General features: G+C 66.4%; 53 protein-coding genes (1 of these 53 cut by a window edge). 23 read left to right on the top strand and 30 right to left on the bottom strand.

Translation table 11 applies throughout. The annotated features are described in order from the left end of the window. On the bottom strand, nt 1-131 hold the 5' portion of the coding sequence (locus tag ABE571_RS12515) for a S9 family peptidase (RefSeq protein WP_313212408.1). It extends 1,987 nt beyond the left edge of the window; only the first 131 of its 2,118 coding nucleotides appear in the window; the start codon lies at nt 129-131; its stop codon lies off the left edge, out of view. A gap of 111 nt (nt 132-242) precedes the next feature. Between ABE571_RS12515 and ABE571_RS12510 the strand changes: the two genes are divergently transcribed. After that, nucleotides 243-1,439 carry a pyridoxal phosphate-dependent aminotransferase gene (locus tag ABE571_RS12510; protein ID WP_313212409.1) on the top strand — a complete coding sequence of 399 codons (1,197 nt, stop codon included), beginning with the start codon at nt 243-245 and terminating at the stop codon, nt 1,437-1,439. A 166-nt stretch (nt 1,440-1,605) separates the two neighbouring features. Here the strand turns inward: ABE571_RS12510 and ABE571_RS12505 are convergent, their stop codons facing one another. Both ABE571_RS12505 and ABE571_RS12500 read right to left on the bottom strand, forming a co-directional pair. Beyond that, nucleotides 1,606-3,702 (bottom strand): prolyl oligopeptidase family serine peptidase, encoded by a 2,097-nt coding sequence (locus tag ABE571_RS12505; RefSeq protein WP_346493791.1) that lies wholly within the window; start codon nt 3,700-3,702, stop codon nt 1,606-1,608. Between the two features lie 34 nt (nt 3,703-3,736). Next, nucleotides 3,737-4,063, bottom strand: coding sequence for a hypothetical protein (locus ABE571_RS12500; RefSeq protein ID WP_346483317.1), 327 nt, complete (start codon nt 4,061-4,063; stop codon nt 3,737-3,739). Between the two features lie 203 nt (nt 4,064-4,266). On the opposite strand from ABE571_RS12500, the gene ABE571_RS12495 reads away from it, so the two are divergent. After that, nucleotides 4,267-4,878, top strand: coding sequence for a lipocalin family protein (locus tag ABE571_RS12495; protein WP_088433799.1), 612 nt, complete (start codon nt 4,267-4,269; stop codon nt 4,876-4,878). A 74-nt stretch (nt 4,879-4,952) separates the two neighbouring features. On the opposite strand, the gene ABE571_RS12490 is transcribed toward ABE571_RS12495, so the two are convergent. The 3 genes from ABE571_RS12490 to ABE571_RS12480 form a co-directional block, all read right to left on the bottom strand. Beyond that, nucleotides 4,953-5,642, bottom strand: coding sequence for a methionine ABC transporter permease (locus tag ABE571_RS12490; RefSeq protein WP_313212411.1), 690 nt, complete (start codon nt 5,640-5,642; stop codon nt 4,953-4,955). Continuing rightward, nucleotides 5,639-6,646: a methionine ABC transporter ATP-binding protein gene (locus ABE571_RS12485; protein ID WP_346483305.1), complete on the bottom strand. Its 1,008-nt coding sequence runs from the start codon at nt 6,644-6,646 to the stop codon at nt 5,639-5,641. The genes ABE571_RS12490 and ABE571_RS12485 overlap by 4 nt, the downstream gene beginning before the upstream one ends. Before the next feature lie 142 nt (nt 6,647-6,788). Beyond that, a complete protein-coding gene (locus ABE571_RS12480; protein ID WP_313212413.1) occupies nt 6,789-7,685 on the bottom strand; it encodes a DMT family transporter in 897 nt (298 codons plus the stop codon). A gap of 78 nt (nt 7,686-7,763) precedes the next feature. Here ABE571_RS12480 and ABE571_RS12475 point away from each other — a divergent pair, with 78 nt between their 5' ends. Beyond that, entirely contained in the window at nt 7,764-8,246 is a 483-nt protein-coding gene (locus ABE571_RS12475) for a YajQ family cyclic di-GMP-binding protein (protein ID WP_313212414.1), read from the top strand. 487 nt (nt 8,247-8,733) lie between these two features. Here ABE571_RS12475 and ABE571_RS12470 read toward each other — a convergent pair whose 3' ends face one another. The 3 genes from ABE571_RS12470 to ABE571_RS12460 all read right to left on the bottom strand — a co-directional run bounded on the left by ABE571_RS12470 (nt 8,734) and on the right by ABE571_RS12460 (nt 12,528). After that, nucleotides 8,734-9,834, bottom strand: coding sequence for a helix-turn-helix domain-containing protein (locus ABE571_RS12470; RefSeq protein WP_313212415.1), 1,101 nt, complete (start codon nt 9,832-9,834; stop codon nt 8,734-8,736). Nucleotides 9,835-9,922: 88 nt separating this feature from the next. Beyond that, a complete protein-coding gene (locus tag ABE571_RS12465; RefSeq protein ID WP_346493790.1) occupies nt 9,923-11,050 on the bottom strand; it encodes an NAD(P)-dependent alcohol dehydrogenase in 1,128 nt (375 codons plus the stop codon). 14 nt (nt 11,051-11,064) lie between these two features. Continuing rightward, entirely contained in the window at nt 11,065-12,528 is a 1,464-nt protein-coding gene (locus tag ABE571_RS12460) for a benzaldehyde dehydrogenase (protein ID WP_346493789.1), read from the bottom strand. 210 nt (nt 12,529-12,738) lie between these two features. Here ABE571_RS12460 and ABE571_RS12455 point away from each other — a divergent pair, with 210 nt between their 5' ends. Together ABE571_RS12455 and ABE571_RS12450 are read left to right on the top strand one after the other, a co-directional pair. After that, nucleotides 12,739-13,317 (top strand): DUF1415 domain-containing protein, encoded by a 579-nt coding sequence (locus tag ABE571_RS12455; protein WP_123730129.1) that lies wholly within the window; start codon nt 12,739-12,741, stop codon nt 13,315-13,317. Further along, nucleotides 13,308-14,108 (top strand): SDR family oxidoreductase, encoded by an 801-nt coding sequence (locus ABE571_RS12450; protein WP_346493788.1) that lies wholly within the window; start codon nt 13,308-13,310, stop codon nt 14,106-14,108. Before ABE571_RS12455 ends, ABE571_RS12450 begins: the two co-directional genes overlap by 10 nt. A gap of 127 nt (nt 14,109-14,235) precedes the next feature. On the opposite strand, the gene ABE571_RS12445 is transcribed toward ABE571_RS12450, so the two are convergent. Together ABE571_RS12445 and ABE571_RS12440 are read right to left on the bottom strand one after the other, a co-directional pair. After that, the gene (locus tag ABE571_RS12445) at nt 14,236-16,269 is read right to left on the bottom strand and encodes a M3 family metallopeptidase (RefSeq protein WP_313213021.1); all 2,034 of its coding nucleotides are present in this window, start codon (nt 16,267-16,269) and stop codon (nt 14,236-14,238) included. A 118-nt stretch (nt 16,270-16,387) separates the two neighbouring features. Next, nucleotides 16,388-17,500, bottom strand: coding sequence for a PLP-dependent cysteine synthase family protein (locus tag ABE571_RS12440; protein ID WP_313213023.1), 1,113 nt, complete (start codon nt 17,498-17,500; stop codon nt 16,388-16,390). Nucleotides 17,501-17,611: 111 nt separating this feature from the next. Between ABE571_RS12440 and gloA the strand changes: the two genes are divergently transcribed. Further along, complete coding sequence (gene gloA / locus ABE571_RS12435) at nt 17,612-18,139, top strand: lactoylglutathione lyase (RefSeq protein WP_313213024.1); 528 nt, start codon at nt 17,612-17,614, stop codon at nt 18,137-18,139. Nucleotides 18,140-18,187: 48 nt separating this feature from the next. Here the strand turns inward: gloA and ABE571_RS12430 are convergent, their stop codons facing one another. Further along, nucleotides 18,188-18,550, bottom strand: a complete 363-nt coding sequence (locus ABE571_RS12430) for a hypothetical protein (protein ID WP_313213025.1) — start codon at nt 18,548-18,550, stop codon at nt 18,188-18,190. Nucleotides 18,551-18,732: 182 nt separating this feature from the next. Between ABE571_RS12430 and ABE571_RS12425 the strand changes: the two genes are divergently transcribed. The 3 genes from ABE571_RS12425 (at nt 18,733) to ABE571_RS12415 (ending at nt 22,011) form a co-directional block, all read left to right on the top strand. Beyond that, nucleotides 18,733-19,167, top strand: a complete 435-nt coding sequence (locus tag ABE571_RS12425; protein WP_313213026.1) for a VOC family protein — start codon at nt 18,733-18,735, stop codon at nt 19,165-19,167. A gap of 74 nt (nt 19,168-19,241) precedes the next feature. Next, entirely contained in the window at nt 19,242-20,561 is a 1,320-nt protein-coding gene (locus ABE571_RS12420) for a putative DNA modification/repair radical SAM protein (RefSeq protein WP_313213027.1), read from the top strand. Nucleotide 20,562: 1 nt separating this feature from the next. Next, entirely contained in the window at nt 20,563-22,011 is a 1,449-nt protein-coding gene (locus ABE571_RS12415; protein ID WP_346493787.1) for a UdgX family uracil-DNA binding protein, read from the top strand. A 59-nt stretch (nt 22,012-22,070) separates the two neighbouring features. Here ABE571_RS12415 and ABE571_RS12410 read toward each other — a convergent pair whose 3' ends face one another. Both ABE571_RS12410 and glmS read right to left on the bottom strand, forming a co-directional pair. Further along, on the bottom strand, nt 22,071-22,502 hold the full coding sequence (locus tag ABE571_RS12410) for a CBS domain-containing protein (protein WP_176988126.1): 432 nt from the start codon (nt 22,500-22,502) through the stop codon (nt 22,071-22,073). Nucleotides 22,503-22,832: 330 nt separating this feature from the next. Continuing rightward, entirely contained in the window at nt 22,833-24,674 is a 1,842-nt protein-coding gene (gene glmS, locus ABE571_RS12405; RefSeq protein ID WP_346493786.1) for a glutamine--fructose-6-phosphate transaminase (isomerizing), read from the bottom strand. A 204-nt stretch (nt 24,675-24,878) separates the two neighbouring features. On the opposite strand from glmS, the gene ABE571_RS12400 reads away from it, so the two are divergent. From ABE571_RS12400 to ABE571_RS12370, 7 genes are all read left to right on the top strand, one after another. Then, the gene (locus ABE571_RS12400; protein ID WP_313209109.1) at nt 24,879-26,144 is read left to right on the top strand and encodes an efflux RND transporter periplasmic adaptor subunit; all 1,266 of its coding nucleotides are present in this window, start codon (nt 24,879-24,881) and stop codon (nt 26,142-26,144) included. Between the two features lie 43 nt (nt 26,145-26,187). Continuing rightward, nucleotides 26,188-26,913, top strand: a complete 726-nt coding sequence (locus ABE571_RS12395; RefSeq protein ID WP_176988123.1) for an ABC transporter ATP-binding protein — start codon at nt 26,188-26,190, stop codon at nt 26,911-26,913. Between the two features lie 8 nt (nt 26,914-26,921). After that, nucleotides 26,922-28,226, top strand: coding sequence for an ABC transporter permease (locus tag ABE571_RS12390; RefSeq protein ID WP_313209108.1), 1,305 nt, complete (start codon nt 26,922-26,924; stop codon nt 28,224-28,226). A gap of 16 nt (nt 28,227-28,242) precedes the next feature. Continuing rightward, complete coding sequence (locus ABE571_RS12385) at nt 28,243-29,463, top strand: FtsX-like permease family protein (protein ID WP_313209107.1); 1,221 nt, start codon at nt 28,243-28,245, stop codon at nt 29,461-29,463. Between the two features lies 1 nt (nt 29,464). Further along, nucleotides 29,465-29,893, top strand: a complete 429-nt coding sequence (locus ABE571_RS12380; RefSeq protein ID WP_313219538.1) for a PDZ domain-containing protein — start codon at nt 29,465-29,467, stop codon at nt 29,891-29,893. A gap of 79 nt (nt 29,894-29,972) precedes the next feature. Beyond that, nucleotides 29,973-31,313, top strand: a complete 1,341-nt coding sequence (locus ABE571_RS12375; protein ID WP_313209105.1) for a sigma-54 dependent transcriptional regulator — start codon at nt 29,973-29,975, stop codon at nt 31,311-31,313. Next, nucleotides 31,310-32,677: an ATP-binding protein gene (locus tag ABE571_RS12370; protein WP_313209104.1), complete on the top strand. Its 1,368-nt coding sequence runs from the start codon at nt 31,310-31,312 to the stop codon at nt 32,675-32,677. The genes ABE571_RS12375 and ABE571_RS12370 overlap by 4 nt, the downstream gene beginning before the upstream one ends. Before the next feature lie 63 nt (nt 32,678-32,740). On the opposite strand, the gene glmU is transcribed toward ABE571_RS12370, so the two are convergent. Further along, nucleotides 32,741-34,105, bottom strand: a complete 1,365-nt coding sequence (glmU, locus tag ABE571_RS12365; protein ID WP_346493785.1) for a bifunctional UDP-N-acetylglucosamine diphosphorylase/glucosamine-1-phosphate N-acetyltransferase GlmU — start codon at nt 34,103-34,105, stop codon at nt 32,741-32,743. A gap of 85 nt (nt 34,106-34,190) precedes the next feature. On the opposite strand from glmU, the gene ABE571_RS12360 reads away from it, so the two are divergent. Further along, nucleotides 34,191-34,574: a GtrA family protein gene (locus ABE571_RS12360; protein ID WP_313219537.1), complete on the top strand. Its 384-nt coding sequence runs from the start codon at nt 34,191-34,193 to the stop codon at nt 34,572-34,574. A gap of 64 nt (nt 34,575-34,638) precedes the next feature. Here ABE571_RS12360 and ABE571_RS12355 read toward each other — a convergent pair whose 3' ends face one another. The 9 genes from ABE571_RS12355 to ABE571_RS12315 all read right to left on the bottom strand — a co-directional run bounded on the left by ABE571_RS12355 (nt 34,639) and on the right by ABE571_RS12315 (nt 41,861). Further along, on the bottom strand, nt 34,639-35,061 hold the full coding sequence (locus ABE571_RS12355) for a F0F1 ATP synthase subunit epsilon (RefSeq protein ID WP_019183637.1): 423 nt from the start codon (nt 35,059-35,061) through the stop codon (nt 34,639-34,641). A gap of 115 nt (nt 35,062-35,176) precedes the next feature. Continuing rightward, nucleotides 35,177-36,583: a F0F1 ATP synthase subunit beta gene (gene atpD, locus ABE571_RS12350; RefSeq protein ID WP_313209101.1), complete on the bottom strand. Its 1,407-nt coding sequence runs from the start codon at nt 36,581-36,583 to the stop codon at nt 35,177-35,179. Nucleotides 36,584-36,620: 37 nt separating this feature from the next. Then, nucleotides 36,621-37,484 carry a F0F1 ATP synthase subunit gamma gene (gene atpG / locus ABE571_RS12345; RefSeq protein ID WP_176988116.1) on the bottom strand — a complete coding sequence of 288 codons (864 nt, stop codon included), beginning with the start codon at nt 37,482-37,484 and terminating at the stop codon, nt 36,621-36,623. Nucleotides 37,485-37,592: 108 nt separating this feature from the next. After that, a complete protein-coding gene (gene atpA / locus ABE571_RS12340; protein WP_088433869.1) occupies nt 37,593-39,140 on the bottom strand; it encodes a F0F1 ATP synthase subunit alpha in 1,548 nt (515 codons plus the stop codon). Between the two features lie 44 nt (nt 39,141-39,184). Beyond that, on the bottom strand, nt 39,185-39,712 hold the full coding sequence (locus tag ABE571_RS12335; RefSeq protein WP_088433764.1) for a F0F1 ATP synthase subunit delta: 528 nt from the start codon (nt 39,710-39,712) through the stop codon (nt 39,185-39,187). A gap of 3 nt (nt 39,713-39,715) precedes the next feature. Further along, the gene (locus ABE571_RS12330; protein WP_088433763.1) at nt 39,716-40,186 is read right to left on the bottom strand and encodes a F0F1 ATP synthase subunit B; all 471 of its coding nucleotides are present in this window, start codon (nt 40,184-40,186) and stop codon (nt 39,716-39,718) included. 111 nt (nt 40,187-40,297) lie between these two features. Further along, nucleotides 40,298-40,600 (bottom strand): F0F1 ATP synthase subunit C, encoded by a 303-nt coding sequence (atpE, locus tag ABE571_RS12325; RefSeq protein WP_088433762.1) that lies wholly within the window; start codon nt 40,598-40,600, stop codon nt 40,298-40,300. 66 nt (nt 40,601-40,666) lie between these two features. Beyond that, the gene (atpB, locus tag ABE571_RS12320) at nt 40,667-41,461 is read right to left on the bottom strand and encodes a F0F1 ATP synthase subunit A (protein WP_176988112.1); all 795 of its coding nucleotides are present in this window, start codon (nt 41,459-41,461) and stop codon (nt 40,667-40,669) included. 31 nt (nt 41,462-41,492) lie between these two features. Beyond that, complete coding sequence (locus ABE571_RS12315; RefSeq protein ID WP_172407534.1) at nt 41,493-41,861, bottom strand: hypothetical protein; 369 nt, start codon at nt 41,859-41,861, stop codon at nt 41,493-41,495. Between the two features lie 538 nt (nt 41,862-42,399). Between ABE571_RS12315 and ABE571_RS12310 the strand changes: the two genes are divergently transcribed. Further along, a complete protein-coding gene (locus ABE571_RS12310; protein WP_121040084.1) occupies nt 42,400-43,218 on the top strand; it encodes a hypothetical protein in 819 nt (272 codons plus the stop codon). A gap of 493 nt (nt 43,219-43,711) precedes the next feature. Here the strand turns inward: ABE571_RS12310 and lpdA are convergent, their stop codons facing one another. From lpdA to ABE571_RS12290, 4 genes are all read right to left on the bottom strand, one after another. Then, nucleotides 43,712-45,526: a dihydrolipoyl dehydrogenase gene (lpdA, locus tag ABE571_RS12305; protein WP_346483478.1), complete on the bottom strand. Its 1,815-nt coding sequence runs from the start codon at nt 45,524-45,526 to the stop codon at nt 43,712-43,714. A gap of 17 nt (nt 45,527-45,543) precedes the next feature. Continuing rightward, entirely contained in the window at nt 45,544-46,158 is a 615-nt protein-coding gene (locus tag ABE571_RS12300) for a hypothetical protein (protein WP_313209114.1), read from the bottom strand. Between the two features lie 29 nt (nt 46,159-46,187). After that, entirely contained in the window at nt 46,188-47,591 is a 1,404-nt protein-coding gene (gene aceF, locus ABE571_RS12295) for a dihydrolipoyllysine-residue acetyltransferase (RefSeq protein ID WP_346463526.1), read from the bottom strand. Nucleotides 47,592-47,791: 200 nt separating this feature from the next. Then, entirely contained in the window at nt 47,792-48,313 is a 522-nt protein-coding gene (locus ABE571_RS12290; RefSeq protein ID WP_346493784.1) for a DNA-deoxyinosine glycosylase, read from the bottom strand. 192 nt (nt 48,314-48,505) lie between these two features. Between ABE571_RS12290 and ABE571_RS12285 the strand changes: the two genes are divergently transcribed. The 3 genes from ABE571_RS12285 to glpK all read left to right on the top strand — a co-directional run bounded on the left by ABE571_RS12285 (nt 48,506) and on the right by glpK (nt 52,328). Continuing rightward, nucleotides 48,506-49,138: an OmpW family outer membrane protein gene (locus tag ABE571_RS12285; protein ID WP_313209097.1), complete on the top strand. Its 633-nt coding sequence runs from the start codon at nt 48,506-48,508 to the stop codon at nt 49,136-49,138. A gap of 148 nt (nt 49,139-49,286) precedes the next feature. After that, complete coding sequence (glpD, locus tag ABE571_RS12280; RefSeq protein WP_346493783.1) at nt 49,287-50,780, top strand: glycerol-3-phosphate dehydrogenase; 1,494 nt, start codon at nt 49,287-49,289, stop codon at nt 50,778-50,780. Nucleotides 50,781-50,828: 48 nt separating this feature from the next. Next, complete coding sequence (gene glpK, locus ABE571_RS12275) at nt 50,829-52,328, top strand: glycerol kinase GlpK (RefSeq protein WP_313209095.1); 1,500 nt, start codon at nt 50,829-50,831, stop codon at nt 52,326-52,328. A 72-nt stretch (nt 52,329-52,400) separates the two neighbouring features. Here glpK and ABE571_RS12270 read toward each other — a convergent pair whose 3' ends face one another. Together ABE571_RS12270 and ABE571_RS12265 are read right to left on the bottom strand one after the other, a co-directional pair. Then, entirely contained in the window at nt 52,401-53,195 is a 795-nt protein-coding gene (locus ABE571_RS12270; RefSeq protein ID WP_313209094.1) for a MetQ/NlpA family ABC transporter substrate-binding protein, read from the bottom strand. Nucleotides 53,196-53,308: 113 nt separating this feature from the next. Further along, on the bottom strand, nt 53,309-54,274 hold the full coding sequence (locus ABE571_RS12265; RefSeq protein ID WP_313209093.1) for a YafY family protein: 966 nt from the start codon (nt 54,272-54,274) through the stop codon (nt 53,309-53,311). 90 nt (nt 54,275-54,364) lie between these two features. Between ABE571_RS12265 and ABE571_RS12260 the strand changes: the two genes are divergently transcribed. Together ABE571_RS12260 and ABE571_RS12255 are read left to right on the top strand one after the other, a co-directional pair. Next, nucleotides 54,365-54,982, top strand: coding sequence for a hypothetical protein (locus ABE571_RS12260; RefSeq protein ID WP_346493782.1), 618 nt, complete (start codon nt 54,365-54,367; stop codon nt 54,980-54,982). Nucleotides 54,983-55,104: 122 nt separating this feature from the next. Beyond that, nucleotides 55,105-55,881, top strand: a complete 777-nt coding sequence (locus ABE571_RS12255) for a DUF481 domain-containing protein (protein ID WP_313209091.1) — start codon at nt 55,105-55,107, stop codon at nt 55,879-55,881. The last annotated feature ends 151 nt before the right edge of the window (nt 55,882-56,032 follow it).

Here is a 56,032-nt window from a genome sequence, read left to right as displayed (position 1 = left end):
CTGCGGGTCGCGCCAAAGGGAGCCTTCACCGTGTGCGGGTGCTTCTCGGCGTCGGGCGGGGTCAGCGCGGGGGCGGCGTGCACGTTGGAGGTCATGAGGCTGGCAACCAGTAAACAAAGGGCGGGTTTCACGAGATAAGGCTCCTGGCGGGGGAATGCAATGGCGTCCGTGTCCGTGCAGTCTGTGCTGGCGGGTGGGCCAGCAGCAAGCCTGTCGTTGGTCACTGCGCCTATCATCAGGCCATGGATACTTCCCGCACGCCCCCGACCGGCACCGGCTACAGCCGCCGCAGCCAGGACATCGAACCCTTCCACGTGATGTCGCTGCTGGCCCGCGCGCAGGCGCTGGAGCAGGCTGGCCACGATGTGATCCACCTGGAGATCGGCGAGCCGGACTTCACCACCGCCGCTCCGATCGTGCGCGCCGGCCAGGCCGCGCTGGCGGCCGGCCACACGCGCTACACCGCGGCCCGCGGCCTGCCCGCGCTGCGCGAGGCGATTGCAGGCTTCTACCAGGATCGCTACCAGGTGCAGATCGATCCGGAGCGCATCCTGGTGACCCCGGGCGGCTCAGGTGCCTTGTTGCTGGCCAGCAGCCTGCTGGTGGACCCGGGCAAGCATTGGTTGCTGGCCGATCCGGGCTATCCGTGCAACCGGCACTTCCTGCGGCTGGTGGAAGGCGCCGCGCAGCTGGTGCCGGTCGGCCCGGAGACGGCCTACCAGCTGACGCCGGACCTGGTGGCACAGCAGTGGAACGCCGACAGTGTTGGTGCGCTGGTCGCCTCCCCGGCCAACCCGACCGGCACCGTGCTCTCCGCGGCGCAGCTGGCAGCGCTGTCGCAGTCGTTGAAGGCGCGCGGCGGGCACCTGGTGGTGGATGAGATCTACCACGGCCTTACCTACGGCATGGACGCGGCCAGCGTGCTGCAGGTGGATGACGAAGCCTTCGTGCTCAACAGCTTCTCGAAGTACTACGGGATGACCGGCTGGCGCCTGGGCTGGCTGGTGGCGCCCCCGCAGGCGGTGCGTGAGCTGGAAAAGCTCGCACAGAATCTGTACATCAGCGCCTCGAGCATCGCCCAGCATGCGGCGCTGGCCTGTTTCGAGCCGGAATCGATCGCGATCTTCGAGCAGCGTCGTGCGGCGTTCCGCGAGCGTCGCGATTACCTGCTGCCGGCGCTGCGCGCGCTCGGTTTCCGCATCGAAGTGGAACCGGAAGGCGCGTTCTATCTGTACGCCGACGTGAGTGCGTTCACCGATGATGCCCAGGCGTTCTGTGCGCATTTCCTGGAGACCGAGCATGTGGCGTTCACGCCGGGCCTGGACTTCGGGCACCACCGTGCGAACGAGCATGTGCGCCTGGCCTACACGCAGGACGTGCCGCGCCTGGAAGACGCGGTGCGCCGGATCGCGCGTGGGCTGGAGACATGGGTGCGCTGAGCCGCCCATAAAAAAAACGCCACGCATCGCTGCGTGGCGCTCAAAATGGGGTGGAGCCAACCTGACGCCCCACCACCCGGAGTCTACGCCAGGGGGCTACAACGTCCGCGGCAGGCTCACTCCCTGCCGGCTGCTCGACCGCCCCTGGCCGTCGAGCACCCCGAGCTTACTTGGAGAGCTGCTCCCACAGGAAGCTGTAGGCCAACGCCGACATATGCGCGGCCTGCGCGTTGTTCGCCGCGCCGCCGTGACCGCCTTCGATGTTCTCGTAGTAGGTCACGTCCTTGCCGGCGTCGATCATCTTGGCCGCCATCTTGCGGGCATGGGCCGGATGCACACGGTCATCGCGGGTGGAGGTGGTGAACAGCACCGGCGGGTAGGTCTTGCTGGCGTCGAACAGGTGGTACGGCGAGAAGGTCTTGATGAATTCCCAATCGGCCGTATCCGGATTGCCGTATTCGGCCATCCACGACGCGCCGGCCAACAGGTGGCTGTAACGCTTCATGTCCAGCAGCGGCACCTGCACCACCACCGCCCCGAACAGCTCCGGGTACTGGGTGAGCATGTTGCCGGTAAGCAGACCACCGTTGCTGCCGCCCTGCACGCCCAGGTGCCTGGCCGAGGTGATCTTGCGGCTCACCAGGTCGCGGGCGACCGCGGCCATGTCTTCATAGGCCTTGTGGCGGTTCTGCTTCAGCGCCGCCTGGTGCCAGCGCGGGCCGTACTCGCCACCGCCACGGATGTTGGCGACCACGTATACACCGCCCTTCTCCAGCCACGCGCGGCCCATGCCGCCCGAGTACGACGGGGTCAGCGAGATCTCGAAGCCACCGTAGCCGTACAGCAGGGTCGGGTTGGAGCCATCCAGCTTCATGTCTTTGCGGTGCACCACGAAGTACGGCACCCGGGTGCCATCCTTGCTGGTGGCGAAGTGCTGCTCGATCACCTTGCCATCGGCGTTGAAGAACGTCGGCATGGTCTTGAGCACCTCAGGCTGCTTGCCGATCTCGGCAATGGCCAGGGTGGTCGGGGTCAGGTAATCGGTGACGGTCATCCACACCGCATCGCTGTCATCGGCATCGACCGCACTGACGGCCACGGTGCCGAACGACGGCGCGCCGGTGAAGGCCGTCGTCTTCCAGCCGCCGTCGCCCGGCGTCAGCACGCTCAGGCGGCTTTTGACGTCGTCCAGCACGTTCAGGACCAGGTGGTTCTTCGTCCAGCTGGTGCCGGCCAGCGAGGTGGTGTCGGTCGGCGCGAACAGCACGTCGAAATCACGCTTGCCGGCGAGGTAATCGTCCAGCTTGGTGGCCAGCAGCGAACCGGCGGCGTAGGTCTTGCCGCCCACGGTCCACGGCTCACGCAGCTCCAGGGTCAGCCACTGTTTGCGCAGGCCCTTCTCGGCCGAGTTCGGCGCATCGATCTTGGTCAGCGTGCCATCATCGGCGCGCAGGAAGATTTCGTTGTTGTAGAAGGCCAGCGTGCGGCTGACCAGGTTGCGCTCGTAACCGGGGGTATCGTCGTGCATGGCCGCGATGTACATGTCATCGGGCTTGCCCTCGTACACCATCGAAGCCGAGGCCATCGGGGTGCCGCGCTTCCACAGCTTGGCCACGCGCGGATACCCGGAGGTGGTCATCGTGCCGGTGCCGAAATCGGTGTAGACGAACACCGTGTCGCGGTCGATCCAGTTCAGGCCACCCTTGGATTCGGGGCGGAAGAAGCCGTCCTTGATCCAGGTCTTGTTGGCCAGGTCGAACTCGCGGGTGACATCGGCATCGGCGCCGCCGCGCGACAGCGCGATCAGGCAGCGCGAGTAATCCGGGCGCAGGCAGTCAGCGCCGTGCCACACCCAGTTCTCGCCCTCGGCCTTGTTCAGTGCATCCAGATCCAGCACGGTTTCCCACTGCGGCGAGGCCTTGCGGTACTCGGCCAGCGTGGTGCGGCGCCACAGGCCGCGCTCGTGCTGCTTGTCCTTCCAGAAGTTGTAGTAGTAGTCACCGATTTTCTGCACGCCGGGAATCTTGGCATCGGAATCGAGCACCTCGCGGATGCTGGTCTCCATCTGCTTGAACGCCGGCGTCGCAGCCAGATGGCCTTCGGACTTGGCGTTCTGTTCCTTGACCCACGCCAGCGGCTTGTCGCCGGTGACGTCTTCAAGCCAGGCGTACGGGTCCGCGGGGGCGTCAGCGGCCATGGCGGTTCCCGCCGCACCGGCGGAGATCAGACCTGCCACCAGGCAGGCGGAAGCGAATCGTGACATTGCAGCTCCAGGCGTTCATAGCCTTGGGACGCTATCACACCGGCTGGCCGCGGCTCACGTGTCGAAGGTCAGGTCGCGCCGGACGCTCCAACGGGCGCCGCCGGCGCCGGGCCTGCGGCCCGCGGCGGCGGCGGGCGGTGCGGTTGAGCAGGCCGGCCAGCGGCAGGCGGAAGCGAAGCAGGCTCCACCAGGCCATCAGCGGCATGCCGATCAGCCACATCGGCAGCCAGCCGATCCACTCGCTATGCCCCCGCGCGGCGGGCCAGACCAGGACCAGGGCCACCCCGGCAAGGACGGCCTGCCTGACGCAACGCAGCACGCGGGGATCGGGACGGTCGGACGAACGCGGGGAAGACGACAGGGTCATGACACAGCTCCGTGCGAAAGTGATGCGTCACCTTGCCGCGCCGCCATCTCAAGGGCTGCGACCTTGTACGGGGAGGCGACAGAAGGGATGTCCGGCGAGCGGTTGCATGAATCGGTCACGCAACCGCTGCGCCGCCATTGACGTTCTCCGCTGTCCCACCCACCATGCCCCTGCCAGCCACTGGAGCCACCTGCCGCATGTCTTCGAACCGCCCGCTTCGCGCTGTCCTGTTGGTCTCCTCGCTGGCATTGCTGTCAGCCTGTGCGTTCCGCCATGAGACCAAACCGGAACCCGCGCCGACCCCGGTCGCGGTCGACAGCGCCAATGCGCCGATCGACCTGCAGCGGTTCATGGGCACCTGGTATGTGATCGGCCGCGTGCCGAACCCGATCGAGCGTGGCCATGTCGCCAGCGTCAATCAGTTCCGCCTGCGCGGCGACCAGAAAGTGTCCATCACCTACCGCTACCGCGATGGCTTCTCCGAGCCGCAGCAGGAACTGACCGTCCGCGCCTCGGTGGACGAGAAGAGCGGCAACCACAACTGGCGCACCTGGTTCTACAAGATCGTGCCGACCCACACCCGTGTGCTGGAAGTCGCGCCGGATTATTCATGGGCGATGCTGGGCTACCCGGGCCGCGAGATGGCCTGGATCTTCGCGCGCCAGCCGGACATGGACAAAGAGCTCTACAAGGAGCTCGCCACCCGCCTGCGTGACGATTACGGGGTCAATACCGACAAGCTCAAGCGCGTGCCGCAGCACCCCGAGCAGGTGGACCGGCTGGGCTTTGAAGTGCCGAACGTCCGGTAAGCGTGGCGTACCGACCAACGGTCGGTACCTACCGGTCATTTTGGGCGTACCGACCAACGGTCGGTACCTACCGGTTATTTCCGGCTGTAGTGCGAGACCAGGCGGTCGCCGATCATCTGCAGGATCTGCACCAGCACCAGCAGCAGCACTACGGTGACCAGGGCCACGTCGGTGTGCGAGCGCTGGTAGCCATCGCGGAAGGCCAGGTCGCCCAGGCCGCCCGAGCCGATCGCGCCGCCCATCGCGGTGAAGCCGATCAGCGCGATCACGGTGACCGTGCCGCCGGCAATCAGGCCCGGCCGCGCTTCGGGCAGCAGCACCCGGGTGACCAGCTGCCAGGTGGTGGCGCCCATCGCCTGGGTCGCTTCGATCACGCCACGGTCCACTTCGCGCAGCGCGGTTTCGACCAGGCGCGCATAGAACGGCGCCGCACCGATCACCAGCGGCACGATCGCACCGCGCACGCCCAGCGAGGTACCCATCATCCACAGCGTGAGCGGGATCAGCACGATCATCAGGATGATGAAGGGCACCGAGCGCAGCAGGTTCACCAGCAGCGCGAGCGCGCCATACAGCACCGGCTTGCGGTGCAGCTGCGGCGAGCCGGTCAGGAACAGCAGCACGCCCAGCGGCAGGCCGATCAGCAGCGTCAGCGGCAGTGAGCCGCCGAGCATCAGCAGGGTATCCAGCGTGGCCTGGCCGATATCGGCCCATTTGCCGGCGTCGAGATGGCGGAAGAACCCGCCTGCGGTGGCCAGGATCATCGGCGCAGCTCCTCAAGGTGGACACCGGCGGCAACGAACCCCGCCTGCGCGGCCTGCACGTCGCCGCCGACCAGCGACACGGTCAACTGGCCATACGGGGTGTCCTTGATCCGGTCGATACGGCCGGACAGGATGTTGTAGTCCACGCCGGTCTCGCGGGCGATGCGCCCCAGCAGCGGTTCGTAGGTGTCGGCGCCGAGGAAGGTCAGGCGCACGATGCGCCCGGCGACCGCCTCGAAATCCTTGTGCAGCTCGCCCTCGTCCACCTGCTCCGATTCGCTCACGAAGCGGCGCGTGGTCGGGTGCTGCGGGTGCAGGAATACCTCGGTGACCGGACCGGTCTCGACCAGGTGGCCGGCATCGAGCACGGCAACGCGGTCGCAGACCCGGCGGATCACGTCCATCTCGTGGGTGATCAGCACGATGGTCAGGCCCAGCTCGCGGTTGATCTTGCCCAGCAGCTTCAGCACCGAAGCGGTGGTCTGCGGGTCCAGCGCGCTGGTGGCTTCATCGCACAGCAGGATCTGCGGGCGGGTCGCCAGGGCGCGGGCGATGCCCACGCGCTGCTTCTGGCCGCCGGACAGCTGCGCCGGGTATTTGTTGGCGTGCGCTTCCAGGCCGACGGTATGCAGCAGTTCGTCCACGCGCGCGTCGATCTCCGCGCGCGGGGTCCCGGCCAGCTCCAGCGGGAAGGCGACGTTGGCGGCCACGGTGCGCGACGAGAGCAGGTTGAAGTGCTGGAAGATCATGCCGATCTTCCGGCGCAGCACGCGCAGGCCTTCGGCATCGAGCGCGGTGACATCCTCGCCATTGATCAGCAGCCGGCCGCCGGTCGGCTCCTCGAGCCGGTTGATCAGCCGGATCAGGGTCGATTTGCCCGCGCCGGAATGGCCGATGATGCCGAACACTTCGCCGGCCTCGATGGTCAGGTCCAGCGGCTGCAGCGCGGCAATCGCGCGGCCGCCGACGGCATAGGATTTGTGCAGGCGCTGGAACTCGATCACTTCGCGGTCAACCGGGCATCGACGGGAGGGGGCGTGCAGCCTACCAGCGCGGGGCGGCCCTGGCCCGTGCGGTTGCGCGGAATGATATTCCGTTTGGTTCTAAGAGACTGTGATCCGGCCGGCCAGGGGGGGCCGGCCGGGCTCAGGGGTGGTCCAGCGGCCGGGGCGGCTGGACCCGGCGCACCCGCTCACGGTGCAGCAGGTACAGGCCCGAGGCGACGATGATCGCCGCGCCCAGCCAGGTCACCTGGTCGGGCAGCACGCCCCAGAACAGCAGGTCCCAGCCGATCACCCAGACCAGCCCCGTGTACTCCAGCGGCGCGATCATCGAGGCCTCCCCCAGCTGGAAAGCACGGGTCAGGGCGACCTGCCCCCCTGCCCCGGCCAGGCCCATGCCGGCGATCAGCGCGGCATGGCCCAGTTGCAGCGGCTGCCAGTCCGGGATCGCCAGCAGGCCGGCGCCGACAGCCATGATCACCAGGAACCACACCACCATCGACTGCGGGGTGTCGGTGCGGGTCAGCATGCTGACCGTGATCGCGGCCAGCGCATAGGCGGTGGCGGCCAGCAGCACCATCAGGCCCGGGAAGGAAATGATGCCGCCGACCCCGGGGCGCAGCACGACCAGTACCCCGACCAGGCCGATGCCGATGGCGATCCAGCGGCGCGGGCCCACGTGCTCGCCGAGCAGCGGCACCGAGAGCGCGGCGATCAGCAGCGGGGCGACGAAGTAGATGGTGTAGGCGGTGGACAGTGGCAGGCTGCGCAGGGCGTAGACGAAGCAGCCGATCATCACCATGCCGAGCACGCCGCGCAGCAGGTGCAGGACCCATCGACTGGGCACCAGCGAGCGCGGGCCGGCGGTGGCCAGCACCCAGACCAGTACGAACGGCAGCGAGGCCGCACCGCGCAGGAAGGTGACCTGCAGGGTGGGATAGCTGGCCGACAGCTGCTTCATGCCGGCATCCATCAGCGAAAAGCAGGCGACGGCCATCAGCATCCAGGCGACGGCGCGGGTGGGGGATTTCTGCGTGTTCATGGCCCATTATCGCCGGCTTGGCCGGCCCGTCCATGGTGGCTTGATAGAATGGGGACATTCACCCGCTGGAGTTTGCCCATGCCCTCTTTTGACGTTGTTTCCGAAGTCGACACCCACGAGCTGACCAACGCGGTCGACCAGGCCAACCGCGAGCTGTCCACGCGTTTCGATTTCAAGGGGGTGGACGCCAAGTACGTGCTGGAAGACAGCGTGATCAGCCAGTCCGCACCGAGCGATTTCCAGCTGCAGCAGATGACGGACATCCTGCGTCAGCGGTTGACGGCGCGGAAGATCGATGCGGCGTGCCTGGAGTTCGGTGATATCGAAACCAATCTGGCCGGTGCACGGCAGAAGATCACCGTGAAGCAGGGGATCGAGCAGAAGGTGGCGAAGAAGATCGCGGCGACGATCAAGGAGGCCAAGTTGAAGGTGGACAGCCAGATCAACGGCGACAAGCTGCGGGTGACGGGCAAGAAGCGCGATGATCTGCAGGATGCGATGGCGCTGTTGCGGAAGGAGACGTTCGAGGTGCCGCTGCAGTTCGATAATTTCCGCGATTGATCTTGGCCGAAGGGCTGTAGCGAACAGCGCCAGCGAAGGGCGCCGCTGTTTGTTGCTGATGGGCTTTCGTTGTCTTTGGCGTTGGCAGCTCATCGCTAAAGGCTGGCGATTCACTGGCGAGGGCTGCGGCGGGTAGGGCCAGGCCTTGCCCGGACCCGCCGTGAACCCATCCATGGGGGCTCATGTCGCGGCATCCATGCCGCTCATGGTCCAGGCAAGGCCCGGCCCTACCCGCCGCCCCGACGCTTCCTCGGCGGATGGGCGAGCAAAGCGTTAGTGCCGGCCGCTGGCCGGCAATCAGGCGATGTCCCCTCGGTAGTGCCGGCCGCTGGCCGGCAATCAGGCGATGCCCCCTCGGTAGTGCCGGCCGCTGGCCGGCAATCAGGCGACGTCCCCTCGGTAGTGCCGGCCGCTGGCCGGCAACCTCGTTGCAAAGGATCGAAGAGAAGCCCTTCCGCGCGCGGCGTATGCCGCCGGATGCTGCTCGTTACGCGCGAATCAGCTTGTACAGCGTGGTGCGTGAGATACCGAGCTGGCGTGCGGCGGCGCTGACATTGCCTTGATGCGCGGCCACGGCGTCGCGTACGTGCTGTGTGGTGTGTGTGCGCAGCGATGCAGGTGCAGCGTTGGCGCGCGGCACATCGAGCTTCACGCTGGCATGCGGTGCGAGGGGTCCGCGCAGGTACTGCACGTGCACGGCGGTGTCGTCATCCAGGCGGACGCGGTGGGCGGGGCCGCTCTGCAGCAGGCGGCGGCGCTGGTGGGTACTGGCGCCGGCGAACAGGCCGTCCAGGGTGAGAACGGGCAAGTGGCCGCGACGCGGCAGTCCGAACAGGCGGCGGGCGACGCGGTTGGCGGCACGCACCTGGCCGTCTTCTTCGATGGCCAGCAGGCCCTGCAGGGGCGAGTGCAGCCATCGGGTGTCGTGTTGCACCGCCAGCAGGTGGCAGGGGCGGTGGTCCTGCATGAGGCGGTTCTCGGCCGACAGCGCGGCCTGGCGGAAGTAGCCGTGCAACAGCTCGGCATCGCGCTCGCCAGTGCCGGTGATGTCCAGTGCACCCAGCACTTCGCCATCCAGCCCATGCAGCGGCACGCTCAGGCAGAACACGGTGGCGAAGCGGTCGAGATAGTGCTCATTGCCGCGCACCAGGGCGGGCGCGTCTTCGGCCAGGCTGCAGGCCGGTGCGGTGGTGCCGATGTCGATTTCGCGCAGGCGGCGACCGATCTGGATCGGACGCAGTACCGGGACGTCGGCCAGGCCATGTTCGCGCTGGGCGATGACCAGGCCCTCGGCGTTGACGCAGAACAGGGTCCACTGGCGGCCGCCGAAGGCGGCCCAGAGGTGGTCCATGTCCTCGCGCACACAGCGTGCGAGGCGGCGGTCGGCAGGGTCGTCGAGGCGCGTGGCCGCAGCGGCAAGGGGCGCGTAGTACGGCTCCTGCCGCGGCTGTACGCCGGCCTGGCGCGAGCGCTCCCAGGAGCGCTGCACCGGCGGGCTGACCACGCTGTCCATCAGCGCGCCGCCCTCGGCGAAACGCTGACGGGCGGCGGCCAATACCTGCTGCTGTTCCAGAACCATCGCGGCCATCGGTCGATCTCCACCTCGGACCGACAGCCTACTCCCGCAAAGCTGACTGGTACGTCGTCGCAGGCATGCAGGCCTGCGACGGACCGTTTCACCCGCCGATGGTCAGGATCGGCTTGAGGGTGACACCGCGAGTGCTGTCCTCGGCGGCCTGGTTGATCTGGTCCAGCGGGTAGAACTTGACCAGCTTGTCGAACGGGAAGCGGCCCTGCTGATACAGCTGCACCAGCTGCGGAATGAACACCTTGGGCACGCTGTCGCCTTCGACGATGCCGCGGATGCTGCGTCCGCCGAGCAGCAGGTTGTTGACGTCGAACTCGGCCTTGGTGCCCAGCTTCGGCGCGCCGACCACGCCAATCATCCCCAACCCGCCGAGGGCCTCGATTCCCTGCGCCAGCACCTCGGGACGACCGGTGGATTCCAGTGCGAAGTTCGCGCCGCCGCCGGTGATCCCGCGCACCGCTTCCACCACATCGACCTCGCGGCTGTTGATCACGTGCGTGGCCCCCAGCTCCTTGGCCAGTTCCAGCCGCGACGGCACCACATCGATGGCGATGATGGTGGTCGCACCGGCCACGCGTGCGGCCATCACCGCGCTCAGCCCGACCGCGCCGGCACCGAAGCTGGCGAAGCTGCTGCCGGCGGTCACCTTGAGCGAGTTGATCACCGCACCGGCACCGGTCTGGATGCCGCAGCCCAGCGGGCCGAGCAGTTCGATCGGCGCATCGTCGGGCACCTTGATCGCGTTGTTTTCGCGGCTCAGTGCGTAGGTGGCGAACGAGGACTGCGCGAAGAAGTGATCGTGCAGCGGGGTGCCGTCCGGATCCTGGATCGCGGTGGAGCCGTCCAGCGCACCGCCACCGAAGTTCAGGCCGAAGAAGTCCTTGCAGTAGGCGCCGTGGCCGCCGCTGCAGGGATTGCAGTGGCCGCAGGCGCCGTAGGTCAACACGACATGGTCACCGACCTTGAGGTCCTTCACGCCCGGGCCGAGCGCTTCGACGATGCCCGCGCCTTCATGGCCGAGCACGGCCGGCAGCGGCACGGGGTAGTACTGGTCACGCACGATCAGGTCGGTATGGCACAGGCCGGTGGCGACCACGCGGACCAGCACTTCATCGTCCTGCGGGCCACGGATGCGCGCCTTCTCGATGGTGAAGGGCTGTTCTTTTTCGCGCACCACGGCCACGGTGATGTCGCGCAGTTCTGCTGTTGCGGTCATGAGGGTCTCCTGGATCAGATCGGGTACGCGGGCGCTTCGCCCTTGACGGTCATCCACTGCCACTGGGTGAACTCGTCGATGTTGGACGGGCCACCGATGCTGGTGCCGTTGCCGGAGGCGCCCACGCCACCGAACGGATTGATCACCTCATCGTTCACCGTCTGGTCGTTGATGTGCAGCAGGCCGGTGCGCAGCCGTTCGCCCAGCTTCAGCGCGCGGCCCACGTTGCTGGATACGATCGCCATCGACAGGCCGTATTCGCTGTCGTTGGCCAGCTCCACCGCCTCATCATCGGTATCGAACGGCACCACTACCGCGACCGGTGCGAAGATCTCTTCGTGGAAGGCCGGGTTGTCGCGGCTCACATCGCTGAGCACGGTCGGCTCGAAGAACAGATCCTGGTAGCCACCACCGGTCGCCAGGGTCGCGCCCGCGGCTTGTGCCTCGGCGACGATGCGCGCGGCGTGGTCACGCTGCTGGGCATTGATCAACGGCCCGATCGCCACCTCGCCGTCGGCCGGATTGCCGACCTTGAGCGATTTCGCCTTGGCCACCAGCTTTTCCAGAAAGCGCGCATGGATGCTGCGCTGGACCAGCACGCGGCCGGTGGCCATGCAGATCTGGCCCTGGTGCAGGTAGACGCCCCACGCCGTGTTGGCGATGGCCAGCTCCATGTCCGCATCGTCGAGCACGATCAGCGAGTTCTTGCCGCCCAGTTCCAGCGACACCTTCTTCAGGTGTTTGCCCGCCGCTTCACCGACCTTGCGCCCGGCACCGGTGGAGCCGGTGAACTGGATCATCGCGATGTTCGGGTCGCTGGTCAGCGCCGCACCGGCCGCGCCATCACCGGGCAGCACGTGCAGCAGGCCGGCCGGCAGCCCAGCCAGTTCGAACAGGCGTGCGATCACGAAGCCACCGCACACGGCGGTGCGCGGATCGGGCTTGAGCACCACCGCATTGCCCAGCGCCAGTGCCGGGGCGACTGCGCGCATGGCCAGATACAGCGGGAAGTTGAACGGCGCGATCACGCCGACCACGCCGAGCGGTCGGCGGCGCGCCAGATTCAGACGGCCCGGTTCGGACGGCAGCACTTCACCGATGCTGCGCGAGGGCAGTGCCGCCGCTTCATGCAACGCCTTGGTGTTCACCTTGGCCTCAAAGCCGGCCTTGAGCTGGGTGGAGCCACTTTCGCGGACCAGCCACTGCACGATCTCGTCGTTGTGCTCTTCGGCCAGCTGCGCGGCACGGCGCAGGACCTGCGCGCGGGTGTCATACGGGGCGCTGGCCCAGTCGCGCTGCGCCTTGGCGGCGGTGGCGGCGGCGCGCGAGATCTGCGCCGGGTCGGCCATCGCGATCTCGCCCAGGCGTTCGCCGGTGGCCGGTTCGACCACATCCTGGGTGCCGGCACCCGGGCTCCACTGACCCTCGAACAGCTTGCCGGACCACGTGGCCGTCGGCAGGAATGCGTGTGTTGCCATCTCTGAGAACTCCTTGCGTCGTGTACCCGGCCATTGGATACCTGCCATGGGCCACTGCCTATTGGCCGTTGGCCCGATCACTGCAAGTGATTGCCGGATAAGGGTTTATCAGCATGGCCGGTGTCCAGTTAATGGACAGTGGAGCCGATCACCCGCCCGCTTCACCGCCGCGCCGTACAATCAACAGCCCAGCCAGCGACACCGCCCGCCATGAACGATGCTTCCCTCACTGCCACCCACGACCCCATTGCCGAGACCCGGAAATGGCTGGAGCAGATCGTCATCGGCCTGAACCTGTGCCCGTTCGCCAAAGCGGTGTACGTGAAGGATCAGGTGCGGTTCGTGCTCAGCGATGCGACCACCCCGGAAGCGCTGGTGGAGGAACTGGCCGAAGAGCTGATCCTGCTGCGCGATACGCCGGCCGAACAGATCGACACCACGTTGATCGTGCATCCGGACGTGCTGACCGATTTCCTGGATTACAACGATTTCCTCGACAACGCCGATGCGGCGATCGAAGCACTGGATCTGCAGGGCATCCTCCAGGTGGCCAGCTTCCATCCGCAGTACCAGTTCGCCGGCGCGGCGCCGGATGACGTGAGCAACTACACCAACCGTGCGCCCTACCCGACCCTGCACCTGCTGCGCGAAGACAGCGTCGAGCGGGCGGTCGCCGCGTTCCCGGATCCGGATGTGATCGTGGAGCGCAACATCGAAACGCTGGACAAGCTCGGCATTGAAGGCTGGACGCGCCTGCTGGGCCGCAACGACATGCCGCCGTGCCACTGACACCGTCCATCCTCGACTGGCCGGCACAGCCGCTGCGCGATCGCGTGGTGGTGATCACCGGCGGTGCGCAGGGGGTGGGCCGTGGCATCGCTCAGGCGGTGCTCGGCGCCGGCGGCAGCGTGATGATTGCCGACCTGGATGCCGATGCCGGCAAGGCCTGTTTGACCGAATGGGCGCTGCCGGAGCGCGCGGCGTTCCAGCGCGCGGATGTGGCCAGCGAGCGCAGTGTGCAGGCGCTGATGAAGGCGACGATGAAGCGCTTTGGCCGCATGGATGGCCTGGTCAACAATGCCGGCATCGCCAGTGCCCATGGCACGCCGTTGGCGGAGATGCCGCTGGCCGAGTGGCAACGCCGCCTCTCCAGCCTGCATGGCGCCTTCCTGTGCAGCAAACACGCCCTGCCCGCCCTGCGCGAACACGCCGGGGCCATCCTCAACATCGCCTCGACGCGTGCCTGGCAGTCCGAACCGGACAGTGAAGCCTATGCCGCGGCCAAGGGCGGGCTGGTCGCCTTCACCCATGCACTCGCGTTGAGCGAAGGGCCGGCGGTGCGGGTCAACAGCATCAGCCCCGGCTGGATCACCACCGATGCCTGGCAGGCACCGTCACGCCGGCGCACGCCCAAGCTCTCGCGCCGCGATCAGGCGCAGCATCCGGTCGGCCGGGTTGGCCAGCCGCCGGACATCGGCGCGCTGGCGGTTTTCCTGCTCTCGGACCTGGCCGGTTTCATCACCGGCCAGGACCACATCGTTGACGGCGGCATGACCCGCAAGATGATCTACGCCGAATGAGCCACGTGCCGTCCGATCAGGCTGCCGGGTAGTGCCGGCCGCTGGCCGGCGCCTCACGTTGCATGACACCCCGCCCCTGGCGGCAGGATGCAGACCCGGCCAGCGGCCGGCACTACCGTAACCGGGGTCACACCATCCCGTTGTGCCGCAGCAGGGCGTCCACGGTCGGCGCGCGGCCACGGAACGCGGCGAAGTTCTCTGCCGCACTCCGGCTGCCGCCGCGCGACAACACTTCATCGCGGAACCGCTGACCGGTTTCGGTCACCTTGTCCGGCGCTTCCTCGAACGCGGCATAGGCATCGGCGCTGAGCACTTCGGCCCACTTGTAGCTGTAGTAGCCCGCCGCATAGCCACCGGCAAAAATGTGGCTGAACTGATTGGGGAAGCGATTCCAGGCCGGCGGCCGGTTGACCGCCACCTCATCGCGCACGCGCTCCAGCAGGGCCTGCACGCTGTCCTGGGTCGGGTCGAAATCGCTGTGCAGCTGCATGTCGAACAGGGCGAACTCCAGCTGGCGCACGGTGAACATGCCGCTCTGGAAATTGCGTGCCGCCAGCATGCGGTCAAACAGCGCACGCGGCAGCGGCTCGCCTGTGGTTACGTGTGCGGTCATCGCCTGCACGCGCTCCCATTCCCAGCAGAAGTTCTCCATGAACTGGCTTGGCAGTTCCACCGCGTCCCACTCCACGCCGTTGATGCCGGCCACACCAAGCTCGCCGATGCGGGTCAGCAACTGATGCAGGCCATGCCCCATTTCATGGAACAGCGTGGTCACATCGCTATGGCTGAAGGTCGCCGGCTGCCCCGCGGCGCCCTTGCCGAAGTTGCAGACCAGGTACACCAGCGGCGTCTGCACACCGGCAGCGGTCTCGCGGCGGTTGCGGCAATCGTCCATCCACGCGCCACCGCGCTTGCCTTCGCGCGCGTACAGGTCCAGATAGAACTGACCCACCAGCGCGCCCTGCGCATCGACCACCCGGAAGAAGCGCACGTCCGGGTGCCACACCGGCGCGCTGTCCGGCTGCACCTCCAGCCCGTACAGGCTGCGGATCACGCTGAACAGGCCGTCCAACACCTTCGGCTCGGTGAAGTACTGCTTCACGTCCTGCTCGGAATAGCTGTAGCGCGCCTGCTTCAGCTTCTCCGCCGCGAAGGCCAGGTCCCACGCGTCCAGCGCGGTCAGGCCCAGTTCGTCGCGCGCGAAGGCCTCCAGCTCGGCACGGTCGCGCTGTGCATACGGTTTGGCACGCGCGGCCAGATCGCGCAGGAAGCCCAGCACCTGCGGCGCATCTTCGGCCATCTTGGTGGCGATCGAATACTCGGCGTAGTTGGCGAAGCCCAGCAGCGCCGCCAGCTCCGCACGCAGGGCCAACACGCGATCGATGTTGTCGCTGTTGTCCAGCGCGGCATCGCCGAATTCGGAGGCGCGGACCGCGTTGGCGCGATACAGCGCCTCACGCAGCGGGCGATGCTCGGCGTAGGTCTGCACCGGGATATAGCACGGCATCTGCAGCGTCAGCTTCCAGCCGTTCAGGCCATCCTTCTCTGCGGCCGTGCGGGCAGCGGCGATCACATCGTCCGGCAGGCCAGCCAGTTCGGCGCGGTCTTCCACATGCAGCGACCAGGCATCGGTCGCATCGAGCACATTCTGCGAGAACGTCGCCGAGAGCGCGGACAGTTCTTCGCGGATCGCGCGGTAGCGCGCCTTGCCGGCGTCATCGAGTTCAGCACCGCCCAGGCGGAAATCACGCAAGGCGTTCTCCAGCACCTTGCGGCGTGCCGGATCGTACTGCGCCGCTTCCGGCGCGGCGGCCAGGGCACGGTACTGCTGGTAAAGCGCCAGGTTCTGGCCCAGTGCGCTGCCAAAGCGCGTCACCTTGGGCAGGTTGGCGTTGTAGGCCTCGCGCAGTGCCGGGGTATTCACCACAGCCTGCAGGTGGCCCACCTGCCCCCACGCACGCCACAGGCGCTCGGTGGCGTCATCCAGCGGATCGGCGAAGGTCGCCCAGGTCAGCGGGGTGACGGTCTCGGCGGTCGTTACCGCCGCCTCGGCCTCGGCCAGCAGGGCATCGATCGCCGGGGCGATGTGCTCAGGCTGGATCGCATCGAAACGCGGCAGGCCGGAAAAATCGAGCAGGGGGTTGGTGGGGGTCACAGGCATCTCCAGACAACGGGGCCGCTGCAGCGGCATCACCCCACGATATGGCATTGCCCCCCGCCCCGCACAAGGCCCCGGCGTGCGCCGATGGGCGAGGTTCACGCCGCGCCTGCTGCCCCGCTCAGTACAGCGCTTCCAGCGAGACGCAGGGCAGCACCGGCAACCCCTGCCCCGCCACCGCCGCGGCAAGCTGGGCATCGGCGCCCTCCACGTCGATGCCCTGCTTCGGGTACCACTCCGGGTTGTAATAGCTGTGGGCGTAGCGCTCGCCGCTGTCGCACAGGATGGTCACGATCGAGCCGCTGCGGCCGGCATCGCGCATCAGCTGCGCGGCCTGCAGCACGCCGATGAAATTGGTGCCGGTGGAGCCGCCCACGCGGCGGCCCAGCTGGCGGCTGACGTGGCGCATCGCGGCCAGGCTCAGCGCGTCGGGCACCTTGACCATCGCATCGACACTGGTCGGGATGAAGCTGGATTCCACCCGCGGCCGGCCGATGCCTTCCACGCGCGAGCCACCGCTGCAGGTCAGCTCGCGCCAAGGCTGCCCGGCCAGCGCCGCGCAGTAGCCGTCGTAGAACACCGACACTTCCGGGTCCGCACACAGGATGCGCGTGTCATGCCGGCGGTAGCTCACGTAGCGGCCCAGCGTGGCTGCGGTGCCACCGGTGCCCGGGCTGCACACGATCCACTCCGGCACCGGGTGCGGCTCCTCGGCCATCTGCTTGAAGATCGATTCGGCGATGTTGTTGTTGGCACGCCAGTCGGTGGCGCGCTCGGCGTAGGTGAACTGATCCATGAAGTGGCCGCCGGTTTCGCGGGCCAGCGCTTCCGAATCGCAGTTGAGGTCGCACGCGCGTTCCACCAGATGGCAGCGGCCGCCGTGGAACTCGATCGCCGCGATTTTCTCGGGGGAGGTAGTGGCCGGCATCACGGCGATGAACGGCAGGCCCAGCAGCCGGGCGAAATACGCCTCGGATACGGCCGTGGAGCCGCTGGACGCCTCGATCACCGGGCGCCCTTCACGCAGCCAGCCGTTGGTCAGCGCGTACAGGAACAGCGACCGGGCCAGACGATGCTTCAGGCTGCCGGTGGGATGGCTGGATTCGTCCTTGAAATACAGGTCGATGCCCTCGAACCCCGGCAGGTCCATCGGAATCAGGTGGGTATCGGCCGATCGGTTGAAGTCGGCTTCGATCTTGCGGATGGCGGCGGCCACCCATTCACGCTGGGACATGGATGAACACTGCGCAGGGAGACACCCCATTCTACCCGCCACCCCATCCAGCCGGGACCGCTAAAATGGCCCGTCCGCCGCGCCGATGCGGCCCCCGCCCCAGGATCCCCCATGAGCCTTGCCGCCTTCCAGAACCAACCGGGTGTCGCCGCCCAGGTGCCCGCTGACACCACCGGCTTCGTGTTCAACCACACCATGCTGCGCGTCAAGGACGCCACCGCTTCGCTGGATTTCTACACCCGCGTGCTCGGCTTCCAGCTGATCGATCTGCGCCACTTCCCCGACGCCGACTTCAGCCTGTACTTCCTGGCCCTGCTGCCGGCCGGCACGCAGATTCCCGAAGGTGACGATGCCCGCCGCGTCTGGATGGCCGGGATTCCGGGCGTGCTGGAGCTGACGCACAACCACGGCACCGAAGCCCAGGACGGCCCGGTCTATCACAACGGCAATACCGACCCGCGCGGCTTCGGCCATATCTGCGTGTCGGTGCCGGACATCCAGGCCGCCTGCAAGCGCTTCGATGCGCTGCAGGTGCCCTACCAGAAGCGCCTGGAAGACGGCCGCATGAAGCACCTGGCCTTCATCAAGGATCCGGATGGCTACTGGGTGGAGATCATCTCCAACACGCCGATCGCCTGATCCCCGCCGCTCCGCGACGCGCCGGCACGGCACGGCGCGTCGCGGCGGCTACGGCTGGACCTGGAACTCGAAGGCCGCATGGAACGGCGCCTTGGGTGGTACGAACAACGTTTTCCCGGCAAATCCTGCGTCCACGCAGCGCGCGACCGCCTCATCGCCTTCGCGCCAGGTCCGCACTACCCTGCCCTGCGCATCCAGTTGCAGCACCACCGTGAACGCGGCGAGCGTCTCCGGCGCGGGGGTCGGCAGGCAACGCGTAAAGCTGGCACCTCCGACCCGGCTCATGCTGTCCACCATTTCTGTGTAGGCCGCCGGCGCCAGACTGGCTTCATCGCGCTGCGCCAACGCACGCACCTGTTCATAACCCACGTCGCCGGCGAGCGCCTGCGCCATCATCACCATCCACAGCATCGTGCCTCCTCCGCCTGCGCGTTCATGACGTCAGCGCGCAGCGTAGGTCAGCGCGCGGGCCGGCGGAAGGGCCGTGGCCGACAGACCGCTGCGCTCAGTCAGCAAGATCGACATCGCCGCGATGCGTCGCGCTGCGTCCGGTGGTATATCTGCGCCCCGTCCCACCACCCAACGGAGCCGGTATGGAAACGATGGAACTGCACCGCGGCCGCCTGCTCGATCACCTGCAACTGGTGGTCCGGGATCTTGCCGCCAGCCGCCGCTTTTACCAGGCCGTGTTCGACACGATCGGCATTCCGATCGCCGGCGAAGGCGACACCTACTTCTGGGCCGACGAACTGTTCATCTCCACGCCGGACAGCGACGCGGCGCTGGGCCAGCTCACCGGGCGCCACCACCTCGCCTTCCAGGCGCGCGACCGCGCCACGGTCGAGGCCTTCCACCAGGCGGCGCTGGCCAACGGTGGGAAGGACAACGGCGCCCCGGGCGAGCGCCCTTACCACCCGGGCTATTACGCGGCGTTCGCGCTGGATCCGGATGGCAACAACATCGAAGTGGTGTTCCATGGGCCGGCCACCTACAGCGCGGACTCGGTGAAAGTGACCTTCGAAGGCTGAGTCGGAACCTGAATTCTTCAGGGACTATCTGATGCGTCTCACTGGATGAGATCGTGCCTCGGTACGGTCTTTCCATGGAGACGATCCGCAAACTGGCCATCCTTGCCGATGCCGCGAAGTACGACGCGTCCTGCGCCTCCAGTGGCGCGGGCAAGCGCGATTCGCGTGCATCCGGCGGCATCGGCAGTACCGAGGGGATGGGAATCTGCCACAGCTACACGCCCGATGGCCGGTGCGTGTCGCTGCTCAAGATCCTGCTGACCAACTTCTGCATCTACGACTGCGCGTACTGCGTCAACCGCGTATCGAGCAACGTGCAGCGGGCGCGTTTCAGCGTGGAGGAAGTGGTCGCGTTGACGATGGACTTCTACAAGCGCAACTACATCGAGGGGCTGTTTCTCTCCAGCGGGATCATCCGCAATGCCGACTACACCATGGAGCAGATGGTGGAGATCGCGCGCGTGCTGCGCGAAGAACGCCGGTTCAGCGGCTACATCCACCTCAAGACCATTCCGGAAGCCTCCCCGGAACTGCTTGCGCTTGCCGGTCGCCATGCCGATCGGCTGTCGATCAACATCGAGCTGCCCACCGAGGCAGGGCTGGCCAGCTTCGCGCCAGAGAAATCCCTGCCGTCGATCCGCGGCGCGATGGGCGAGCTGCGCTGGCGCATCGAGGAAGCCAAGGAAGCGCGCACGTCACATCCGGACCCTGACGCGCCATCATCCTCGGCAGCCGCCGCAGCGCCCCCCGCGCCGGCCTTGCGCGGCCGCCGGGCCCGCGCGCCCCGCTTCGCGCCGGCCGGGCAGAGCACCCAGATGATCGTCGGCGCCGACGGTGCCAGCGACAACCAGATCCTCAGCGCGGCCGACAATCTGTACGGCAACTATCGGATGCGCCGCGTCTATTACTCCGCCTTCAGCCCCATTCCCGATGCGAGCAAGGCGCTGCCCCTGCAGGCACCGCCACTGGCACGCGAGCACCGCCTCTACCAGGCGGACTGGCTGCTGCGCTTCTACGGGTACGGCGTGGAGGAAATCACCGATGCCACCCAGGGCGGCATGCTGGACCTGGACATCGACCCGAAAATGGCCTGGGCGATCCGCCACCCCGAGCGCTTCCCGGTCGATCTCAACATCGCGCCCAAGGAGCTGCTGCTACGCGTGCCCGGGCTCGGCGTGCGCAACGTCAAGCGCGTACTGATGGCGCGGCGGCATGGACGCCTGCGCGTGGCCGATGTGGCCCGCCTGCGTGCGCCGATGAGCAAGCTGCTGCCGTTCGTGCAGCTGGCCGACCATCATCCGCGGCGTGCACTGGATGACCCGGCGGCACTACGTGCCCGACTGGCACCACCGCCGCGACAGGGTGCGTTGTTCCCCGACACGGCCGCCCACTGACATGTCGCGCTGGAGTGTGCGGGTCGACCCGGCGTGGTCTCTGGAAGCGTGGCGCACCGCCGCGCGCCTGGCCCTGCGCCACGCGGTCGCGCCGGATCAACTGGACTGGTTGCCTGGCAGCGAGACGTCGCTGCTGGATGCGCCATCGCTGAGCTCGGTGGAGGACAGCGCGCCACCGGCCGAGCCGCAGGTCCATGTCCCCAAGAGCTTTGTCGAGCTGGCTGCCACCTGCCTGTGCCACCGCGATCCGCAGCGGATGTCCCTGCTCTATCGCATGCTGTGGCGCATCACCCATGGCGAACGCAGTCTGCTCACCAACCCCGCCGATGCCGACGTGCTTCGCGCCATGGCCTTGAGCCAGGCGGTACGCCGCGACACGCATAAGATGAAGGCCTTCGTGCGCTTCCGGGAGGTGCCCGGCGAACAGGACGCGTTCATTGCCTGGTTCGAACCGGATCACCAGATCGTCGACCGCGTCGCACCGTTTTTCGCGCGACGATTCGCCGGCATGCGCTGGGCGATCCTGACGCCGTACCGCAGCGTGCACTGGGATGGGCAGCAGCTGTCGTTCGGTCCGGGCGGCCACCAGAGCGATGCGCCGATGGAAGACGCACGCGAAGAATTGTGGCGCACCTACTACGCCAACATCTTCAATCCGGCCCGGCTCAACACGCGCATGATGCAGCAGGAGATGCCCGCCAGATACTGGAAGCACCTGCCCGAAGCCTCGTTGCTGCCACAGCTGGTGCGTGATGCCGGTGACCGGGTGCAGGAGATGCACGACCGTGAAGCGCAGGCCCCGCGGCGGCGCATTCCCCAGGCCATCGCGGCACCGGCGCCGGCCACAGAGACGACGCCTGCCACGCTCGACGCGCTGCGCGATGCCGCCGCGGCGTGCCGCCGCTGTCCGCTGTGGGAACCGGCCACGCAGACGGTGTTCGGTGAAGGTCCACCGAATGCATCGATCATGCTGGTCGGCGAACAACCCGGCGACAGCGAGGACCTCAGCGGCCACCCGTTCGTCGGCCCGGCCGGACAGCTGCTGGATCGTGCGCTACGTGAGCTCGGCATCGAGCGCAGCGCGCTGTACCTGACCAATGCGGTCAAGCACTTCCGTTTCGAGCGGCGCGGCAAGCGGCGCATCCACAGTAAGCCGCAGATGACCCACATCAACGCGTGTCGGCCGTGGCTGATGGGCGAGATCGAGAACGTGCGACCGCAGGTAATCGTCTGCCTGGGGGCGAGCGCGGCCACGGCCGTGTTCGGGGCCGGTTTCAATCTGATGGAGAACCACGGACGCTGGCACGTGCTGGACGACGGCACGCGGGCGTTTGCCACGGTGCATCCGTCGTGGGTACTGCGGCAGACCGGCGATGCAGCGCGCGAGGGCGCCTATCGGCTGCTGAAGGACGACCTCCAGCACCTGGTCGAGGTCCAACGTACACGTTGACCTCGCATGAGGTTGCCGGCCGATGGCCGGCAATGCCCGTCAACGCAGATAGGGCAGCGTCAGTGCGCCGCCATGTAGATGTCCTGCAGGACCGCCTTTTCCAGCTCCAGCTCACTGAGCAGATTCTTCACGATATCGCCCAGGCTCAGGATGCCGACCAGCGTGGCGCCTTCGGTCACCATCAGATGACGATGGCGGGAGTACGTCATCAGCGCCATCGCCTGCTTGAGGCTCGCGTCGGGACCGATGCCTTCCAGCCCTGCCGACGGCAGCGTCGAAATGACCCGCCTGCCCGCCTGGGGACCATCCTCCGCAAGGCTGCGCACGATGTCCTTCTCGGACACGATACGCACCGGTGCATCGTCTTTCATCACCACGAGGGCGGCGATCTTGTGCGCGCTCATCTTGTGGGCCGCGGCACCGATGGTGTCTTCCACATCGATGGTGACGATGGCTTCTTTCTTGGATTGCAGGAGTTCGCGGACGTTCATTCTTGTTTCCTGTTACAGGTTACTGAAGTCGAGAGATGCGCCTGGTTGCAGCGAGGTCGGTGGCATCGCCACGCGGTCCTCGGTCATTCGATTCTACGTCCGCACCCTGGCCCAAGAGTTTGCAAATCTGGGACGGTTCGTCGTGGAAGCGGGGGACGACCCTGAGAATGGCACCGCCGGTAAAACCGTCGCTGAATGCCGCCGCAGGGCACGACTAAAGTTCCAGTGCCGACGGCCGCGTAGAGCCACCCCATGGGTGGCGCACAAAAAAAGGGTGGCCCCGCAGGACCACCCTCGATACGCGTCAGCGCCGCCTCGGCGGCGGACACATCACTCCACCGTCACGCTCTTTGCCAGGTTGCGCGGCTTGTCCACGTCTGTCCCGCGGGCCAGCGCGGTGTGATAGGCCAACAGCTGCACGGGAATCGTATGCACGATCGGGCTCAGCACACCGGCATGGCGCGGCGTCCGGATCACATGCACGCCTTCGGACTCGACGAAGTTGCTGTCCTGGTCGGCGAACACGAACAGCTCACCGCCGCGGGCACGCACTTCCTGCATGTTGGATTTGACCTTTTCCAGCAGGCTGTCGTTCGGGGCGATCACCACCACCGGCATCTCTTCATCCACCAACGCCAGCGGGCCATGCTTGAGCTCGCCGGCCGGATAGGCCTCGGCGTGGATGTACGAGATTTCCTTGAGCTTGAGCGCGCCTTCCAGCGCGATCGGGTAATGCAGCCCACGGCCCAGGAACAACGCGCTGTTCCTGCGCGCGAAGCGCTCGGCCCACGCGGCGATCTGCGGCTCCATGTTCAGCGCATGCTGCACGCTGCCCGGCAGGAAGCGCAGCTGTTCCAGGTAGTCCGCTTCCTGGGCGGCATCGATGCGGCCATGCAGCTTGCCCAGCACCACGGTGAGCTGGAACAGCGCGGCCAGCTGGGTAGTGAAGGCCTTGGTCGACGCGACACCGATCTCGGCACCGGCACGGGTGTAGCAGACCAGTTCACTGGCACGCGGGATCGCGCTCTCGGGAACGTTGCAGATCGAGAGCGTGTGCAGGTGGCCGAGCGACTTGGCGTACTTGAGCGCCTCCATCGTATCCAGCGTTTCGCCGGACTGGGAGATGGTGACGATCAGGTGCTTGGGATTCGCGTAGGCCGCGCGATAGCGGTATTCGCTGGCGATCTCGACGCTGCACGGCAGCCCGGCGATTGCCTCGATCCAGTAGCGCGCGGTCAGCCCGGCGTAATAGCTGGTACCGCAGGCAAGAATCTGCACGCCTTCGATATCCGACAGAACGCCCTCGGCATTCTTGCCGAACAGGGTGGCCGGGAAACCGCCGGCATCGATCGCCGCTTCGATGGTGTCGCCCAGCGCGCGCGGCTGCTCGTGGATTTCCTTCTGCATGAAGTGGCGGTACGGGCCCAGCTCCAGCGAGGCCAGCGACACATCGGACAGGTGCACGTCACGCACGATCGGCTGGTTGTGCTCGTCATACACCTGCACGCCATCGCGGCGGATATCGGCGGTATCGCCCTCTTCCAGGAAGATCACCGAGCGGGTGGCCTGGAGGATCGCCGAGACGTCGGAGGCGACGAAGTTCTCGCCCTCGCCCACGCCGATCAGCAGCGGGCAGCCCATGCGCGCACACACGAAGTGATCCGGCTCGGCACGGCTCATCACCGCCAGCGCGTAGGCGCCGGTCAGTTCCTTGACCGTGCGCTGCAGCGCGGACAGCAGGCTGTCGCCTTCCTTGAGGTTATGGTGCATCAGGTGCGCGATCACTTCGGTGTCGGTCTGCGACTCGAAGGTGTAGCCCAACCCGCGCAGCTTCTCGCGCTGTTCTTCGTGGTTCTCGATGATGCCGTTGTGCACCAGCGCCACGCCGTGGCTGATGTGCGGGTGCGCATTGGCCTCGGTCACGCCACCGTGGGTGGCCCAGCGGGTGTGGCCGATCCCGAGCAGCGACTGGAAGCCTTCGCTCGTGGCGGCCTTCTCCATCTCGGCCACGCGGCCGGTGCGGCGCACACGGCGGACGTCAGCTTCGGCGGCAGTGGTGTCGATCACGGCAATGCCCGACGAGTCGTAGCCCCGGTATTCCAGTCGCTTCAGGCCTTCGATGAGTACCGGTACCACGTCGCGATGCGCGATCGCTCCCACAATGCCGCACATAGATTCAGATCCCTGCTGGTTAGCCTCGCATTCTAGCGCGGCGGCCCCGGACGCTTGGGCGCTGTCCGCTTAACGAAAGTGTCCGGTCCGGTGTCCGCGGACACGCGGACACGCCACCCCGATCGCAACCCCTTGTTTTCAAAGGGTGAAAAGTTGGCACGAAGTCTGCTTTGGTACTTCACAACCCAACCGCGAACGAGCCCCATGATCCGCGACACTTCCGCCCAGGACCAGACCCTTTCCTCGCATGCCGCGCCCGCCCCGTGGAAGCGCTGGCTGTGGCCGGCGGTCGCCGCGCTGGTCGTGCTGCTGGCGATCGGCTTCGCCGCCCGCGCCTGGCTCGGTGCCAGCCGCTCGTTCGACAGCGCCCGTGTCCGGGTGGCCGAGGTCACCCGCGGCGACATGGTCCGCGACATCGCCGCGGACGGTCGCGTGATCGCGGCCAACAACCCGGTGCTGTATGCGATCTCCGCCGGCAACGTGAACCTGAAGGTGGTGGCCGGTGACGTGGTCAAGCAGGGCCAGGAACTGGCCGTGATCGACAGCCCCGAACTGCGCAGCAAGCTGGCCCAGGAACAGGCCACCCTGGCCGGTCTGCAGGCCGAGGCGAGCCGCGCCACCCTGGATGCGACCCTGGCGCGCGCCACGGCCCAGAAGGATACCGACCAGGCGGTGATCGAACGCCAGGCGGCCGTGCGCGATCTGGAACGCTACAAGCGTGGCTTCGATGGGGGCGCGGTGCCGCAGGTCGATGTCGCCAAGGCCGAAGACACGGTCAAGAAGAGCGACATCCAGCTCGAACATGCCCGCAAGGACGCCCTGCTCAAGGCCCAGGGCGCCGACCTCGATGCGCGCAACAAGCGCCTGCTCGCCGACCGCCAGCGTGCGGTGGTGACCGAGGTCGAGCGCCAGGTCGACGCCCTCACGCTGCGTGCGCCGTTCGATGGCCAGGTCGGCCAGGTGCAGGCGACCCAGCACACCAACGTGGTCGCCAATGCGCCAATCCTGGGCGTGGTCGACCTGTCGCGCTTCGAGATCGAGATCAAGGTGCCGGAGAGTTTCGCCCGCGAGCTGACGATCGGCATGCCTGCGCAGCTGACCGGCGGCAGCGGCCAGTTCGCCGGCGAGATTTCCGCCGTCTCCCCGGAAGTGGTCGCCGGCGAGGTCAATGCCCGCATCCGTTTCGCCGACAAGCAGCCGCAGGGCCTGCGCCAGAGCCAGCGGATGCAGGCCCGCGTGCTGCTCGATACCCGCCGCAACGCACTCAAGATCGAACGCGGCCCGTTCGTCGAACAGGGCAACGGCTACGCCTACGTCATGGACGGCAGCAGTGCGGTCCGTCGCCCGGTCAAGCTCGGTGTGAGCAGCCTGGGCGAAGTGGAAATCCTCTCTGGCCTGCAGCCCGGCGATCGCGTCGTGGTGTCCGGCAGCGATCTGTTCGGCGATGCCGAGCGCGTCTCCATCAACTGATTCAGTCCCTTTCGATCCTCTCGACTTTCAAAGGAAAACAGCCATGCTTGAAATGCGCTCGGTCGCCAAAGTCTTCCGCACCGAACAGGTGGAAACCCACGCCCTGCGGTCGCTGGACCTGCATGTCCGCGAAGGCGAGTTCGTCGCCGTGACCGGTCCGTCCGGTTCGGGCAAGACCACCTTCCTCAACATCGCCGGCCTGCTGGAGACCTTCACCAGCGGCACCTACCTGCTCGATGGCCAGGACGTCAGCCAGCTCGGCGATGACGCGCGCAGCCGCCTGCGCAACCAGAAGATCGGCTTCATCTTCCAGGGCTTCAACCTGATCTCCGATCTGAACCTGTTCGACAACGTCGATGTGCCGCTGCGCTACCGCGGCATGCCCGCTGCCGAGCGCAAGGAGCGCATCGAGCACGCGCTGGCCCAGGTGGGCCTGGGCTCGCGCATGAAGCATTACCCGGCCGAACTCTCCGGTGGTCAGCAGCAGCGCGCCGCGATCGCGCGGGCGCTGGCGGGCAGCCCGCGCCTGCTGCTGGCCGATGAACCGACCGGCAACCTGGACAGCCAGATGGCCCGTGGCGTCATGGAGCTGCTGGAAGAAATCAATGCCAAGGGCACCACGATCGTGATGGTGACCCACGATCCCGAATTGGCCGCCCGTGCCAAGCGCAACGTGCACATCGTCGACGGCCAGGTCACCGACCTGCTGCGCGACCCGGTGCTTTCCACGCCGCGCCCCGCGGTTGCCGCTGCCATCGCCAACGACTGAGGCCGGCCATGATCGCTTACTACTTCCGACTGGCCCTGCGCAGCTTCCGGCGCAACAAGGTGCTGACCGCGCTGATGGTGATCGCCATCGCGCTGGGCATCGGCGCGTCTATGACCACGCTGACCGTGTTCCACGTGCTGTCCGGTGATCCGATTCCGCAGAAGAGCGACCGGCTCTTCAGCGTGCAGATTGATCCACAGTCGGCGCTTGGCTATCAGCCTGGCGAAGAACCGGCCGACCAGTTGACCCGCTTCGATGCCACCAGACTGCTGAGCGAGAAGCATGCCAAGCGCCAGGCGATGATGACCGGTGGCGGCGTCACCATCGAGCCGGACAGCAGCACGCTGCGTCCGTTCGTCACGGATTCTCGCTACACCTCGGGCGACTTCTTCCCGATGTTCGATACCCCGTTCCAGTACGGCCAGGGCTGGAAGGAATCCGATGACGAGGGCCGCGGCAGGGTCGCGGTGATCACGAAGACACTCAACCAGAAGCTGTTCGATGGCGCCAACAGCGTCGGCAAGTCACTGCGCATCAATGGCAACACGATGACCGTGGTGGGCGTTCTGGACGAGTGGCACCCCAACCCGCACTTCTACGATCTCAACACCGGTCGCTATGGCGACAGCGAAGATGTGTTCGTTCCCTTCACCACGGCCATCGAGCTGAAGTTCGACCGCAGCGGCAGCATGGACTGCTTCGGCCGCCGCAACGAGCCCGATCCGACCGGCCCGACCGCCAGCTGCACCTGGATCCAGTACTGGGTGGAGCTGGAGAACGCCGGGCAAGCTGCGGAGTACCGCCGCTACCTGGAGAACTACTCCGACCAGCAGCGTGCGGCCGGCCGCTTCGAGCGTCCCAACAACGTCCGTCTGCGCAATGTCATGGAGTGGCTGGACTACAAGAAGGTGGTCCCCGGTGACGTGCGCCTGCAGCTGTGGTTGGCGATGGGCTTCCTGCTGGTCTGCCTGATCAATACCGTGGGCCTGCTGCTGGCCAAGTTCCTGCGCCGCAGCGGCGAGATCGGCGTGCGCCGGGCGCTGGGTGCCAGCCGCGGCCAGATCTTCCTGCAGTCGCTCATCGAGGCCGGTACGGTCGGCCTGGCCGGCGGCCTGCTCGGCCTGGTGCTCGCGATGCTGGGACTGTACGCGGTGCGCCAGCAACCGGTGGACTACGCCAAGCTGGCCACGCTGGATGGGCAGATGCTGCTGATGACCTTCGCGCTGACCTTGGTCGCCAGCCTGTTGGCCGGTTTCCTGCCGGCGCTGCGCGCCATGCAGGTCGCGCCCGCCATCCAACTCAAATCGCAGTAAGGATCCGGAGCACACCATGGATATCCGTCCCATCCTCTCCACCCTGCGCCGGCATAAAACCGCCGCGTCGCTGATCGTGCTCGAGATCGCCCTGACCTGCGCCATCGTCTGCAATGCGCTGTTCCTGATCGGGCAGCGCATCGAGAAGATCAACCAGCCCAGCGGCATCGCCGAGACCGAACTGATCGAAGTCCGCCTGGGCGGCATCGGCACCCAGGTCAATGCGGCCGCGCGCACCCGCGAAGACCTGGCGGCGTTGCAGGCCATTCCGGGCGTCAAGAGTGCCGTGACGTTGAACCAGATTCCGTTCCGCAACAGCTCCTGGAACACGGGCCTGGGGCTGACCCCCAACCAGGAACGCTCGACGCTGAGCACCTCCCAGTACTTCGCCCGCGAAGGCGCGCTGGAGACACTGGGCGTGGAGCTGATCGCCGGCCGTGATTTCCAGAGCGACGAATACCGCGACGCAGCGGATGCCCTGACCGACGAGAACGCCGAAAAAACGGGCTCGGCGATCATCGTCACCAAGGCGATTGCCGACAAGATGTTCCCCGGCGGTGATGCCTTGGGCAAGACGGTCTACAGCGGTTCCATGCCGCTGCGCATCGTCGGCATCGTCAAGGTGCTGGCCCGCCCGAACCCGGTTGGCGGCGACATCCAGTATTCGATCATGCTGCCGTTGCGGGCGACCTACGACGAAGGCTTCTACCTGATCCGTGTCACCGATCCCGCGCGTCGGGACGAGGTGATCAAGGCAGCAGTGACGGCACTGGAACGTGTCGATTCGAGCCGGCTGATCCGCGGCAAATCCACCTACGAGGAACAGCGCAACAAGTACTTCGCCAACGACCGCGCCATGGTCGGCCTGCTGATCACCGTGTGCGTTGCCCTGCTGGTGGTGACGGCACTGGGCATCGTTGGTCTGGCCAGCTTCTGGGTGCAGCAGCGCACCAAGCAGATCGGCATCCGCCGGGCGCTGGGCGCGACCCGCAGCCAGATCCTGCGCTACTTCCAGACCGAGAACTTCCTGTTGGCCACGGTTGGGATCGTGTTGGGCATGTTGATGGCCTACACGATCAATCTGTGGCTGATGAACAACTACGAGCTGCCACGCATGCCCATCAGTTACCTGCCGATCGGCGCGGTACTGCTGTGGCTGCTGGGCCAGATCGCTGTCTTCGGCCCGGCCCGTCGCGCCGCCGCCGTCCCCCCTGCCGTTGCCACCCGGAGTGCCTGAAATGCGCCAGACCAATACCAAGACCAAGACCAGGATCACGACCCTGTTGTTGTCCCTCCTGCTGGCCAGCGCACCTGCGCTGGCCGCCACCCAGACCGATACCGCACGCCTGGAGTGGCGTGACGCCGGCCACCATCTGGTGGTGGATGCCCGGGATGGCATCGTGCGCGTCACCACCACCGAACCGAGCAGCTACTTCGGTGTGCGCAGCGGCGACCGGATCCTGCGCGTGGATGGCCAGCCCGTCCGGCGCATGGCCGACCTCACCCATGCGCTGGTTGGCAACAAGGCCACCCGGGTGCCCGTCGTCGTGCTGCGCAAGGGCGACCAGGTGACCGTGGATGTCGACACCGCCGCCTGGAGCGAGGTGCTGGCGGTCGAGACACCGCCCATCCCCCAGCCCGCAACGCCGCCACGCGCCGGCGGCTGAGGCCTGCCACGCCGGGCCATCTGCCCCTTGGCCCGGCGCTCCGGTACTCTTGATTCCACTTCCGGTCCTACGTTGCCGCATGCCCTCGATCCTGATCATTGACGACAACGCCAGCGTCGGCACCGCACTCGACGTGCTGTTCTCGCTGCACGACATCGATACCCTGCACGCGCTCTCGCCCGAGCAGGGGCTGGCGCTGCTGGAACAACAGCCGGTGGACCTGGTGATCCAGGACATGAACTTCACCGAGGACACCACCTCCGGCGAAGAAGGCGAAGCCCTGTTCCAGCAGATCCGTGCACGTCATCCGGACCTGCCGGTGATCCTGTTGACCGCCTGGACACATCTGAGCAGCGCGGTCGATCTGGTCAAGGCGGGCGCGGCGGACTACCTGGCCAAGCCATGGGACGACCGCAAGCTGCTGATCACGGTCAACAACCTGCTGGAGCTCTCCGAAACCCGCCGCGAACTCGATCGCCGCCGCGACCGCGAGCAACGCGATCGCTCGGCGCTGGAGGCCCGCTACGACCTGCGCGGCGCCGTGGTGGCCGATCCGGCCAGCGAGCGCGTGGTCAACCTGGCCTGCCAGGTGGCACGCTCGGCACTGCCGGTGCTGATCACCGGCCCCAACGGCGCGGGCAAGGAGAAGATCGCCGAGATCATCCAGGCCAACTCGCTGGTGGCCAAGGGGCCGTTCGTCGCGCTCAACTGCGGCGCGATTCCGTCCGAGCTGATCGAGGCGGAATTGTTCGGTGCCGAGGCCGGTGCCTACACCGGTGCCAACAAGGCACGCGAAGGCAAGTTCGAGGCCGCCGATGGCGGCACCCTGTTCCTGGATGAGATCGGCAATCTCTCTGCCAGTGGACAGATGAAACTGCTGCGCGTGCTGGAAACCGGCCGTTTCGAACGGCTGGGTTCCAACCGCGAGCGGCAGGTGAAGGTCCGCGTCATCAGCGCGACCAACGCCGATCTGCCCACGATGATCCGCGATGGCCAGTTCCGCGAGGATCTGTACTACCGCCTCAACACTGTCGAGCTGGCGCTGCCGGCCTTGGCCGACCGCCCCGGCGACATCCTGCCGCTGGCCGAACGCTTCCTGGACACTGGCAAGCCACTGTCCACCGCGGCGGCCACCGCGCTTCAGCGGCATGCCTGGCCGGGCAATGTGCGCGAGCTGCGCAACGTGCTGCAGCGCGCCCAACTGTTCGCGACGGGACCGCGCATCGAGGCAGGCGATCTCAACCTGCCGCGCGCCGCGGCCCCGCGCGCGGCCAGCCCGGCCGTGGACCCGGACCGCAGCCGGATCGAAACCGCACTGGCGCATAACCACGGCATCATTGCCCAGACCGCTGCCGAACTCGGGCTCAGCCGCCAGGCGCTGTACCGGCGCATGGACCGTTACGGCATCCCGCGCGAATGAAGCGGCGCTCGTTCACCTTCCGGCTGTTCCTGCGGCTGCTGCCGGTCCTGGCACTGGCAGCTGCATTCCCGTGGTATCTGGCGTTCTGGCTGGACCATGGTTGGGCGGTCACCTGCATTTCGGTTGTCGTGCTGCTGGCGCTGATGTGGTGGAGCCTGCGCCGCGCGACCGCACCGATCCGCTCGTTGCTGCGCGCCCTGTCCGGCACCACCAGCAGCTACCGCGACGGTGAATACAACTTCGGCATCTATTGGCCCTCCAATGATGAGCTGGGCGATCTGGTCCAGGCCCACCGCGAACTGGGCGATGTGCTGCGTGCGCAGCGCCAGGACCTGGTCCAGCGCGAGCTGCTGCTGGACACCATGGTGCAGAACACGCCGGTATCGATGCTGTTGCTGGCGCACGGGGGCGACGGCGTGCAGCGCGTGGTGTTTTCCAACCTGGCGGCGCGCAAGTTGCTGCACAACGGTTGGAAGCTGGAGGGCCAGCGCATGGACGACGTCATGGCGACGATGCCGATCGAGCTGCGCGACGCCATCGCCCGCGGGGGCGACAGCCTCTTCGCGGTGCGTGGCGAAGGCCAGGACAGCGACGATGAGCGCGATGAGGACGACGAGCAGATCTATCACCTGTCACGCCGCAACTTCCATCTCAACGGCCGCCCGCACGATCTGCTGTTGATCCGCCTGCTGACCGCCGAACTGCGCCGCCAGGAAGTGCAGACCTGGAAGAAGGTGATCCGGGTGATCAGCCACGAGTTGAACAACTCCCTGGCGCCGATCGCCTCGCTGGCGCATTCCGGTGGCGAGCTGGTCCGGCGCGGCAAGACCGAGCGGCTGGAAGAGGTGTTCGCCACCATCGAGGAGCGCGCGCGTCATCTGGAAGGCTTCATCCGCGGCTATGCGCGGTTCGCCAAGCTGCCACAGCCGCAGTTGCAGACCGTACAGTGGAACCTGTTCCTGGGCGGGCTGCAGCACCAGATTCCGTTCCGGATGGCGGAGGTACCCGACGATCTGCAGAGCCGCGTGGACATCGCCCAGCTCGGGCAGGCGCTGCTGAACCTGCTCAAGAATGCCCATGAAGCGTGTGGCGAGGCCGAGCCGCCGAATGACGACGTCGAGGTCCGCCTGACCCGCCTGCCCCAGTGGCTGCGGCTGGAAGTACTGGATCGCGGCAAGGGCATGAACGAGGCGGTGCTGCAGAACGCGTTGATGCCGTTCTATTCGACCAAGCGCAACGGCACCGGGCTCGGCCTGGCGCTGACCCGTGAGATCGTCGAAGCGCATGGTGGCCGCATTTCGCTGCAGAACCGCCGCGAGGGCGGTCTGTGCGTGGCGGTGTTCCTGCCGGCTGACGCCCGGTAGACCGGCCGCTGGGCGGCACCGTCGTGGCCCCGGGATCGCCTGGTTGCCGGCCAGCGGCCGGCACTACTTCTTCGTCGGGCGCTTCCAGCCGTCGATGGTTTCCTGACGTGCGCGGGCGACGGTCAGTTTGTCCGCCGGGGCGCCGCGGGTGATCACCGAGCCAGCGGCGACGGTTGCGCCTTCCCCGATCACGACCGGCGCGACCAGCGAGCTGTTGGATCCGATGAAGGCACGATCGCCGATCGTGGTCTGCGACTTGTTCACCCCGTCGTAGTTGCAGGTGATGGTGCCCGCACCGATGTTGACCTTGCTGCCGATCACCGCGTCGCCCAGATAGGTAAGGTGGTTGGCCTTGCTGCCGGCACCGAGCACGACTTTCTTGGTTTCCACGAAGTTGCCCACGTGCGAGCCCTCCCCCAGCACGGTGCCGGGGCGCAGCCGCGCGAACGGACCGATGTCTGCCGCACCTTCGCTGACCACGCCCTCCAGATCGCAGTGCGGCTTGACCACGGTGCCCGAGGCCAGGAAAACATCCTTGAGCCGGGTGAACGCGCCGATGCTGACGCCATCGCCCAGCACCACACGTCCCTCCAGGATCACGTTGACGTCGATCTGCACGTCGCTGCCGACCGTGACGGTGCCACGGATATCCAGCCGTGCCGGGTCCAGTACGCGTGCGCCCTGCGCGCACAGCGCACGCACTTCGCGCAGCTGCCAGGCGCGTTCAAGCTGGGCCAGCTGCCATGGATCGTTGGCACCTTCGGCGTCCTGCGGGTCCTGCACGAACGCCATCTCGGCCGGCGTGTAATCGCTGGCCGCCGCGGCAAAGATGTCGGTCAGGTAGTACTCGCCCTGCGCGTTCGCATTGGACAGCTGCGACAACCAACGGCGCAGTGCCGTGGATTCGGCGGTGATGATGCCGGTATTGATGGTCCGGATGCTGCGCTGTTCGTCGGTGGCGTCTTTCTGCTCGACGATCGCCCCGACCTTGCCCTCGGCATTGCGCACGATGCGCCCGTAGCCCGTCGGATCGGCGACCTCGGCCACCAGCACGGCCAAGCGGCCCGGCTGCGACAACAGGTGGCGCAACGTCTCGCCGCGGATCAACGGCACATCGCCGTACAACACCAGAACGGTTGCCGCATCCGGCACTTCCGGCATGGCCTGCAGCACGGCATGCCCGGTGCCCAGCTGCTCGCTCTGCTCCGCCCAGCGCAGATCGGGCTGATCGGCCAATGCCTGCCGCACCGCTTCGCCGCCATGGCCGTACACCACGTGGATCGCTTCAGGCTGCAGCTGACGCGCGGTCTCGATGACGTGGGCGAGCATCGGGCGGCCGGCGATCGGCTGCAGCACCTTGGGCAGGGCCGACTTCATGCGCTTGCCGGCGCCGGCGGCCAGGATGATCACGTGCAGGGGCTGGGTCATGGGTAGATCACGTTCCGGGTATCGTTGATGGGAATTCTAGTGCGACGCTCGTTAACATGTGGGATTGTCCGCACCCGGAGTGCACGTGAGTCTCCTCCGCCAAGGCAGCCGCTATCTCGTCGTCGGCCTGGTCCAGCTGGTGTTGGACTGGGCCGTGTTCGTGGCTGCCACCGCACTGGGAATGCCAGCGGCACCCGGCAACCTGCTGGGGCGCGTGAGCGGCATGCTGCTCGGCTTCTGGCTCAATGGCCGCTACACGTTTGCCCGCGATGGCGAGCATCGTCTGGGCTGGCCACGCTTTGCACGCTTCCTGCTGCTGTGGGCCGTGCTGACCGCGATCAGCACGCTGCTGGTGACCCTGGCCGCCGAGCACCTGGGGCTGCGCTATGCGTGGCTGGCCAAACCGTTGGTGGAGGGCGGGCTGGCCGGGCTGTCATTCCTGCTGATGCGGACGCTGATCTTCCGCTGAGAAAAAAAAACGCCGGCAAGCCGGCGTTTTCCCCCTTGCGGATGGCGCCGTCGCGCCGCCCCGCTTAGTGCTTGAGGTTCTTGCGCAGGCGCTCCAGCGCCTGCAGCTGGGCGGACACTTCCGCCAGGCGCTGCTGCGCTTCCGCCACTTCCATTGCTTCACCACGGTTGGCCAGGATGCGCTCGGCTTCTTCCTTGGCCTTGCGGACCGAAGCTTCGTCGATGTCCTGGGCACGGATCGCGGTGTCGGCCAGCACGGTCACGACCTGCGGCTGCACTTCGAGAATGCCGCCGGAGATGGCGAAGTCGATCTGCTCGCCGCTCGGCGTGGTCACCACCACCTTGCCCGGCTTCAGACGGGTGATCAGCGGGGCGTGCTTGGGCGCGATGCCCAGCTCACCCAGCTCACCGGTGGCCACGACCAGGGTCGCCTCACCACGGAAGATTTCCTGCTCGGCGCTGACGATGTCGCAACGGATGGTGCTCATGAAACTCTTCTCGCTTTAGGGCGGGCTCGCGCCCACCGCAGGATGTCCTCAGCGGTGGGCCTGCGCCCACCCCGTGTGACGGGTCGGGACGGGCGTGTCGCCCGTCCCCGCCGCATCAGGCCTTTTCAGCCATCTTCTTGGCCTTCTCGACCGCTTCTTCGATGCTGCCGACCATGTAGAACGCCTGTTCCGGCAGGTGGTCGTATTCGCCATCGACGATGGCCTTGAAGCCACGGATGGTGTCCTTCAGCGACACGTACTTGCCCGGCGAACCGGTGAACACTTCGGCCACGTGGAACGGCTGGCTGAAGAAGCGCTCGATCTTACGGGCGCGGGTCACGGCCTGCTTGTCTTCTTCGGACAGTTCGTCCATGCCCAGGATGGCGATGATGTCCTTCAGCTCCTTGTACTTCTGCAAGGTCTGCTGGACGCGCTGGGCGGTGTCGTAATGCTCGTGGCCAATGACCAGCGGATCCATCTGGCGGCTGGTCGAGTCGAGCGGATCCACGGCCGGGTAGATACCCAGCGAGGCGATCGAACGCGACAGGGTCACGGTCGAATCCAGGTGGGCGAACGTGGTGGCCGGCGACGGATCGGTCAAGTCATCGGCGGGCACGTAGACGGCCTGAATCGAGGTGATCGAGCCGTTCTTGGTCGAGGTGATGCGCTCCTGCAGAACGCCCATTTCCTCGGCCAGGGTCGGCTGGTAACCCACGGCCGACGGCATACGGCCCAGCAGTGCCGACACTTCGGTACCGGCCAGGGTGTAGCGGTAGATGTTGTCGACGAACAGCAGCACGTCCTTGCCCTTGCCGTTTTCGTCCTTCTCATCGCGGAAGTACTCGGCCATGGTCAGGCCGGTCAGCGCGACGCGCAGACGGTTGCCCGGCGGCTCGTTCATCTGGCCGTACACCATCGCGACCTTGTCCAGGACGTTGGAGTCCTTCATCTCGTGGTAGAAGTCGTTGCCCTCACGGGTACGCTCACCCACGCCGGCGAACACGGACAGACCGCTGTGCGCCTTGGCGATGTTGTTGATCAGTTCCATCATGTTGACGGTCTTGCCGACGCCGGCGCCGCCGAACAGGCCGACCTTGCCGCCCTTGGCGAACGGGCACATCAGGTCGATGACCTTGATGCCGGTTTCCAGCAGCTCGGTGGCCGGGGACTGGTCTTCGTACGACGGGGCCGAACGATGGATTTCCCAGGTGTCACTGGCGGTGACCGGACCGGCTTCGTCGATCGGGCGACCCAGCACGTCCATGATGCGGCCCAGCGTGCCCGCGCCGACCGGCACCGAGATGGCGCGTTCGGTGTTGGTGGCGACCAAGTTGCGCTTCAGGCCGTCGGTGGAGCCCAGCGCGATGCAACGGACCACGCCGTCGCCCAGCTGCTGCTGCACTTCCAGCGTGATTTCGGTGTTGTCCACCTTCAGCGCGTGGTACACCTTCGGCACCGACTCGCGGGGGAATTCGACGTCGACGACGGCGCCGATGATCTGAACGATCTTGCCCTGACTCATTGCTGCAATCCTCTAATGTGTGCTTTGACTGTGCGCGTCAGACTGCTGCCGCGCCGCCGACGATTTCGGAGATTTCCTGGGTGATCGCTGCCTGGCGGGCCTTGTTGTAGACCAGCTGCAGGGTTCCGATCAGCTTGTTCGCGTTGTCACTGGCCGACTTCATCGCGACCATGCGGGCTGCATGCTCGGACGCGACGTTTTCCAGCACGGCCTGGTACACCAGCGACTCGACGTAACGCGTCATCACGTGCTCAAGCACGGTCGCAGCGTCGGGTTCGTACAGGTAGTCCCAGTCGTGATGCGCGACCTGCTTCTCAGCAGCCGGCAACGGCAGCAGCTGATCGAAGCTGGCCTTCTGCGTCATCGTATTGATGAAGCGGTTGTAGACCAGGTACACGCGGTCGACCTTGCCGTCGGTGAACGCATCGAGCATCACCTTGATCACGCCGATCAGCTGTTCCAGGTGCGGCACATCGCCCATGTGGGTGACGGTGCCGACCATGTTGACCTTGACGCGACGGAAGAAGGTCGAGGCTTTCTGGCCGACGGTGACCACGTCGATGTCGGCGCCCTTGTCCTGCCACTGGCGCATTTCGCCCAGCATCTTGCGGAACAGGTTGTTGTTCAGGCCGCCGGCCAGACCGCGGTCGGACGAGACCACGATGTAACCGACGCGCTTGACCTCGTCACGCTGGACCAGGAACGGATGCTGGTAGTCGGTGCTGGCCTGGGCCAGGTGACCGATCACCTGCTTCATCGCCTGCGCATACGGACGCGACGTCTTCATCCGCTCCTGCGCTTTGCGGATTTTGGAGGCCGAGACCATTTCGAGCGCACGCGTCACCTTGCGGGTGTTCTGCACGCTCTTGATCTTGGTTTTGATTTCGCGTCCGCTTGCCATCTCTTCTTCCCGTGGCGCGGGGCACAGGCCCCGCGTTTGACGTAGAGCGGAGCGTTGCTCCGCTGCTTTCAGCCCAGCGGAGCAACGCTCCGCTCTACAGGACCGGTATTACCAGCTGCCGGTGGTCTTGAACTCGGTGATGCCCTTCTTGAAGGCAGCCTCGATATCGTTGTCCCAGCCGCCGGTCGCGTTGATCTTGTTGATCAGCTCGCCCTGGGTGTTGGCGAAGTGGGCATGCAGACCTTCTTCCAGCGCCAGCAGCTTGTTGACCGGCACGTCGTCGAGGTAACCCTCGTTGACGGCGTAGATCGACAGCGCCTGGTTGGCGATGGACATCGGGGCGTACTGCTTCTGCTTCATCAGCTCGGTGACGCGCTGACCGCGCTCAAGCTGCTTGCGGGTGGCTTCGTCCAGATCCGAGGCGAACTGCGCGAACGCCGCCAGCTCACGGTACTGGGCCAGCGAGATACGGATGCCGCCGGACAGCTTCTTGATGATCTTGGTCTGGGCCGCACCACCGACACGCGACACCGAGATACCGGCGTTCACGGCCGGGCGGATGCCCGAGTTGAACAGATCGGTTTCCAGGAAGATCTGGCCGTCGGTGATCGAGATCACGTTGGTCGGCACGAACGCCGAGACGTCACCGGCCTGGGTTTCGATGATCGGCAGCGCGGTGAGCGAGCCGGTCTTGCCCTTGACGGCGCCGTTGGTGAACTTTTCCACATACTCTTCGGACACGCGGGCAGCGCGCTCGAGCAGGCGGGAGTGCAGGTAGAACACGTCACCCGGGTAGGCTTCACGGCCCGGCGGACGCTTCAGCAGCAGCGAGATCTGGCGGTAGGCCACGGCCTGCTTGGACAGATCGTCGTACACGATCAGCGCGTCTTCGCCGCGGTCCATGAAGTACTCGCCCATGGTGCAGCCCGAGTAGGCGCTGATGTACTGCATCGCGGCCGATTCGGACGCGGTCGCAGCGACCACCACGGTGTGCGCCAGGGCGCCGTTCTCTTCCAGCTTGCGCACGATGTTGGCCACGGTCGACGCCTTCTGGCCGATCGCGACGTACACGCACTTGATGCCGGTTTCTTTCTGGTTGATCACCGCATCGATGGCCAGGGCGGTCTTGCCGGTCTGGCGGTCACCGATGACCAGCTCGCGCTGGCCGCGGCCGATCGGGATCATCGAGTCGACGGACTTGTAACCGGTCTGCACCGGCTGGTCGACCGACTTGCGCCAGATCACGCCCGGAGCAACGCGCTCCACCGGCGCGGTGGCCTTGGCCGCGATCGGGCCCTTGCCGTCGATCGGCTCGCCGAGCGCGTTCACGACGCGGCCCAGCATTTCCGGACCGACCGGCACTTCCAGGATGCGACCGGTGGTCTTGGCGACGTCGCCTTCGCGCAGGTTCTGGTAATCACCCAGCACCACGGCGCCGACCGAGTCGCGCTCCAGGTTCAGGGCCAGTGCGAAGGTGTTGTTCGGCAGTTCGATCATTTCGCCCTGCATCACGTCGGCCAGACCGAAGATGCGCACGATGCCGTCGGACACGCTGGTCACGGTGCCTTCGTTGCGCGATTCCGCGGCCAGCTTGACCTTCTCGATGCGGTTCTTGATCAGTTCGCTGATTTCGGAGGGGTTGAGCGTGGTTGCCATCGTCAAGTCCTAGTGCCGGCGATCACGCCGGACGTTAAATGAATTCAGTTAGCGAGCGCGGTCTGCAGGCGCGACAGCTTGCCCTTGAGCGAGCCATCGATGACCACATCACCGGCGTCGATCACGGCACCGCCGATCAGCGACGCATCGACCGCGGTCGTCACATCCACCTCGGCGCCGAAGCGCTTGCGCAGCGCGGCCTTGATGGCGTCCAGTTCGGCGCCGGACAATTCGGTGGCCGAGGTCACCGTGGCCTTGACCACGTGTTCGGCTTCAGCGCGCAGCTGGTCATACATACCGGCGATTTCCGGCAGCAGCGGCAGACGGTGCGCATCGGCCAGGATGGCCAGGAAGCGACCGAAGGTCTCGCTGGACGATTCCGGCACCAGCATCGCGACGGCATCGCCGCGATCCAGTTCCGGGTTCGACAGCAAGGCCGCCACGCGCGGGTCGGCAGCTACGTGGGCGGAGAACGCAAGCGCGTCCGACCACGGCGCGAACGTGCCTTCGTCGCGCGCGGTCGCGAACGCGGCGCGGGCATACGGGCGTGCAAGCGTGAGGGCCTGGCTCATCGATCAGATCTCCGAGGCCAGCTCGTCGAGCAGCGCCTTGTGGGCGTTGGCGTCGATTTCGCGCTTGAGCAGCTTTTCGGCACCGCTTACGGCCAGCGCGGACACCTGCTTGCGCAGATCTTCACGGGCACGGTTGGCGGCAGCGTCGATCTCGGCGTAGGCCAGATCTTTCTGGCGGTTGGCTTCGACGATGGCTTCATTCTTGGCGGCATCAACGATCTGGTTGGCGCGTGCATGGGCCTGATCGATGATCTCGTTGGCCTTGGTGCGCGCATCCTTCAGTGCATCGTTGACCTTTTCCTGGGCCTGGGCCAGGTCTTTCTGGCTGCGATCAGCAGCGGCAAGGCCTTCAGCGATCTTCTGCTGACGCTCTTCGATGGCGTTCATCAACGGCGGCCAGATCTTGGTCGCGATGATCCAGATCAGTCCGGCAAACGCCAGTGCCTGGGCAACGAGGGTAAAACCGATATCCATGGGGTTCGCTCAATCTGGGGTGATGGGGTGGTTGCGCCGCCCAAAGCGGCGCAGCCGTCCTTCATCCGCGATCAGGCGCACAAGGCGCCTGATCGTTTCGCTTTCGCTGGATCAGCCCGCAACGGCCGGCAGACGTGCAACGAACTCGCCGATGGTCGGGTTGGCGAAGGCCAGCAGCAGGCCGACGGCGACCGAGATGATGAACGCGGCATCGATCAGGCCGGCGGTGATGAACATGCGGACCTGCAGCACCGGAATCAGTTCCGGCTGACGCGCGGCCGATTCCAGGAACTTACCGGACATGATGGCCAGACCGAGACCGGCACCCAGCGCGGCCAGGCCGATCATGATGCCGACGGCGAGGACGGTGGAGCTCTGGACTTGGGCGAGGTTGGTCAGGACGGCGAAGTACATGGTTTTCTCCTGGAACTTTGGATAACTAAGGGTTTAGAAACAAACGGATGAAGGGTGAAGCGAAACTCAGTGAGCGTCTTCCGACAGGCTCAGGTACACGATGGACAACATCATGAAGATGAACGCCTGCAGCGGAATCACCAGCAGGTGGAACAGCATCCAGCCCAGACCGAATGCACCGCCTGCGATGGCACCGGCGATACCCGCACCGCCCAGCACCCAGATCAGCAGGAAGACGATCTCACCGCCGAACATGTTGCCGAACAGTCGCATCGCCAGCGAAATCGGCTTGCTCAGCCACTCGACGATGTTGAGGATCAGGTTGAACGGGAGCATCCACTTGCCGAACGGCGCCGTCAGGAATTCCTTGGTGAAGCCACCCAGGCCCTTGGAGCGCAGCGCGAAGAACAGCATCAGGAAGAACACGCTGATCGACATGCCCAACGTGGCATTGACGTCGGCGGTGGGAACCGGCTTCCAGTACGGCACGCCCATCATCTCAAGCGGCTTGGCGATGAAATCGGCCGGGATCATCTTGATGAGATTCATCATGAGGATCCAGAAGAACAGGGTGATCGCGATCGGGGTCACCAGCTTACTGGTGCCGTGGTAGGTGTCCTTGGCCTGGCGGTCAACGAACTCCAGGCAGATCTCGACGAACGCCTGCCACTTGCCCGGGACGCCGGCCGTCGCCTTGCGGGTTGCCATCCAGAAGCCAAACACCATCAACAAACCCATCAGGACCGAAGTCACAATGGTGTCGACGTGAATCGCCCAGAAACCACCTTCCTGCATATGGAACGTCAGGTTGTGCAGGTGATGTTGGATGTAGGAGGTGGGTGTCAGCGCCTCGCCTGCCATGTGTCCGGAACCTTGAGTTAAATAAATTGGATCAGCGCCTGGCCAGAGCCAGGACCTGGAACATCAACCCGACGGCGATACCGGCCAACAGCGCCAGTGCAGGCAGCTTGAAGACCAGGAACCCCACCATCAGGACGCCGAATACGAGCACCCACTTTGCCACCACCGCCAGGATCAGGCGGGTCATCGCCGAACCTGCCGCCTGCACCCCGCCGCCCAGCGCCATCCGCGCGGCGACCCAGCCGGCTGCAGAAACCGCCACACCGGAGAGCAGCGCCCCCAGAGCGGCCTTCGGGCCTCCCCACAGCAGCAGGGCAAGAGCCAGGACAGCCACTGCAGCCAGCGGGTAAACCGCTGCGCGCAGCATCAGTCGCCGACCCGCGTCAACGGAGTTCAGCACGTGAATGTCCTGCATGGTTGTGAGTAGGAAAGGCCGAGGCCGCAAGCCAGCGCCTCGTCGAGCCGCCAAATTATAGCAATGGGACAATTTGAGAGACAACCGCTGCCTGTTCATCCCGGATGTAAGCCCGCCGTTGGGGGCTTGTGGAAACCTGTTCCACCTCCGGGCCAATCCCACTGCGCAAAGGGGCGCCCGATGCGGCAGTGCAACATGTTGAACTTTGGTCGCACGCCCCGGTCAGAGTCATCAGCCTGCCGTTGAATCCTCGTCGGCGTCCCACGCGCAGGCCAGTACAGGGTGGCCCCGAAGCCCTCTCCGGGGCCACCCTCTTTTAGCGGTGCGGGCGGAAGGATCCAGGGCCAGTTCAATCGGGGCCCGTCCTGAACGGTGCTTGCACCCGAAAGCGGCCACCGCGCGGACCTGCGGCCCCCCGGCATGCATGAACGGTACACACTGCGTCCACCATACCTTCACGAATGGTGGACGTCGCAGTGGGCAATGTGACGGCACATCACTAGAACCACCGCAAGGACCCCCGATGCGCCCGATGCTCTCCCTGCTTGCCGTGCCAGTCGCTCTGGCCGCACTCTCCTACGCCGCTCCGTCCCACGCCGCCGAAGGCGATGACCGCTTCGCCCTGCGCCTGGGTGCGATGCAGATCGATTCGGACAACACGATCCGTGGCAATACCAACATCGCGGGTCAGGACGTTGGCTTCTCCGAAGATTTCGGCCTCGGTGGCAAGGAATGGGAGCCGCGCATTGACGGCATGTTCCGTATCAGCAACCGCCAGCGCCTGCTGTTCAACTACTTCAAGTACGACAAGGATCGCCGCGAGACCCTCGACCAGGGTGTGAGCTTCGGCGATACCACTGTGCCGGCCGGCAGCTTCATCAAGGGTGAGCTGAAGTACCAGGTCGCCAGCCTGGTGTACGACTACTCGGTGGTGGACACCGAGAAGTTCGACCTCGGCCTGCAGCTGGGTGCCGAGTACGCCAAGGTCAGCACCAAGGCCTACGCCGATGTCGGCGACCTGTACCAGGGCGAGTTCCTGGACGAGAAGGCCGACGGTGTGGCACCGGTGGTCGGTGCACGCCTGAGCTTCACCCCGTCCGAGAAGTGGATGATCACGTTCCAGGGCCAGTACCTGAACACCAAGTGGGGCAACTTCGACGATTACGACGGTGATCTGAGCCGCGCCAATGCGATCGTCGATTACCGCTTCACCAAGAACTTCGGCGTGTTCGCCGGCTACGACTGGTTCAAGCTCGACGTGGACCAGAGCGGCAGCGATGGCACGATCGGTCTGAAGCAGGAGTTCAAGGGTCCGGTGGCAGGCGTCAGCTTCGTCTTCTAAGCCCTTCGCACTACCTCTTTCCAAGCGCGGCCTCCGGTGTATCGGGGGCCGCGTTTTTTGTGCGCTTAGGGTTTAAGGGCGGCTTGGTCGAGTGGCGGGCACGGATACCCTGTCGGGCGAATGTCCCCCGGCGACGACCTATGGCCGTCACCTCCTCCTTGATTTCGCCCCACAGGGTATCCATGCCCGCCCGGCGAAAATTACGCTGGCCGCTCGCAGCAGAGCATCAGGCGCTCGCTGCGCAGGCCGGGGCCCGCCGCGGCCGGTAGGCCGTTGGGCAAAATCAAGGAGGAGGCAGCCGCCACCAGGCGGATGCCGGGGGACATTTGCCGAACGGCCTGCCGGTCGCGGCGGGCCCCGGCCTGTGCAGCGAAGCGGCCCCAAGAGATGCTGCTTCGCCAGCCTCAGCTTCAGCGTCAGCAACAAAAAACCCCGGCTTTCACCGGGGTTTTTCGTTGAACCGGAGCCACCACCAACGGCGGTGATCGACCAATTACTTCTTCTTCGGCATGTACAGATCGGTGATCGTACCGTCGTAGATTTCCGCCGCCATCGCCACCGATTCGCTCAGCGTCGGATGGGCGTGGATGGTGTGGCCGATGTCTTCGGCCTCCGCACCCATCTCGATCGCCAGGCCGATCTCGGCCAGCAGGTCACCGGCATGCACGCCGACGATCGCACCACCGATGATGCGGTGGGTCTCTTCGTCGAAGATCAGCTTGGTGAAGCCTTCGGTACGGCCGATGCCGATCGCGCGGCCGCTGGCGGCCCACGGGAACTTGGCCACGCCGACCTTCAGGCCCTTGGCCTTGGCTTCGGTTTCGGTCACGCCGACCCACGCGATTTCCGGATTGGTGTAGGCCACCGACGGAATCACGCGCGCCACCCATTCCTTCTTCTCGCCGGCAGCCACTTCCGCGGCCAGCTTGCCCTCGTGCGTGGCCTTGTGGGCCAGCATCGGGTTGCCGACGATGTCGCCGATCGCAAAGATGTGCGGCACGTTGGTGCGCATCTGGCGGTCGGCCGGAATGAAGCCACGGTCGGTGACCTGCACGCCGGCCTTCTCGGCATCGATCTTCTTGCCGTTCGGCGAGCGGCCCACCGCGACCAGCACGCGGTCGAAGGTGCTGGCGTCCAGACCCGGCTTTTCGCCTTCCACCGCGGCTTCGAAGGACACGGTGATGCCGGCCTTGTCGGCCTTGACGTCGGTCGCCTTGGTCTTCAGGTGGACCTCCACGCCCTGCTTCTTCAGGCGATCAGCCAGCGGCTTGACCAGGTCCTTGTCGGCGCCCGGCATCAGCTGGTCCATGAACTCGACCACGGTCACCTTGCTGCCCAGCGCCGCATACACCGTCGCCATTTCCAGGCCGATGATGCCGCCACCGACCACCAGCAGCGAACCCGGCACCTCGGCCAGTTCCAGTGCATCGGTGGAATCCATGACGCGCTTGTCGTCCCACGGGAAGTTCGGCAGCTTCACCGCCTGCGAACCGGCCGCGATGATGCACTGTTCGAAGCGCAGCAGCTGGGTCTTGCCGTCGTCGCCGACGATCTCCAGCTCATTGGCCGAGACGAACCTGGCCAGGCCCTGCACGGTGCGCACCTTGCGCTGCTTGGCCATGCCGGCCAGGCCCTTGGTCAGCTGGGTGACCACCTTTTCCTTGTAGCCGCGCAGCTTGTCCAGGGTGATGGTCGGCTTGCCGAACTCCACGCCGAAATCACCGGCGTGGGCCACTTCGTCGATCACCGCGGCAGCATGCAGCAGCGCCTTGGACGGGATGCAGCCCACGTTGAGGCAGACGCCGCCGAGGCTGGCGTAGCGCTCGATCAGCACGGTATCCACGCCCAGATCGGCCGAACGGAAGGCGGCGGTGTAACCGCCCGGGCCTGCGCCCAGCACCACCATCTTGCACTCGATATCGGCCGGCTTGCCCGACGAGAGCGCCGGCTGCGGCGCGGCCGGTTCGGCCGGGGCGCGATGCGACGGGGTCACCGGCGGCTTGCTGGCCGGGGCGGCCTCGGCCTTGGGTGCTTCGGCCTTGGCCGGCGCAGCAGGCGCAGCGGCCTCGCCTTCGGCTTCCAGCAGCAGCACGACGTCGCCTTCGGAGAGGTTGTCGCCGAGCTTGACCTTGATTTCCTTGACCACACCGGCGGCCGAGGACGGCACTTCCAGCGTTGCCTTGTCCGATTCCAGCGTGACCAGACCCTGGTCCTTCTTCACCGTGTCACCCACGGCGACCAGCAGTTCGATTACCGGCACACCGCTGTAATCGCCGATGTCGGGAACCTTGATTTCAATTGCGGCCATTCGTGTTCTCCTGGTGCTCAGCCGGCCTTGCCGCCGAGCAGTTGCTGCAGTTCGTCGAGCGACTCGTCCAGATCTTTCCAGCGACGGTCGAGCTTCTTTTCCTTGGTGTCGCTGGCTTCGATCAGCAGCGCCACCTGTTTCATCATCAGCCGGCCCGCACCGCACGCCGGCCGGGTGCCGCTGTATCGCTGGCCATCCACGGTGAAGGACAGCACGTCACCCTCCAGCACCGGCGCCTTGCGGTCGCCCGGTACCTGCGCGGCCAATGCGGCCTGCCAGCTGTGCAGCAAACGCTGCGCCAACAGTGCCGGGATGCTGACCTGGTACTGGTCCGGTTCCTGGTCCACGCGCAGTTCCACGCCGCCCTGGCGGGCACCGCTGTTCCAGGTGTAGACGCGCTTGTCGGCCCGGCTGTAGCGCAGGGTCCATGCCTGATCCTGGGGAGCGGGCAACAAGGCGACGCCGGTTTCCACGCCACTCCTGGGCAGGCTCACCAGCGACAGCGCAGGCTGCACCGTGCCGTCGAACAGGGTTTCCACTGCCTGGCCATAGTTGCCGACCGCCGGTGGCCAGCCATGGCCCAGGTCGGACGCGCATTCGCGCGCGCCCGCCTGCGCCATCGGCAGCGCCATCAGCAGCCCGGCCAGGACCAGGCCCTGCTTCACAGCAGGACGCGCCGCATGTCGGCCAGCACCTGCGAGAGGTAGGTGGTGAAGCGGGCGGCCAGCGCGCCGTCGATGACGCGGTGGTCATAGCTCAGCGACAGCGGCAGCATCAGCTTCGGGGCGAACTCCTTGCCATTCCAGACCGGCTGGATCGACGACTTGGACACGCCCAGGATGGCCACTTCCGGTGCATTGACGATCGGGGTGAACGCCGTGCCACCGATGCCGCCCAGCGAGCTGATCGAGAAGCAGCCACCGCTCATGTCGGCCGGGCCGAGCTTGCCGTCGCGGGCCTTCTTGGCCAGTTCGCCGGATTCCTGCGCGATCTGCACCACACCCTTCTTGTCGACGTCGCGGATCACCGGCACGACCAGGCCGCTCGGCGTATCGGCCGCGAAACCGATGTTGAAGTACTTCTTCAGGGTCAGGTTCTCGCCGCTGGCATCCAGCGAGGCGTTGAACTCCGGGAACTTCTTCAGCGCCGCGGCGCTGGCCTTGACCAGGAAGGCGAGCATGGTCAGCTTGATGCCGGCCTTCTCGTTTTCCTTGTTCAGCGCCACGCGCAGGGCTTCCAGCTCGGTGATGTCGGCCTGCTCGAACTGGGTGACATGCGGAATCATCGCCCAGTTGCGGGCCAGGTTCGCGCCGGAGATCTTCTTGATCCGGGACAGCGGCTGGACCTCGACCTCACCGAACTTGCTGAAGTCGACCTTCGGCCAGGGCAGCAGGTTCAGACCGCCACCGGCCGCCACGGTACCGCCGGTGGCAGCGCCGCCGCCGGTCAGGGCCGACTTGACGAACTTCTGGACGTCGGACTTGGTGATGCGCCCGCCCTTCTCGGTGCCGCTCAGCTGGTTCAGGTCCACGCCCAGCTCGCGGGCGAACACGCGCACGGCCGGCGAAGCGTAGGGCACCTTCTGCGGCAGCACGCTGTCGGCGTTGAAGGCCACCGGCGGGCTGGTCGGCGAGCCACCCGACGGGGCAGCGGCGGCCGGGGCCGGCTGGGTCGGCTTGGCGGCGGACTGTTCGATATCACGGGCGGCCAGCTTGTCCGGCTCGGCCGGGGTGGCGACCGGCTCGACCTTGGTCGCGGTCTCGGCGGCTTCGGCCTTGGCAGCAGGGGCCGGCGCAGCAGCAGCGGCCGGCGCGGCGGCGGCTTCGCTGACTTCGATCAGGGCCACAAGCTTGCCCTCGGAGAGGTTGTCGCCAATCTTGACCTTGATTTCCTTGACGATACCGGCCACCGAGGACGGCACTTCCATCGTGGCCTTGTCCGATTCCAGCGTCACCAGACCCTGGTCTTTCTTGACGGTATCTCCAACGGCGACCAGCACCTCGATTACCGGGATATCGCTGTAGTCACCGATATCGGGGACAAGTGCTTCCTTGATTTCGGCCATGGGGAAAACTCCGGCAATCTGGTGTAGGGAATCGCCTATTGTGGGGGCTTCGCGCGCCAGCGCCAACCAGCTTGGCGAATTTTCAGCGCTGCTGTCCCGGGACAGGCTGTTGCAGGCATCTGCTTTGGCCGGATTGGGCTTGGCACAGTGCAAAGCGGAATTTTCCAGTCGGTACCGTATTGTCCGGCGCTGTCCCCGCCTCAAAGCCGGATGGCATCGGCCAGCGGCTGCCATGCCTCCACCAGCCGGGGCAACGGCCAGGCCGCGTTGGCCGGGCTGGTGGAGGGCAGCGACCAGACCGGCACCTCGCGCGCGGCATCAAGCAGCGCCGGCACGATGAAACGCTGGAACGCCCGGTACGCGGTGCCGCCATTGCAGGCGATCGCGCGCAGCGCAGGCCGTCCCTCGATCAGTGCACCCAGCGCATTGGGCACTTCACTGCCGCGCACGATCGACGCATCCAGGCTGCCGCGTCGCTCGCACTGCCCGATCACATCCCACACGCCCACACCGCGCGCGTTCAATGCGCGCACGCGATCCGGATAGGGAAGCGTCGTGTCGATCCCGCACAGCACGCCCATCAACGGCCAGAAACGATTGCGCGGATGGGCGTAGTACTGCGCAGCCTGCAGCGATGCCACGCCCGGCATCGAGCCGAGTATCAGCACGCGGCACTCGGCGTTGAGCTGCGCAGGGAAGCCGATGCACGTTGTGGTTTTCATCACACCATCACCAGATGAATGAATGTCAGGCATCGCATCATCGCCCGTAGATACAGCGGTTTTGCACTGATCGCTGAATGGAAACAACTAAATTTTAACGTGCGTCGGATGCGATTCATATTGCGGGGACTACGGTTGCCTCGCCCCACAACACCGGGGCCCAGAACAAAAACATCCTGAGGAGATTCCCCCATGCGCTCCATCCGTACCCTGACCCTGGCTACCCTGACTGCTCTTGCTTTTGCGCCGGCTGCTTTCGCGCAGGACAGCACTGTTGATACCGCTTCTGGCAAGCACTTCGCCGTGGTCGGCGGCGTGTCGCTGCTGCAGCCGAAGAACGATCCGCTCGATGGCGTGCGCAAGGTGGACGGCGGCCCGGCCCCGACCCTGAGCTTCAGCTACTACATCAACGACAACTGGGCCGTGGAACTGTGGGGCGCAGCCGACAAGTTCGATCACCGCGTGCGCGGCACCGATGGCGCCCGCCTGGGCACGGTCGAGCAGCAGCCGATCGCGTTGAGCGGCCAGTATCACTTCGGCCAGGCCGACAACGTGTTCCGTCCGTTCGTGGGCGCCGGTTACTACGAGTCCAACTTCAGCAATGAAGAGCTCGCCAGCGACATCGGCCACATCGGCGTCAAGACCGCCAAGGGCGCGATCGGCACCGTCGGCGTGGACATGAACATCAACAGCACCTGGTTCGCCCGTGCCGATGCCCGCTACATGCATTCGCGCCCGGAGCTGACCGTCAACGGTGAAGGCACCGGCGACAAGGCCAAGCTGGATCCGTGGACCGTGGGCTTCGGCATCGGCGCGCGCTTCTAAGCACGCCGTTCCGCTTCCACGCAGTACGCACAACGGGCCCCTCGCGGGCCCGTTGTCGTTGTGGGGCCCGCCACTTTCATCGGGCGTTGCCGGCTTGTGGTCGACACTCGGGTAACGATGGACCCGACCGGTCCGCCCCGGGGAGCCGATGAGCGAATCCTTCGACGTGCTGGTGGTGGGCGGCGGCATCAATGGCGCCGGCATCGCCCGCGACGCAGCGGGACGCGGCCTGTCGGTCTGCCTGTGCGAGCAGGATGACCTGGCCGCGCATACCTCCAGCGCCAGCACCAAGCTGATCCATGGCGGCCTGCGCTACCTGCAGCAGGGCGAATTCGCACTGGTGCGCAAGGCGCTCAACGAGCGCGAAACGCTGCGCCAGCTTGCACCGCATCTGATCGCCCCGACCCGCTTCGTGCTGCCGCATGTGCGCCATCTGCGGCCGGCGTGGATGCTGCGCGCGGGGCTGTGGCTCTACGACCACCTGGGTCACGCCAATCCCCATTTCCCGCCCTCGCAGCGCATCGACCTGCGGCGCGATCCGAGCGGCGCTGCATTGCAGCCCGCCTACCGGACCGGCTTCACCTACGCCGATGCGCGCGTCAACGATGCCCGGCTGGTGGTGCTCAACGCGCTCGATGCACATGCACGCGGCGCGCAGATCCGCACGCGCACCCGCTGCGAACAATTGATCCGCCACCGCGATCACTGGTGGGCCGTACTGCGCACCGCCAACGGCGACGTGCAGCGCGTCCGCGCCCGCTGCGTGGTCAATGCCAGTGGACCGTGGGCCGGTACCGTGCTGGAACGGGCGGGACTCGATGCCCCGTTGGGAGTGCGGCTGGTGCAGGGCAGCCACCTGGTGGTGCCGCGCCTGTTCGCCCATGACAGTGCGTACCTGTTCCAGCAACCCGACCAGCGGGTGGTGTTCGCGATTCCGTTCGAACAGGACTTCACCCTGATCGGTACCACCGATACCGACTACGACGGCGACCCGGCACAGGTGCAGCCCCGCGCCGACGAACAGACCTATCTGCTCGAGGCGGTGAACCGGTTCGTGCGCGTTCCAGTGCGCGCCGAGGACATCGTCTGGCGCTACAGCGGGGTGCGCCCCCTGTTGGCCGATCATCACCGCGATGCATCGCGGGTCACGCGCGACTACCGGCTGGAGCTGGATGCGGGCGGCGCCCCGCTGCTGAGCGTACTGGGCGGCAAGCTCACCACCTACCGCGCACTGGCCGAGGAAGCGCTGGGGCGCCTCTCACCCGCGCTGCCGGAGATGGGCGCGGCGTGGACCGCCGGTGGGCCACCGTTGCCGGGGGGCGATGGCGGCACGGCCGCTGAAATGGCCGAGGCGCTGCAGCATGACCACCCTCGCCTGCCCCCTGCCCTGCTGCAGCGCCTGGCCAGCAGCTACGGCACCCGTGCGGTCGGGCTGCTCGCCGGCGCACAGACACTCGACGCGCTGGGCGAGGACCACGGCGGCGGCCTCTACGACCGCGAACTGGACTACCTCATCGCGCACGAATGGGCCCGCACCGCCGACGACGTGCTGTGGCGCCGCAGCCACCTGGGCTTGCGCGTGGACGCTGCGCAGCGCGAGGCGTTGTCCGCCACCCTGCAGACGCGTGTTTCGATGCCGTAGGCTGTACGCCTGTCACGCCTCACGGCATCGATTTCCACGGAGCAGACCATGGACAAGCACTACGTGCTCGCCATCGACCAGGGCACGACCAGTTCGCGCGCCATCCTGTTCGATCATGCCGGGCGCGTCGCCGGCAGCGCGCAACGCGAGTTCACCCAGATCTTCCCGCAGCCGGGCTGGGTCGAGCATGACCCACGCGAGATCCTGACCAGCGTGTACACCACGATCACCGAGCTGTTGAACCGCTACCAGGTGGACCCGCGCACAATCGCCGGCATCGGCATCACCAACCAGCGCGAGACCACGGTGGTCTGGGACAAGGCTACCGGCCAGCCGGTCCACAACGCCGTGGTGTGGCAGTCGCGGCAGAGCCATGCGATCTGCGAACAGCTCAAGGCCGATGGCCACGAGCCGCTGATCCGGCGCAAGACCGGGCTGTTGATCGATGCCTACTTTTCGGCGACCAAGATCCGCTGGATCCTCGACCACGTCGACGGCGCGCAGGCACGTGCTGAACGCGGCGAGCTGCTGTTCGGCACCATCGACAGCTGGCTGATCTGGAACCTCAGTGGCGGCCAGGCGCACGTCACCGATGTCACCAATGCCGCGCGCACGCTGCTGTTCGATATCCATGCGCTGCAGTGGGACGATGAACTGCTGGCGCTGTTCAACATCCCGCGCGCGATGCTGCCGCAGGTGCGCAGTTCCAGCGAGGTGTATGCCACCACCCAGGCACAGTTCTTCTTCGACCAGCACCTGCCCATTGCCGGCATCGCCGGCGACCAGCAGGCCGCGCTGTTCGGGCAGGCCTGCTTCGAGCCGGGCATGGCCAAGAACACCTACGGCACCGGCTGCTTCATGCTGATGAATACCGGCGAGAAGGCGGTGGTGTCCGAGAACGGCCTGCTGACCACCATCGCGTGGGGCATTGATGGACGTGTGGAGTACGCGCTGGAAGGCTCGATCTTCGTCGCCGGTTCGGTCGTGCAGTGGCTGCGCGACGGGCTGCGCATGTTCGGCAAATCCAGCGATTGCCAAGCCTACGCCGAGCGTGCCGCCGACAATGGCGGCGTGTACCTGGTGCCCGCGTTCGTGGGGCTTGGGGCGCCGTACTGGCGCAGCGATGTGCGCGGCGCGATGTTCGGGCTGACCCGCGGCACCACCAAGGAGCACTTCATCCGCGCGGCGGTGGAATCGATGGCGTACCAGACCCGCGACGTGCTGGCGGCGATGCAGGCCGATGCGGGGATCGAACTGAAGGAACTGCGCGCCGATGGTGGCGCGATCGCCAACGACTTCATGGCGCAGTTCCAGAGCGACATCCTGGGCGTGCCGGTGCTGCGCCCGCAGGTGGCCGAAACCACCGCGCTGGGCGCCGCCTACCTGGCCGGGCTGGCCACCGGGTTCTGGCGCAGCCGGGCGGAGATCGCCGAACAATGGGCGGTGGACCGCCGCTTCACCCCGCAGATGCCGGTGGACCAGCGCGAGGCGCTGTACAGCGGCTGGCAGCAGGCGGTGGAGGCGACGATGGGCTTCCGCGTGGGGTGACGCCCGCGTCGGCGATCATTGCCGCGTGGGCGCGGCCAGCCACGCATGGCGTGGCTCTACCGTGGGTGCCGGTCAGAATGCCGGGAGGACCGCGCCCTTGTACTTTTCGGCGATGAAGGCCTTCACTTCCGGGCCGGTCAGGGCCTTGGCCAGCTGCTGCACGCGGGCATCGTCCTTGTTGTCCGGGCGGGCAACGAGGAAGTTCACGTACGGCGAATCCTTGCTTTCGATCGCCAGCGCATCCTGGGTCGGGTTGAGCCCGGCATCCAGCGCGTAGTTGGTGTTGATCAGGGCCAGATCGACCTGGTCCAGCACGCGCGGCAGCATCGCCGAATCCAGCTCGCGGAACTTGAGCTGCTTCGGGTTGGCGATGATGTCGCGCTGGGTCGCCAACGCATTGGTCGGGTCCTTGAGCGTGATCACGCCAGCCTTGTGCAGCAGGATCAGCGCGCGGCTGTTGTTGCTCGGGTCGTTGGGGATCACCACGTCGGCGCCGTTGGGCAGCGCATCAAGCGATGTGAAGCGGCGCGAATAGGCACCGAAGGGCTCGATATGCACGCCGATCACCTTGACCAGGTCGGTCTTGCGGTCCCGGTTGTAGGCATCCAGATAGGGCTCGGTCTGGAAGTAGTTCACGTCAACCTGCTTCTGCACCAGCTGGTCGTTGGGCTGCACGTAGTCATTGAAGACGCGCACGTCCAGGGTCAGGCCTTCCTTTTCCAGGATCGGCTTGACCACGGCGAGGATCTCGGCGTGCGGCACCGCGGTGGCGGCAACCACCAGCTTCTTGGAATCATTGGCCGGCTTGCCGCAGGCGGCCAGGGCCAGCGAAGCGGCAAGCAACGGGAGCAGCAGGTACTTTTTCATGGGGGCAGCGGGATCCATAAGGGCAGCAACGCCCCACGATACCGCACGCCCCGGCCCTTGCGGAATCCGGGGCATATGACCCCACGGCATGAGCCGATGCCGGCCCGGCCGGCTTACTCGTAACTGGTCAGGGCCAGTGCCAGCAGCGCCTTGGCCTGCTCGCGCAGCATCACCGGCTCGACGATTTCCGCATCCGAGCCGTAGTGCAGCACGTCCATCAGCAGCTCGCGCGAGACGCTGTAAGGCAGCTTCAGCTCATAGCGGCCATCGGGCAGGAAGCGGCCCTGCTGCTTGGAATGCCAATGCTCATCGGCCACCCAGCGCGCAGCCTTGGCACTGAACACGATGGTGGCCCAGCCCTTGGGCGGCCCGGAGAAGATGCCGTAGCTGGCGCCCAGCTGTTCGTCCAGCTCGGTGTCATCCACATCGCGCGCGGTGGTATCGATCACGCGCGCCTTGTAGATACGGTCCACCGCGAAGCTGCGCAGGCCTTCGCGACCGTGATCCCACGCATCCAGGTACCAGTTGTCGCGATAGTGGGTCATGCGCTGCGGCGACACGGTGCGCTGGGTCGCCTCATCGGTGGAGCGGGCCCGGTACTCGAAGGCCAGCTGCTTGCGCTCCAGTACCGCCGAGGCGACCGCGCGGAAGCTGGCTTCATCGAACTTGCGGCCGCGGTGCGGAATCACCCGCACCCGATCAACCGGCCAGGTCGAGACGCCGGCCTGTGCGGCCAGCAGGCCTTCGATGCGCTGCTGCAGCGGGGCCAGCACCGAGGACAGCACGCCGCCGCCCGTGCGCGAGAGCAGGTGCTGGGAGGCCAGCAGCGCATGCAGTTCTTCCGAGCTGAGCCACAGCCCCGGCAGTTCGAAGCGGTCGCTCTCGTCGGCCTGGTAGCGGAAGCCCGCCTCGCCATCGCCTTCCACCGGGGCCATCAGCGCATCGCGCAGGAAGGCCAGGTCGCGGTAGACAGTGGCGCGGGAACACTCCAGTTTTTCCTGCAGGGCCGCCACCGTTACCGGGTAACGGGCGGACTTGAGCAGGCGATGCAGGGCATTGATGCGTTCATATCGGTCCATGACCCGATTATGTCCGAGTCGCCGTCGTTGTGGCGGCTTCGGCTGCATCTTCGGCTATCGTGGGGCCCCCACCGCCTGCTGCCGCCCGTCATGCGCCTGTTGCCCGCCCTTGCCCTGTCCGCCGCCGCCCTGCTGCTCAGTGGCTGCGGACGCAGTGAAACGCCCGCCGCTGCGGTGCCTGCCGCGACGGCGACGACACCGGCCGCCGATCCGGTGGCCACCGTGCTGGCGGCCAGCCAGCGCTTCGGCCAGCTGCGCAGCTTCCACGCGGTGATGAAGATGCAGGGCCCGCGCGCCCTGGAGGCACAGATGGACTATGTGGCCCCGGACCGCTATCGGCTGATCACCGACGATGGCCCGCAGACCATCGTCGGCGGCACCTTCTTCCTGCAGCGTGCCGGCGAAGTGCGCCAGATCCCGGTGGCAGAAGGGATGCTGGCGCAGTGGCGCAACCCGCTGCCGGCCGATCTTGAGCCAGCGCAGCTGACGGTGCGCGATCTTGGCGAGGACCGCGCCGGTGGCCAGCGCGCGCACAAATACGAGGTGCGCCATGCAACCGCCGCGCCGGATGGCCTGCTGTACTGGGTCAATGCACAGGGCCTGCCGGTGCAGATCGAGCGCAAGGGTGAAACCAACGGGCAGCCGTTCCGGATCACCGTGACCTATTCGCGCTTCGACGACGCCTCACTGCGCATCGATATTCCCTGAACAGGGGCCGAGGCCGAACGGGTCCTAAAGCCGGGGCCCGTCGCCGAATGTGACGCTGAACGCATCAAGTATCATCCCCCCCTTGTTGTCCCTCCCCCTTGTCCGATCACGGAGAACCGTTGATGTCCCTGCGCGTTTCGTTGCTTGTTCCCCTGCTGCTCTGCGCCCCGGCGGTTTATGCACAGGACGCTGCCGAACTGGCGGCGATGACCTCCCCCTGGAGCGGCAGTGGCGGTGAACTGGGCTTTGCCTCGGCCCGCGGCAACAGCAATACCGAGAGCTTCAACGGTCGTCTGCGCCTGCGCTACACCGACGATGACTGGGTCCACAGCATGGATCTGTTCGGCCTGCGCTCGCGCTCGGAATACACCGATACCAACGACGACGGCACCACCATCCGCCGCCGCAACACCACCGCCAACCGTTACACCGGCAGTGCCGGCAGCGCGCTGCAGCTGGGTGAACACCGCCAGATCACCGCCACGGTGCGTTACGAGCGCGACGACTTCGCCACCTACGACCGCCAGAGCTCGTTCGGTCTGGGTTACGGCACCCGGATCATCGATGCCGAGCGCTTCTACATGGATGCGCAGATCGGCCCCGGTGTGCGCCGCACCCACAACACCGAAGACGACGCGACCCGCACCGGCCTGATCGGCCGCGGCCTGTTCGATCTCAAGTACACGCTGACCCCGAACACCGACCTGGTGAACACGCTGCTGGTCGAGTCGGGCTCGTACAACACCTTCGCGCAGAACGATTTCGGCGTGTCGGTGAGCATGAACGAACATCTGGCGCTGAAAGCCGGCTGGCAGGCGCGCCACAACAGCGACGTCGCCGAAGACAAGCGCAAGACCGACACGCTGACCACCATGAACGTGGTCTACAAGTTCAAGTAATCGGCGCGGGCGCACCGCGCCCACCACGCGAGGTAGTGCCGGCCGCGGGGCGGGCGTCGGGGGGCGCCAGGGTGCCCGGGGGCCCGCCCGCCGCCGGCCCAGCCCCCCGGGCCCATGCCCCGCCCCGGCCACCCGGCGGCCCCGCGCCCCC

It is taken from the genome of Stenotrophomonas sp. TWI273 (genome assembly GCF_039674765.1).
Classification (GTDB): domain Bacteria; phylum Pseudomonadota; class Gammaproteobacteria; order Xanthomonadales; family Xanthomonadaceae; genus Stenotrophomonas.
The sequence above is the reverse complement of the archived record's forward strand: the minus strand, read 5'-3'. Positions and strand labels throughout refer to the sequence as shown.

Bases quoted from the DNA above. Each gene is read 5' to 3' on its own strand.
- atpD (WP_313209101.1), bottom strand. From the start codon at position 36,583: ATGAGTCAGGGCAAGATCGTTCAGATCATCGGCGCCGTCGTCGACGTC.
- ABE571_RS12415 (WP_346493787.1), top strand. From the start codon at position 20,563: ATGTCGCGCTGGAGTGTGCGGGTCGACCCGGCGTGGTCTCTGGAAGCG.
- ABE571_RS12410 (WP_176988126.1), bottom strand. From the start codon at position 22,502: ATGAACGTCCGCGAACTCCTGCAATCCAAGAAAGAAGCCATCGTCACC.
- atpA (WP_088433869.1), bottom strand. From the start codon at position 39,140: ATGGCAACCACGCTCAACCCCTCCGAAATCAGCGAACTGATCAAGAAC.
- ABE571_RS12385 (WP_313209107.1), top strand. From the start codon at position 28,243: ATGGATATCCGTCCCATCCTCTCCACCCTGCGCCGGCATAAAACCGCC.
- ABE571_RS12460 (WP_346493789.1), bottom strand. From the start codon at position 12,528: ATGGCAACACACGCATTCCTGCCGACGGCCACGTGGTCCGGCAAGCTG.
- ABE571_RS12390 (WP_313209108.1), top strand. From the start codon at position 26,922: ATGATCGCTTACTACTTCCGACTGGCCCTGCGCAGCTTCCGGCGCAAC.
- atpG (WP_176988116.1), bottom strand. From the start codon at position 37,484: ATGGCAAGCGGACGCGAAATCAAAACCAAGATCAAGAGCGTGCAGAAC.
- ABE571_RS12465 (WP_346493790.1), bottom strand. From the start codon at position 11,050: ATGACCGCAACAGCAGAACTGCGCGACATCACCGTGGCCGTGGTGCGC.
- glpD (WP_346493783.1), top strand. From the start codon at position 49,287: ATGAGCGAATCCTTCGACGTGCTGGTGGTGGGCGGCGGCATCAATGGC.
- ABE571_RS12370 (WP_313209104.1), top strand. From the start codon at position 31,310: ATGAAGCGGCGCTCGTTCACCTTCCGGCTGTTCCTGCGGCTGCTGCCG.
- ABE571_RS12290 (WP_346493784.1), bottom strand. From the start codon at position 48,313: ATGAAAACCACAACGTGCATCGGCTTCCCTGCGCAGCTCAACGCCGAG.
- ABE571_RS12430 (WP_313213025.1), bottom strand. From the start codon at position 18,550: ATGCTGTGGATGGTGATGATGGCGCAGGCGCTCGCCGGCGACGTGGGT.
- ABE571_RS12260 (WP_346493782.1), top strand. From the start codon at position 54,365: ATGCGCCTGTTGCCCGCCCTTGCCCTGTCCGCCGCCGCCCTGCTGCTC.
- ABE571_RS12300 (WP_313209114.1), bottom strand. From the start codon at position 46,158: ATGGCGCTGCCGATGGCGCAGGCGGGCGCGCGCGAATGCGCGTCCGAC.
- ABE571_RS12380 (WP_313219538.1), top strand. From the start codon at position 29,465: ATGCGCCAGACCAATACCAAGACCAAGACCAGGATCACGACCCTGTTG.
- ABE571_RS12270 (WP_313209094.1), bottom strand. From the start codon at position 53,195: ATGAAAAAGTACCTGCTGCTCCCGTTGCTTGCCGCTTCGCTGGCCCTG.
- ABE571_RS12255 (WP_313209091.1), top strand. From the start codon at position 55,105: ATGTCCCTGCGCGTTTCGTTGCTTGTTCCCCTGCTGCTCTGCGCCCCG.
- ABE571_RS12455 (WP_123730129.1), top strand. From the start codon at position 12,739: ATGAACGATGCTTCCCTCACTGCCACCCACGACCCCATTGCCGAGACC.
- ABE571_RS12395 (WP_176988123.1), top strand. From the start codon at position 26,188: ATGCTTGAAATGCGCTCGGTCGCCAAAGTCTTCCGCACCGAACAGGTG.
- ABE571_RS12420 (WP_313213027.1), top strand. From the start codon at position 19,242: ATGGAGACGATCCGCAAACTGGCCATCCTTGCCGATGCCGCGAAGTAC.
- gloA (WP_313213024.1), top strand. From the start codon at position 17,612: ATGAGCCTTGCCGCCTTCCAGAACCAACCGGGTGTCGCCGCCCAGGTG.
- ABE571_RS12480 (WP_313212413.1), bottom strand. From the start codon at position 7,685: ATGAACACGCAGAAATCCCCCACCCGCGCCGTCGCCTGGATGCTGATG.
- ABE571_RS12330 (WP_088433763.1), bottom strand. From the start codon at position 40,186: ATGGATATCGGTTTTACCCTCGTTGCCCAGGCACTGGCGTTTGCCGGA.
- aceF (WP_346463526.1), bottom strand. From the start codon at position 47,591: ATGGCCGAAATCAAGGAAGCACTTGTCCCCGATATCGGTGACTACAGC.
- glmS (WP_346493786.1), bottom strand. From the start codon at position 24,674: ATGTGCGGCATTGTGGGAGCGATCGCGCATCGCGACGTGGTACCGGTA.
- atpB (WP_176988112.1), bottom strand. From the start codon at position 41,461: ATGGCAGGCGAGGCGCTGACACCCACCTCCTACATCCAACATCACCTG.
- ABE571_RS12425 (WP_313213026.1), top strand. From the start codon at position 18,733: ATGGAAACGATGGAACTGCACCGCGGCCGCCTGCTCGATCACCTGCAA.
- ABE571_RS12475 (WP_313212414.1), top strand. From the start codon at position 7,764: ATGCCCTCTTTTGACGTTGTTTCCGAAGTCGACACCCACGAGCTGACC.
- glpK (WP_313209095.1), top strand. From the start codon at position 50,829: ATGGACAAGCACTACGTGCTCGCCATCGACCAGGGCACGACCAGTTCG.
- ABE571_RS12505 (WP_346493791.1), bottom strand. From the start codon at position 3,702: ATGTCACGATTCGCTTCCGCCTGCCTGGTGGCAGGTCTGATCTCCGCC.
- lpdA (WP_346483478.1), bottom strand. From the start codon at position 45,526: ATGGCCGCAATTGAAATCAAGGTTCCCGACATCGGCGATTACAGCGGT.
- glmU (WP_346493785.1), bottom strand. From the start codon at position 34,105: ATGACCCAGCCCCTGCACGTGATCATCCTGGCCGCCGGCGCCGGCAAG.
- ABE571_RS12445 (WP_313213021.1), bottom strand. From the start codon at position 16,269: ATGCCTGTGACCCCCACCAACCCCCTGCTCGATTTTTCCGGCCTGCCG.
- ABE571_RS12310 (WP_121040084.1), top strand. From the start codon at position 42,400: ATGCGCCCGATGCTCTCCCTGCTTGCCGTGCCAGTCGCTCTGGCCGCA.
- ABE571_RS12375 (WP_313209105.1), top strand. From the start codon at position 29,973: ATGCCCTCGATCCTGATCATTGACGACAACGCCAGCGTCGGCACCGCA.
- atpE (WP_088433762.1), bottom strand. From the start codon at position 40,600: ATGTACTTCGCCGTCCTGACCAACCTCGCCCAAGTCCAGAGCTCCACC.
- ABE571_RS12335 (WP_088433764.1), bottom strand. From the start codon at position 39,712: ATGAGCCAGGCCCTCACGCTTGCACGCCCGTATGCCCGCGCCGCGTTC.
- ABE571_RS12265 (WP_313209093.1), bottom strand. From the start codon at position 54,274: ATGGACCGATATGAACGCATCAATGCCCTGCATCGCCTGCTCAAGTCC.
- ABE571_RS12470 (WP_313212415.1), bottom strand. From the start codon at position 9,834: ATGGCCGCGATGGTTCTGGAACAGCAGCAGGTATTGGCCGCCGCCCGT.
- ABE571_RS12510 (WP_313212409.1), top strand. From the start codon at position 243: ATGGATACTTCCCGCACGCCCCCGACCGGCACCGGCTACAGCCGCCGC.
- ABE571_RS12495 (WP_088433799.1), top strand. From the start codon at position 4,267: ATGTCTTCGAACCGCCCGCTTCGCGCTGTCCTGTTGGTCTCCTCGCTG.
- ABE571_RS12285 (WP_313209097.1), top strand. From the start codon at position 48,506: ATGCGCTCCATCCGTACCCTGACCCTGGCTACCCTGACTGCTCTTGCT.
- ABE571_RS12490 (WP_313212411.1), bottom strand. From the start codon at position 5,642: ATGATCCTGGCCACCGCAGGCGGGTTCTTCCGCCATCTCGACGCCGGC.
- ABE571_RS12400 (WP_313209109.1), top strand. From the start codon at position 24,879: ATGATCCGCGACACTTCCGCCCAGGACCAGACCCTTTCCTCGCATGCC.
- ABE571_RS12355 (WP_019183637.1), bottom strand. From the start codon at position 35,061: ATGAGCACCATCCGTTGCGACATCGTCAGCGCCGAGCAGGAAATCTTC.
- ABE571_RS12440 (WP_313213023.1), bottom strand. From the start codon at position 17,500: ATGTCCCAGCGTGAATGGGTGGCCGCCGCCATCCGCAAGATCGAAGCC.